This window comes from Bradyrhizobium sp. AUGA SZCCT0158 (genome assembly GCF_018130065.1).
Lineage (GTDB): Bacteria > Pseudomonadota > Alphaproteobacteria > Rhizobiales > Xanthobacteraceae > Bradyrhizobium.
The window spans coordinates 1-48,618 of record NZ_JAFCME010000041.1 but is presented as its reverse complement, the minus strand read 5'-3'; the positions used below and the strand labels follow the sequence as shown (position 1 = coordinate 48,618).

Genomic DNA, 48,618 nt, shown 5'->3' with positions numbered 1-48,618 from the left:
CTCCGCCTTGGTTCGGCGAAGCTTGAAGAACAGTTTCTTCTGAGCCGTACCGGTCCCCATCTTCACAAGCGACCAGGTGCGCAGGATGTACTCCTGAATGGAGGCCCTGATCCACCACATCGCATACGTCGCAAGGCGAAAGCCGCGCTCCGGATCGAAGCGCTTCACCGCGATCATCAAGCCGACATTCCCCTCGGACACGATGTCGGCCATCGGCAGCCCGTAGCCCCGATAGCGCATGGCGATCTTGGCCACGAGACGCAGGTGACTGGTAACCAGCCGGTAGGCGGCGTCCCGATCACCTTGCTCTCGCCAGCGCCGGGCGTAGGAACACTCTTCCTCCGGGGTCAGCATGGGAAACTTGCGGATTTCCGCGAGGTAGCGGGACAGTCCGTCAGACAGGGTTGGGAGTGAGATTGCGCTTCTCTCCATCGTGCAGCCTCTTCTTCACCACGACATCTACCTCCATGCGCGGCAACGGTGATCGCGCGTACCGCCAAACCAGAACGAATGGCTTCGGTTCCTTCGTAGAAGAGAAAATCAACACCGCCAGAGCCTTCGACAAGCGGACCGTTCGAAGGGCAATACTCCGCTCAGGAGCGAGGCGCCCAACTGCTCAAAAGCGTGCACGTCTTCCAAGGGAAAGATTACGGCCGGAACGGGCTGCGTGACCGGTTCGCCCGTCTCGTGTCTCGCTATGAGAAAAAGGGCGCCCGCCACCAGCATTACCGCGGCTATTGCCAGTCCCAGCATGGCCAAGAACAAGTCGTCGTCGTCCATCGATGGCTTCTGCCGCTACCGACCCGCACCCAACGGCTCATCTGCCACGGCGGCAATCTGCCGTGCGCGATGGCCCCGGTACCAAAACATCGATGGAAAAAAATGGTTCCGAGATACCAAAGACGCGCCTGGCGCTGCGATGGCGGAGCGTCTCGCCCTTCAACTGCCTCTCGCCGTTACGGCAGGTGATCAGCCCGATGGCAAGGTCGTTTCGAATTAGCAGAAATCGTGTCAAGCCCCAGAATAAAAAAAGAATTCCGTTTACCAGAAGGAAAATCAGAGGTATGTGTTTGCCCATCCCGTCCTACTCAGAAGGGCGTCGGCCGTCGTCACGGACGTTGGGCGGGTTGCGGTGGACGCTGGTTTACGCTTCGACGACGGCGTGGACAAGCGTACGGCAAAACCGTGTGGTCCTGGCACCCGTTGCAGGTGTCAAGTTGCCGGGTAGGCGAGAGCCGAACGGCAGCGACGGAGTCAACCAAGAACTCGTCTCCGGGGAGATCACGGCATAAGCCGTAAAGCCATTGCGCAGGGAATGTCGGATGTTCTCCGCTGCCCTGTATGCTCATGTGCAGCTTTCTTAGCACAATCGCACATGAGACCGCGGGTGCAGCGCGCATCCGGCATTCCCTGCGCCCTCTTATTTGGGGCAAGGAAATCTGGCAAACCTCGGGCGCAATGTGTCGCGAGAAGGCGAACCTGCGTTTAGACCACAGTGCAACAGCAAACACCGCCGTCGTCCCGGCCTTGAGCTCAGATGCGCAATTGCGCATCGGGGGACCCATAACCACAGGGAGAAGTTTTGCGGAAGGTGTCTGCTATCGAGCCTTCACCGAGAGATCACGCGGTATGGGTCCCGGCCTTCGCCGGGACGACAACTCAGGGGCCATACTCCCCCAAAAACCAAGCCCATTTCCCGCCAAAACCCTATACTTAACAAACCCGTAATGGCCCGGGCCGAAACCGCCTTGATCCGACCAAAAAGCCGTTGTTGGTTGGCCGCGCCGGAGCCCGGACGCCGATTCACATGATTTTGGCTGATGATAGCGAGAAGGATCGCAAATGCGCAGGAATCTCACCTTTCTCCTCGGCACGGTCACCGGCGTCTGTTTGACCGTTCTGGTCGCCGGACCGCAGGGGGCGCATCTGGTTGCGGCCGCCAAGGCTGCGGCCCGCACCGACGGCACCTATTCGCAGCTCAATCTGTTCGGTGACGTGTTCGAGCGCATTCGCGCCAGCTACGTCGAGAAGCCCGACGATTCCAAGCTGATGGAGGGCGCCATCAACGGCATGATCTCCTCGCTCGATCCGCATTCGCGCTACATGAATGCGAAGGGCTGGAGCGACATGCAGGAGACCACGCATGGCGAATTTGGCGGGCTCGGCATCGAGGTCACGATGGATGATGGCCTCGTCAAGGTGGTGGCGCCGATCGACGACACGCCCGCCGCCAAGGCCGGCATCATGTCGGGCGATCTGATCACGCAGATCGACGATGATTCCATTCAGGGCATGACGCTCGATCAGGCCGTCAGCAAGATGAAGGGGCCGGCCAACAGCAAGATCCGCCTCAAGATCGTCCGCAAGGGCGCGGATACGCCGGTCGAGGTCGCGATCGTGCGCGAAATCATCCGGGTGCGGCCGGTGCGCTTCCGCACCGAGGGCGGCGATATCGGTTATATCAGAATTACCAGCTTCAACGAGCAGACCACCGACGGCCTGCGCAAGGCGATCGCGGATATTTCAAAGTCGATCCCATCCGACAAGCTGGTGGGCTACGTCATCGACCTGCGCAACAATCCGGGCGGCCTGCTCGATCAGGCGGTGTCGGTGTCGAGCGCTTTCATGGGGCGGGGCGAGGTGGTCTCGACCCGCGGCCGCACGCCGGAGGAAACCCAGCGTTTCGTCGCGCGCGGCGGCGACCTGACCAAAGGCAAACCGCTCGTCGTGCTGATCAACGGCGGATCGGCATCGGCCTCGGAAATCGTGGCCGGCGCCTTGCGCGACCACAAGCGCGCCACCATCATCGGCACGCGTTCGTTCGGCAAGGGCTCGGTGCAGACGATCATTCCGCTCGGCAAGTCCAACGGCGCGCTGGCACTGACGACCGCGCGCTATTTCACGCCGTCCGGAAAATCGATCCAGGCCCAGGGCGTCACGCCTGACATCGAGGTGCTGCAGGACGTGCCGGACGAACTGAAGAGCCGTGCCGAGCTGAAGGGCGAAGCGTCGATGCGTGGCCACCTGGCGGGCGACGGCGCCGAGCAGACCGGTTCGCAATCCTACGTGCCGCCTGACGTCAAGGACGACAAGGCGCTCGGTGCCGCCTACAATCTGCTGCGCGGCGTCACCGTCAACGCCAATGCGCCGGCGGTTGCTTCGTCGAAGCGGGCGGTGCCGAACTAGGCAGATTCCGCAGCGGCGCCGTCGCGGATCGAGAGACTTAAAAAAGAGCCCCGCCGGAGCGGGGCTCGAGATTTGTGGTCTCGTCACTTGCTATTTGGATTCTGATCAGGGTTTTGCGCCGGCGGGTTGGCTTGGCCCGAAGTTGAGGGCGCCGCGCCGGTGGTCTGCCCGGGCTGCGTGTTCTGGTTTGCAGCCGGCTGATTGCTACCCTCTCCAACCGCGGATTGGTTTTGCGGCGCGGCCTGTCCGGTCGTGTTCTGCTGCGCCGACTGGTTCTGGGCAGACGGCTGTTGGCCTGTCGTCGACTGCTGCTGGGGCGGGTTGGTCTGGTTGCTTCCCTGTCCGGCGGCATTCTGCTGAGTCACGGGTTGCTGCGCTCCGACTTGGCCCTGGCCGGTCGTGGTCGATGGATTGCTGGTCGACTGGCTACCGGTTACGTTCTGGCCGGACTGAATCCGGTTTGACAGTCCCAGTGCGCCAACGGTGCTCGTATCGATGCTGCCGCTGGCTTGGATGCCCTGCTGCCGCTGGAAGGTGATCAGCGCCTCGCGTGTCCGGGGACCCAACACGCCATCCGCTTCACTGGTGAGCAAGCCGCGATCAATCAGAACCCGCTGTACCTCGCGGATCTCGATCTCGCTGAGATTGAGCGCCATGGTGCCTCCGCCGCTACCGCCGCTGCTAAAGCGCGCACGCGGCCCGGCCGGCACAACGTCGACGACGCGGCGTTCGCGATCCAGGAACACGACTTCGTCTTCGACGACGAAGAAGCTGTAATCGCGGTACTGCGGGAATACATCGATCATGGCGGGGAAAGCCGAGATCGACACCGCATGCACGTGCGAAGGCACGATCACGCCGGTGTTGATTGCGAAGTTGACGCTATTGATGTTGACGCGCGGGGCGTTGCTCGCAGAGATCACCGACTGGTGAATCGTTGTTTGCTGCTGCGCGCTAAGCGTCATGCCGCTAGCCGAGGTAGTCTGGCTGGTGGTCTGGCTCGCCTGGTTCTGAGTTGCGATGCCGGGTTGATTTTGCGTCGGGCCTTGGGTTGCCGAACCGCTCTGGGTCTGGGTTGCTGCGCCTGTCGTCCCCTGGTTCTGCGTAGCGGTGTCAGGTTGCTGTTGTCGCGCCTGGTTGCCCGTCTGCTGCTGAGCATCAGCGCCGGTCTTGTTCTGGTTCTGGGTTGCGGCCTTGGACTGATCTTGCTGACGCGTCTGAGCGCCGTCCTGCCGCGTAGCATCGGGCTTGTTACCTTCCGACTTGCGGGTTTGCTCGCTGTTCCGACCCTGTCCGATGGTCTGGTCCTTGCGGCCCTGGTCTCGCTGGGCCTGGCCACGCTCGGCCTTGTTGCTACGATCGATCTGCCGCTCGGTTTGCTCCTCGCCGCGGGAACCTTCGCGCCCGGCCTGTCCTGTCGTTGTCTGCGAACGCTGCATTTCCTTGCCGCGGGCCTCGCTCCGATCGATCTGCCGGCCGCTCGGGCCTTCGGCCCGCCCGCCTTCTCTCATGCCTCCCTGTCCGCGCGTCTCGTTTTGCATCTGGGCTCCCGAGGAACGGCCGCCAGATGCGCCCGAGGACATCCCGTGTTCACCGGCGCCGCTGATGCCGCCGGTACCTGCGCCCTCGCGCATTCCCTGTGCGGTCGCGACAGTCACGCCCGCCAACAGCGCTGCGGTACTGAGTAGAAGTTTTCTCTTCATGATCCTGGTTTCCATCTTCTGTACCTCCTCAAATTTTTTTGCTGGTTCCGGCGCGCGGCACATCGCGTTCCACGCATCTTTGCATGCCGCCTGCTTGAGCCGCATAGCCTCACCTTGCAAACAGCATAGGCGATGGCACGCAACCGACACGGCGGCACGTTACCTGCGCCATCGGTCGTGTTGCACGGGAGCGAACTGGCGAACGAGCCGCCGGGTTGCTCCAACTAAAAACGATGGTGTGGCGCAGCCGTTCCCGTTCCGAGGTCGATTTGCTGTCGATGTCGAGAGCGCGGAAAAGCGACTTCAGAAAGTTCCTGCGAGGATGGAACCAGCGAGGAGACACCCTACGGAAAAGGAAGAGCGACGTATGACGAATGTCGTCAGGCCTAAGCGGCGGGCTTGCGCCTGCGGGACCGCACCGGGCTCGCGGCGGCGGCAGGCCGGTGCGCGAGCAGCAGGGGCTTGATGTCGGCGCCGGGTCGTGGCGGACTGAACAGATAGCCCTGCATCTCCGAACAGCCGAGCGCGCGCAGCAATTCGCGCTGCTGCTCGGTCTCGACGCCTTCCGCCGTCGTCGTCATGTGGCGCGCGGCGGCGATGTTCACCACCGCCTCGACAATGCTGGCCGACCCTTCCGGCTCGCCGATATCGGTGACGAAGCAGCGGTCGATCTTGATCTTGTCGAACGGGAAGCGCTTCAGATAGCTCAGCGAGGAATAGCCGGTCCCGAAATCGTCGAGCGCTATCCTGACCCCGATGGCGCGTAGCTGGTGCAGGATGGCAAGCGCCGCTTCGTCGTCGCGGATCAGCACCGCTTCGGTGATCTCGAGCTCCAGCCGGCCCGCGGCAAGGCCCGAGGCCCCAAGGGCTGCCATCACCTTCAGCGCCAAAGTTCCGCTCTTGAACTGCACCGGCGAAACGTTGACCGCAAGACGGACATCGTCCGGCCAGGTCGCGGCCTCGGCGCACGCCGTGGTCAGCACCCACTCGCCGAGCTGATTGATCAGGCCGGTCTCTTCGGCGATCGGCACGAAGTCGGCCGGCGAAATGATGCCGCGCTGCGGATGGCGCCAGCGCACCAGCGCTTCGCAGCCGGTGATCCTGCCGTCCCGCAGGTCCAGACACGGCTGGTAATAAACCTCGAAGCCGCCATCGACGATGGCCTGTCGCAGGTCCATTTCCAGCACGCGGCGGGCGCGCACCTGGGCGTCCATTTCCGGCTGGAAGAAACGATGGGTACGGCGGCCGGCGGCCTTGGCGGCGTACATCGCCAGATCCGCGTTCTTCAGGATCTGGTCGAGGTCGGAACCGTCTTTCGGCGCCAGCGCGATGCCGATCGAGGCGTCGGTGGTCACGTGATGGCCGAGGCATTCGTACGGAGCGCGGATCGCATCATAGATGCGGTGGACGAGTTCGGTGACCTCGTCGGCGCCCGTCACCCCGGTCTGCACGATGGCGAATTCGTCGCCGCCGAGCCTCGCCACGAAATCGGTCTCGCGCACGCAAGCACGGAGGCTGACCGCGACGGCCTTGAGCAACTCGTCGCCGATCATGTGTCCGAGCGAGTCGTTGATGCTCTTGAACTCGTCGATGTCGATATAGAGCACGGCAAGCTGCCGGTCGGCCGCGACGTGAGGCAATTCCTGCTTGAGTTGTTCGTGGAACAGCGTGCGGTTCGGCAGGTCGGTCAGCGCGTCGTAATGGGCGAGGTGGGTGATGCGCTCCTCGGCCTGGCGTTGTTCGGTGACGTCTTCATGGGTGGCCACCCATCCGCCGTCCGCCAGCGGTTCGTTGACGACCTGGACCGAACGTCCGTCGGGCGTCGTGATGATCATCGCGTTGCGCTGTCCGACGTCGCGCAGCACCCGCACGACGTAGCGGTCGACGTCGCCGGTGAACGATCCGGTCTGTTTCCGATGCGCGATCACGTCGCGGAAACTGCAGCCCGGCTTCACGATCTCGGCCGACAGGCCGTACATATCGAGATAGCGCTGGTTGCAGATGACGAGGCGCTGCGAGGAATCGAACAGCAGCAGGCCTTGCGTCATATTGTTGACGGCGGTGTCGAGTCGCTGCTTTTCCAGCGTCAGCCGCTGTCGCGATGCGCGGTGCTGCTGCAAGAGCTTGCGCACCACCAGGGACAACAGCACGGCAATCGCCAGCACGGACAGGCCTGCCACCGCGATCAGGAGGCTGATCTGCTCACGCCAGTCGGCGAGCGCGGCCGATGTCGTCGTCGACGCGACGATTACGATTGGAAATTTGCTCAGCGCGCGGGAGGAGATCACGCGGTCCTTGCCGTCGAGCGGACTGGTCAGGCGGGACGTTGTATGATCCTGGTCGAAGACCTGTTGCTGGCGGGCCGGGCCGGTCTTGAAATTCTTGCCGATCAAATCCTGCGCGTGCGGATAACGGGCGAGCAGCGTGCCGTCGCGGTGGTGCATGGCGATCGCGGCGTCAGGGCCGAGCGCCACCGTGGCAAAGAACCTCTCGAAATTGGCCGGTTCGATGCCTCGGCCGATCGCGCCCAGGAATTCGCCGTTTGGTCCGCTGACCTTGCGCAGGATCACGGTGGTCCAGGCGCCGGTGATGCGGCTGTGGACGGCCTCGATCAGCATCGCCGGCGAATCCGGGCTGGACTTGAAAGTCCTGAAGTAAGCCCGGTCCGCCACATTGACCGGCGGCACGGGCCAGGCGGCCGACGAATTGATCAGCTGGCCGTCGGCGTCCAGGACGTTGACGCTGCCGACATAGGACAGCGCGTCCATCTTGGACTTCAGCATCAGATGGATTTCCGCGGTGGACATCCGACGCTTGTAGTTCTCCAGAGTGGCGATCCCGCTGGTGCGCATGAAGGTGATGAGGTCCTTTTGGACGACCTCGAAATCTTCGAGCTGTTGATCGAAATGCCGGGCCAGCAGCAGCACGGTGTTTTCCAGCTCGCGCTCGCTGTTGCGCAGCGCGCGTTCGCGGAAATTGCCGGCCATGATGGTCGCGCCGATCGCGATCGCGGCGATCAGCAGCACGCCGCCCAGGATCAGCCATCGGATCGGACCGCCGCGAAAGATCGGCTTGATCGTGAAAGAGGCGGTGTTGACTGAACCCATTGAACGAGATCGCTGCCAGGAATTAATCCCGGAAGCAGTGTTGCGTACTTCCGGTCCGTGACTGTGCTACCGCGCCGAGATGGAATTGACGTTAGCAAGCCTGGTTAACGAAACGTTAGCCAGGTAGCGAATGCTGCCCATGACAACCTCGTCAGGGCCTAGTTCCGAAGGGGGGCGTGGGTCGGGCGGAACATGATTGCAACGATGGCGGCGGCGATGATGTTGGCGGCGACGCCGGCCAGGATCGGCAGCGTATAATCGCCCGTGAGATCGAATGCGTAGCCGGCGGTGCTGGGACCGATCAGGGTACCGAACGCGACGCTGGTGTAGAGGATGCCGATAATGCCGCTGACGTTGCGGCCGCCGAAATAGTCCATCACCACGGCCGGAAGCACTGCGACCCAGGCGCCGTAGATCATGCCGTAGACGAAGGCGAAGCCGGCGAGCTGCCAGAAATTCGTCGAGACCAGCCAGATCGCCAGCGCGCCTGCCATGCCGATGAAGAGCAGCAGCAGGGCGGTCGGGCGGCCGATCCGGTCGGCGAGCCCGCCGAGGAAGAAGCGGCCGGCGGTAGAACCGATGCCGATGACACCGAGCAGCAGCACCGCGGAGGAGGCCGCAACGCCGTGATCCCCGGCATAGGGAACGAGGTGCACGAAGGGCACGAACAAGCCGAACGAGCAGATCAGGCAGGCGGCATAAAGCGCAATGAAGTGTGGTGAGCGGATCGCCCCGCTGACCGTGGCGCCCTCAGTTTGTGCCGGGATGGCGCCCGGCAGGACCGGATCGCCGTCGGGGTTGAGACCCCGTGCGCGCGGATCGTTCTCCAGCAGCAGTGCCATCCCGCCGCCAAGGATGGCGGCGATGGCGCCGAGCGCCAGGTAAGCGCCGCGCCATCCCAGCGTCTCGATCAGCAGCGTCGCCAGCGGCGGCATCACCAGCGTGCCGACGCCGATGCCGCTCACGGCAAGACCGGAGGCAAAGCCGCGCCGCCGCACGAACCACCGCTGCACCGCGCCGACCGCGGGCACATAGGCGCAGCCGATGCCAAGTCCGACACCGAGGCCGTAAGCGGCATAGACCTCGAGCAAATTGCGTGCGGCACCCGCCGCGGCGAGCCCGAGCCCGATCAGCAGCATGCCTGCCAGCGCGAGGCGGCGGGAGCCGTAGCGGTCGGCGAGGGGGCCACTGACGATGCCGAGGGCAAAATAGAGAAAGCCCGCGAGCGAAAACACCAGCGAGACCGAGCCGCGCGAGGCGCCGAAATCGCGCTGCAGCGATTCCAGGAACGCGCTGAACGTATAGGCGCAGCCGAAGCCGACGAAGGTTACGGCGAACGCGGCCGCCACGACGAACCAGCCATAGAAGATGCGGGAGTTGGGCAGCGCGGATTGGATACTCACTATTGCCTCCACGGGCTCGGAGCGGGATGGCGACGGTGCCAGGATGTGCTCCTCTGGAAGGCTGCGCCGGCACGTATCAGCGTGGCTTCGTCCAGATGCGCGGCCACAAGCTGAAATGCGATCGGCAATCCGCTTGCGGAGAAGCCGCCGGGCAGGGTGATGGTGGGATGGCCGGTCATGTTGAAGGGGCAGGTGTATTCCTGCAGCCTGGCAATCAGGTCCGGCTGCTCGCCGAGCGTCTTGATCATGGCGAGGGTCAGGGGCGGAAATGGGTGTACCGGAATGAGCAGCACATCGACGGTCTCGAACAGCGATGTGATCCGGCCGCGCAATTCCAGTCGCCGCAGCAGTATTTTCTGGTAGTCCAGCCCAGATTGCGCGCGGCCTGTCTCGATGACGGAGGCGAGAACGGGACCATATTCGTGCTTGCGCGCCGGATAGGTTGCTTCGTGCGCGACCGCGGCCTCCACCGCGCAGTTCGGAACCCAATCGGCGACGGCTTGCTTCACGTCGGGAAACTGCAGGTCGACGAGATCAGCACCCTGCGCACGCATGACCTCCATCGCTTCCCAGAGCACCCGCTGGGTTGCTAGGTCCACGCCGTCGATGCTCCATTTCGCGTCGAACCCAATCCGCAGCGCGCGCACATCCTGCTCGGCCGCGGCGAGATAGTCGGGCACGGGAGCGGGGACGGCTGTTGGATCGGCGCGGTCGGGTCCGGCGATGACGCCGAGCATCGCGCCGGCATCCGCCGCGCTCCGGGCGATGGTCCCGACATGGTCCAGGGTCGCTGCGAGTTCGAACACGCCGTGGCGGCTGACGCGTCCCCAGCTTGGCTTCAAGCCGGTCAGGCCATTGGCGGCGCACGGCCATCGGATCGAGCCACCGGTATCGGAGGCGAGCGAGCCGTAACAAAGCCCTGCCGCCGTTGCGACCGCCGAGCCGCTCGACGAAATGCCCGGCCAATAATCGGCATTCCATGGATTCTTTGGCGGAGTCACTGACGGGTGGTGGTCGGAATAGGCGCCTTCTGTAAGCTGCAGCTTGCCCAGCACCACCGCGCCGGCTTCCTTCAAACGGCGCACCACGCTTGCGTCTTGATCGGGACGGAAATCGCGATGGACGGCGGTCCCGGCGGCCGTCGGAACACCCTTGGTCCAGAACAGGTCCTTGAGCGCAATCGGGACGCCATGCAGCGGCCCGCGATAGCGTCCGGCAGCAATTTCGGCGTGCGCCGTTTCGGCCTGGGCCATCGCGGCATCGGCCATCACCTGGACGTAGCTGGCGAGTTCACCGTCCAAGGCAGCGATGCGGTCGAGGTGTGCGCGCGTGACTTCCGGCGACGAAATGCGGCGCGTCCTGATGCGCGCCGCAATCTGCGTGAGCTCGAGGTAATGCAAATCCGCGGTGGCGATATCCATTCTCTGTCTCCATCATCGACATGGTCGGAATCGGATCATGCTTCGACACCTGTATAGTAATTATACTGGTGTCTCTTGCTGTCAACCGGTAAATATGCTTTACTGGTGTTGATGTCGCGGGAATCAAAAAAATTCGGCGTTCCGGACGAGCTGGCCAATCTCTATGATTTCGCCAATACACTCGACGTCAGGCACTTCACGCATCACGGCATGCCGCATCCGCAAGGCGATGAGCTGACCAGCGCGCCGGAGCTCGCGAGCTGGATGTCGCAGCGCGGGCTGGCGCCCACCAGCGCAAAGCTCACGCCGGCGATGTTTGCAACCGCGACCGAGCTGCGGACGTTGGTTCGCGACTATCTGCAGTGCGATCCGCTGGAGCGGCACGGAAACAGAGATGCGGTTCGCGCGCTGAGCAAAGCGCTGAAATATTTTCCGTTGGTCGTGGCCGCAGGGGATGACGGCATGGTGCTGCAGGCAGCGCGCGAAGATGCGCTCGCAGGACTGTCGCCGATTGTCGCAGAACTCTATGACGGCTCCAGAAATGGAACGCTTGATCGGCTGAAAATGTGCGCGTCTGACGAATGCCGCCGGGTATTCTTCGACCGCTCGAAACCATCGACGCGGCGCTGGTGCATGTCATCGCTGTGCGGGAACCGGATGAAAACACGCAGCTATCGCGAGCGGCAACGCAACGCCGGATAAATCATTGTGACCCGTCACTCGGTCACGACCGGCGGACGGAACGGTGTTTTCTCGCCGATTGCGATCAGTCCCCGGCGCGGTAATGTCCGGACTTGCCGCCCTTTTTCTCGACCAGATGAATTCCTTCGATGCGCACGCCGCGCTCGACTGCCTTGATCATGTCGTAGATCGTCAGGCACGCGACCGACACCGCCGTCAGCGCTTCCATCTCGACGCCGGTCGGCCCGGTGACCTTCACGGTGGCGCGGACGACGCAGCCGGGCAATTTCTTGTCGGGCGTGACGTCGAGCGTGACCTTCGATAGCGCCAGCGGATGGCACAGCGGGATCAAATCCGAGGTGCGCTTGGCCGCCATGATGCCGGCAATGCGGGCGGTGCCCAGTACGTCGCCCTTTTTGGCGTTGCCGGAGACGATCAGTTCGAGCGTCGCCTTGCTCATGACGACGCGGCCTTCGGCAACGGCTGTGCGTTCGGTGGCGGGTTTGGCCGACACGTCGACCATCCGCGCTTCGCCCGATGCATCGATGTGGGTGAGGGCGCCGCCTTTGGAAGCCTTCCGCGCCATCGCCTAGCGCGTCCCGGTGGCGCGCGGCACGTCGGTTCGGGCAAGCAACGCCCGCGTGGCCGCAGTGACGTCGGCCTGGCGCATCAGGCTTTCGCCGACCAGGAAGGTCGCCATGCCGACGCGCGCGAGGCGCGCAAGGTCCGCCGGCGTAAAGATGCCGCTTTCGCCGACCATCAGGCGATCCCCGGGGATCAGCGGCGCGAGCGCCTCGCTGGTCACCAGCGTGGTCTCGAAGGTGCGCAAATTGCGGTTATTGACGCCGATCATCGGCGAGCGAAGCTTTAGCGCGCGATCGAGCTCCGCGCGGTCGTGGATTTCGATCAGCACGTCCATGCCATGCGCGATGGCGGCATCTTCCAGATCTCTGGCCGTGCCGTCATCGAGTGCGGCCATGATGATCAGGATGCAGTCGGCGCCATGGGCGCGGGCCTCGACCACCTGATAGGTGTCGAACAGGAAATCCTTGCGCAGCACCGGCAAATTGGTCGCCGCGCGTGCCGCGACCATGAAATCGAGATGGCCCTGGAACGAGGGCGTATCGGTCAGGATCGACAGACACGCCGCACCGCCGGCTTCATAGGCTTTTGCCAATGCCGGCGGATCGAAGTCGGCTCGGATCAGCCCCTTGGAGGGCGAAGCCTTTTTTACCTCCGCGATCAGCGCGTAGTCACCGCGATCAAGCTTTTCACGGATCGCATGCAAAAAGCCGCGCGGCGGCGGCGCGGTTTTGGCCAGCGCTTCAAGGCTTGCCAGCGGATGCTCGCGCTTGGCGGCGGCGATTTCCTCGCGCTTGTAAGTCTCGATCTGGCTCAGAATGTCGGACATGTCAGGCGCTCCCGCGGTCAGCCGTTGGACACCGCGATCAAATGCTTGAGTTTTGCAGCGGCGGCGCCGCCGTCGAGCGATTTGGTGCCCAGCGCGACGCCTTCCTTCAAATCCCTGGCGCGGCCGGCGACGATCAGCGCCGCCGCGGCGTTCAGGAGAGCGACGTCGCGGTACGCGCTCGGCTTGCCGCTCAGCACGCCTTGCAGCGCCACCGCGTTGGCGTCGGCATCGCCGCCCTTCAACGCTTCGCCGCCGACGCGGGCGAGGCCGGCCTCTTCCGGCGTCACCTCGAAGGTGCGGACATTGCCGTTCTCAAGGCTTGCGACAAAACTCGGGCCGGTGAGGGTGATTTCGTCGAGACCGTCGGAGCCGTGCACCACCCAGACCGACTCGGAGCCGAGGTTCTTCAGCACCTGCGCCAGCGGCTGCACCCAGTGCCTCGAGAATACGCCGACCATTTGCCGCTTGACGCCGGCCGGGTTGGACAGCGGTCCGAGCAGGTTGAAGATCGTACGCGTGGCGAGTTCGACCCGGGTCGGGCCGACGTTCTTCATGGCCGGATGGTGCGCGGGCGCGAACATGAATCCGATGCCGGCTTCCTGTACGCAACGGCCCACCTGGTCGGGCGAAAGATCGATCCTGACACCGAGCGAGGCCAATACGTCGGCCGCTCCCGAGCGCGAAGACAGCGCGCGGTTGCCGTGTTTGGCGACGGGCACACCGGCGCCCGCGACAATGAAGGAGGCGCAGGTCGACACGTTCACCGACCCGGAACCGTCGCCGCCGGTGCCGACCACGTCGACGGCCTCCGCCGGCGCCTTGACCCGCAGCATCTTGCCGCGCATCGCCGACACCGCGCCGGTGATTTCGTCGACCGTCTCGCCGCGCACCCGCAGCGCCATCAATAGTCCGCCCATCTGCGAGGGCGTCGCCTCGCCGGACATCATGCTGTCGAAAGCGGAGGCAGCCTCCTCACGCGACAGCGTCGCACCGGTGGCGACTTTTCCGATGATAGATTTGAGGTCGTCCATCGCGTTGCTTTCAGGATTGGGACGTCTTTATCGCTTGAGCATGACCTTCGAGCAAACGCTACGCGTTTGTCGAGGGAAAACCGGTGCCCACGTCCCGGATCATGCTCAGTTGCTGTTCGCGCCCGTCACCTGTGCGAAGGCCGCCTGGTTGATTGTCGTGCCGATCTCTGACTCGATCTTCGTGACGTACTGCGCGATCTGTTCGTCGGTGAGGCCCCGCAGCAATGTCTCCTTCAGTTTCGTGACCTCGTCGGCCGCGACGTTGACCGAGGGCATGCTGACATCGGTGACGCGGTACACGATCCACTCGCTGCCCCCGGCGCCGGCGGTTTGTCCGACGCCATCCTTGGCGGTGCGAAACGCTGCGGTGATGAGGCTCGACGGCACGCCGGATGGAGCGGCGTCGCGCCGGAAGCCGGTTGCGGTTTCGACCTTCGAGCCGATCGACGCGGCTTCTTCAACCAAGGTGCCGCCACCCTCGAGCTTGCCGACCATCTCGGTCGCCTTCGCGCGCAGCTTGCTCGAGATCTGGTCTTCGCGCCACTTGGTTTCGACCTGGGCGCGGACCTCGTCGAGAGTGCGTTCACGCGACGGTGTAACGCCGAGTACGTCGTACCAGACATAGCCGCCGGCAAACTGGATCGGATCGTTGTCGACGCCGACATTGCTTGCGAAGGCTTGGCTGACCACTTCGAGACCGCGCGGAATATTGCCGACCGGCCGGCCGTCAGGGCCGCGGCCGGAGCGGTCGACGGCCTCGATGGTGACTGCCGTCAGTCCGAGCTTCTGGGCGGCTTCGACCACGCTGGCGCCGCCGCCACGCTCGTCTTCCATCTTGTTGTGGAGTTCGGCGACCTTGCCGCGCGCCCGCTCGGTCGCGATTTCCTTTTTTATCTGCGCCGCGACGCTTTCATAGGAAGGCGTCGTAGCCGGTTCGATCTTGCCGACCTTGACCAGCGCCACGACGAACTGGCCTTTTATCGGCTGGCTCACCTCGCCGGAGGGCAGCGCGAACGCCGCGTCGGCGATGGCCGGATCGATGATGGCGGATTTTGCCGTCATGCCGAGGTCAACAAGATTGGCGTTATGCTCCTTGGCGACGTCGTCGAATGACATTCCGGATGTGATGCGGCTGCGCGCGGTGAGGGCTTCCTCGGCGTTTTGAAACACCATCTGCTGCACTTCGCGCTTCTCGGGCGTACCGATCCGGTTACGGCTCTGCTCGAATACCTTCTTCGCATCCTCGTCGGAGACTTCGGACCATTTGCCAAGTTCCTCGGGGCTGACCACGATGAACGACAGTTTGCGAAATTCGGGTGCGCGGAACTGGGTCTTGTGGTCTTCGAAATAGGCGGCGAGCGTCTCGGGCGAGGGCGTGTCGATGGTGCCGGCCCGCGCGGCGTCGAGTTTGATGTAATCGACCGAGCGCTGCTCGTTCTGGTACCGGGTCAAGGCATCGATCATGAGCTTCGGCGGCTCGAGCCCGGCCGTGACGGTGTCCGCGATCTGGCGCCGCAAGCCCAGGCGCCGCCGCTCGGCGAGGTAGCGCTGCTCGGTGTAGCCGGCCTGGCGGATCGCGGCCTGGAAGCGCGCCGGATCGAAATTGCCGCCCAATCCCTTGAACGCGGGATCGTTGTAGATAACCCGCATGGCCTCGGCATCCGACTGTGCAAGGCCCATGCGCCGCGCCTCCTCGTCGAGGGCGGCTTCCGCGATGGTCTGCTGCAGCACCTGGCGATCAAGCCCAAACAAGCGGGCCTGCTCCTGGGTCAGCGGACGGCCGAACTGACGGCCGAGCTGCTGCAGCTTGTCGGTGTAGATCTGGCGGAATTGCTCGGTCGAGATTTCGGTCTTGCCGATCTTGGCCAGCGTCGACTGCCCAAAGCCCTTGAAGATGTCGGCGATGCCCCAGACAGCAAAGCTGAGAATCAGCACGCCCATCACGACGCTCATGACGGCCTTGCCGAGCCAGTTTGATGAGGCTTTGCGTATTCCTCGAAGCATGGGTCCGTCTTCTATCTAAAAATTAAGGGACTGATTTCATTAGCTTTTTCGGTTTCCCGCCCGCACCTCAGCCATAGGTGCGAGAATAGATGTTCTTTTTTCGGTCTCGGCACGGTCTAACTTGCCGATGGCCCCCGCGGCAAGCCTGCCGCGGTTCGCGCTTTTGGCGTACAGCGTCGCCATCCGCCGGCCGGACCAGCCGAAAAACGGCCTCCGGTTCGCGCTCGGTCGCCACGTTTCCGGCCGCCCGGGTCACCGCGGCCGTGCGCATGCCGTGAACCGATTTCCGGGCCTCACCCGCCAGATCTGTCTGCGACGCCACGAATTCGGTCCCCCGGTGCGCACTTGGTCCACGGCGCGCCACGGAAGATGAAGGCGGCGTCGCCGGTGGGCCGGCCTCAAGCGTAGTCTCCGGCTGCGGCAGCGGCAACTCGACTCGCATGCCGGTCTTTGTCGATCGAGATGACGGTTCGACGCACCGGTAGGCCGCACGAACTCCGGTGGGCGTATTCGGCCTCAATCCGAGTCATGGCACGGCGATGGATCGATCCTGATTGTCGGGGCGACGCGCTGGTCCGCGACTACCTCGTGACCAAGTCCAGCGTTGAGACTTTGTTTCCGGCTGCAGCCGCATCCGCATCATTCGGCTCGATAATACAAATGCACTTCGCCGCCATTTGGCATGAGGCGGGATATTCGCTTGATACGTCCCTCGGCGGTTAACCGGTTCAACTTGTGATGCGTTGTTGCGCGCGCCCCAAGTTCATAGCGCATCCAAATCTCAGTGGCGCCCTCTGCATTGTCTTCACTGATTGGAATGGTTGCCCACAACCGATCGACGTCGGGCATGCTGCTGTCTCTTCATTGAGTCCTAGCGCAAGATCGAACAAACCCAGGCGCTCTGCGAGAGCGCCATGCAGAAAGCTAACAGTCAGCTCCGTCGTGGAAAAGAAGATTGGGAAAAATTAGTAGTAGTACGGAGCGCTACAGCCGGCGCTGGCACAAATTGCATAGGAAGGAGCGAGCCCACGCAGGGCCCGTCAATTGCGTCGGCAGAGGCAGGCCGGTCGATACGCGCTTCACGGTTTCATTTGTCGCGCAGCCACGCGGCGTTCTTACCGCAGAACCGCATCCGCTATACTGGTCTGGTGAACAATTTTAGCAACGGCGGCCCCCGATGTTTGCCTAACGGGCTTCGACGGCGCTGCGCTTTCCTTTACAGCTGCGTCAAGTTGAAGGGCCGCGGCCATTGTGAAGTCATCGCCGCCGCCGCTAACGGTCCCGAGCTCGTCCATATTCAGTTCGCGAATTTCAGGCACGGTCCCTTTCCACGGTGGCGGTAGTTTTTCCTGTCGGTAGGCTAGCCGGCTGTTCAAATTTGAATGTGTCAGGAGTCACACAACAAACTTGTTCTTTGCGTACAGACTCAGGTCAGATCGGCCCGCCGTTTCACGCGGGTATTTCGCACCCATTCAACTCGGGCCGCCCATTCCAATGGCGGCGGCCGACGGTCAGCCATAAATTCCCCGGACGCTCTCTGATCAGTTGCCGACGAGGCACTCCGCCGGACTAGCTGAACGCAAGAACGAGCCAACTTGAGCACAACATCACAAGGGCGGTTATGATTAGCGCGAGGAATCCGCCGGACACGAAGTCATGATCACGCATGGCACACCTCCTGTCGGGAACGGAGGCTGGTCCGCATTTATTAAAAATTTCGGAATCAGCTTAAGGATCTCTGGACGGGCCTATTGAAGCGGTTAACGGCTCAGAGATCACTTGAAGCGGTATCTGGAACTGGTCGCGCGCCTCTGCTAGCGGAGGGGGCCCCATATTCGAGAGAAAATCGACATGACCGACCCCATTCGGCCCCTGATCGCCGGCAACTGGAAAATGAACGGCCTCAAGTCCTCCCTCGCCGAATTTGAAGCGATGCGCGAAGGTGCCGCAGCGGTGGCCGCCAAGGCCGACCTGCTGGTCTGCCCGCCGGCGACCCTGATCGCCACCTTGGCCGACAAGGCCAAGGGCTCAAAACTCGCCGTCGGCGCCCAGGATTGCCACCCGAAGGCCTCGGGCGCCCATACCGGCGACCTTTCGGCCGAAATGCTGGCCGATGCCGGCGCCAGCGCCATCATTGTCGGTCATTCCGAGCGCCGCGCCGACCACGGCGAAACCGATGCCCTGGTCCGGCAGAAGGCGGAAGCCGCCTGGCGAGCAGGGCTGACTGCCATCGTCTGCATCGGCGAAACCCAGGGCCAGCGCGACGCCGGGCAGACGCTGGACGTCTGCGGTGGCCAGCTCAAAGGCTCGCTGCCGGACGGATCGACGTCAGCCAACCTGGTGGTGGCCTACGAGCCGGTCTGGGCGATCGGCACCGGCCTGACCCCGACGGCCAAGGATGTCGAGCAAGTTCATGCGTTTATCCGGGGTGTTCTCACCGACCGATTTAAGGCCGAGGGCGGCAAGATCCGGATTCTCTATGGCGGTTCGGTCAAGCCCTCGAATGCGGCCGAGCTGATGGCGGTCGCCAACGTCAACGGCGCGCTGGTCGGCGGCGCCAGCCTGAAGGCGGTGGACTTTTTGGCGATCGCGGCGGGGTGTTGAGTTCAGACGGGCGCGGCGTCCTTTAGCCGCTTCCAGTAGAACATCGTGCCCGTCATGCCGCCGAGGGGCTTGTACGCATAGTCCGGAATGATCCCGGCCAACTTGAAGCCGACGCGCTCGTATAATCCGGACGCGCCTTCGTCGTCGGCGGTGTCGAGCACCAGCAGCCAGCGTCCGTGATCGATCGCCACGCGTTCGGCCGCGTATAGCAGCGTCTTTGCGACGCCACGGCCGCGGTGGCTGACCCGCGTCATCATCTTGACGATTTCCGCCCGGTGCGGCTGGTTGAGTGCAAGGTCCAGCACCAGCGTTACCGTTCCGACCAGTTGATCGCCGTCGAAGGCGCCGAGAATGATCCGTTCTCCGCGCGCCGCCGCAGCCAGCGATTTGTCCCAGAAGGCATTGGCGACCTCCTGATGCAGCGGATGCATGAAGCTGACCGAGCCGCCATGGGCCACCGCCTCGATCAGTATCTCACTGAGGCTCGCGCGGATATCGGGCGACGGGCTCAAGGGTTTGATTTCGATATCAGGCATGTCGTTCAGCCCTCGTTTCCTGGCCGCACGGGCCTGCTTGATCTCTGCAATCCGCTCGACATCCTCGATCTGGAGATGTCGGCCGCGTTCGAGAATTTCCAACGTGTACTCTTCATAAGTGAGCCCGAGCCGTTCGGCCTTTTGAATGCGAAAGGCGACGATGCCGGGCGAGGGGTTGTGCCACGCCCTGCGGTGCGCAGCCTTCCAGTAGAAGTAATTTCCGATTCCCTCATCACCCCATTCCGGCCGGTGCTTATCGTCGAGTGGTGGGCCGCCATTGTGGCCGGCCGCGATATCGTTGGCGGGGCTCGCCTGTTCGATCGCGGTGCTCTTGAAGGCAACCTCCGACATCGTTGCTAGCTCCGGGCCAGCGCCACGACATAAATGCAGGGTGCGGCGCTCTCGTTGGCAAAGGTCGTTTGCGCGGGCGGACCGAATCCGAGGCAATCGCCGGTACCGAGGAGATACCTCTCGCCGGCCTCGATGATCACGAGTGCGCCCGCCTGTACCCAGACCACCTGTCGGATATGGGCGTAGGATGAGGCCGGCAGCGTCACGCGCTGTCGTGCCGGCAGTTCGACCCTGATGACTTCGAGCGGATGATCGGGGCGATTAAATAGCTGTGTGCGCAGATAGCCGGTCTCGGGATCGCGCCAGACCGGCTGTTCGCTGGCGCGCGAAAGGCGCTCGCCCTGGCCCTCGGCGCGCAACATCAGGCCGGCAAGCGTGAGGTCGAAGGCGCTTGCGAGCCGGACCAGCACCACCGCGGTCGGGCTGACTTCGGCACGCTCGATCTTGCTGATGGTGGCCTTCGAGACCCCCGATCGTTCGGCGAGATCGGCCAGCGACCAGCCGCGGCTGTCGCGCTCGAGACGCAGGCGCTGCGCCAGCCGGTTGCTCAAGTCGTCCACAATAGTATCCATATGTCTACTATAAGAGAAGTCGGCCGCCGCTCGCAAGCAGGAAATGTCGCGACTTCGTGCGGCTCCGCGGCTTGTTGGAAAGCCTGCGGCAATTATCTCCAGAGCAGCTGTTGGGGGTGACAATGCCCCGTCCGATAGTGTAACACCGCGCAACTTCAGGAAAACCCGCAAGCTCAATAGTGCAGCCGAAGCCCGGCGCTCATGGCTTGTGACGGAAGGTTAGAAATGCAGGCCGTCGTTATTGTCGTTCACCTCATGATCGTCGCCGTGCTGATCGGCGCTGTATTGCTGCAGAAATCCGAAGGCGGCGGCCTTGGCATGGGCGGCGGCGCCGGTTTCATGTCGAGCCGCGGAACCTCCAACCTGTTGACGCGGATGACCGCGATTTTGGCGGCAGGCTTCTTTGTCACCAGCCTGTATTTGGCCTGGTCCGCAGGCCTCGATCGCAAGCCGAGCTCGATTCTCACGGGCCCGGCGACGCCGTCCCAGCCCGGAGGGACGCCGATCGCGCCACCGACCAGCGGCGGCGTTCTGGATACGCTGAAGAAGGTCGACGAACAGCAGAGCCCGCCGGCGCCGTCGGGCCCGCAAGCACCGCGTTCGCAATAAAGCAGGGTGGCTATGCAGGACGGCGACTACCGTCCTGCATCAGAACTTCCCATCAATGCTCTGAAATCGCTTTAATTTTCACGTCACCCACAGCCCGGCAAAATGTTCGCTCAAGCGAAGCGATTCGTTTTGGCGAATCGGGGCAGTGGCCTTAAAGGTTGAGTCCCATGGCGCGGTACATATTCATCACCGGCGGCGTGGTTTCTTCGCTCGGCAAAGGTCTGGCTTCGGCGGCACTCGGTGCGCTGTTGCAGGCCCGCGGGTACAAGGTCCGTCTCCGCAAACTCGACCCCTATCTCAACCTCGATCCCGGAACGATGTCGCCGTATCAGCACGGCGAAGTGTTCGTGACCGACGACGGCGCCGAGACCGATCTCGATCTCGGCCATTACGAGCGCTTCACGGGGCGTCCGGCCACCAAGGCCGACAACATCACCACCGGGCGCATCTATCAGGACATCATCACCAAGGAACGCCGCGGCGATTATCTCGGTGCGACCATCCAGGTGGTTCCGCACGTCACCAACGCGATCAAGGAATTCGTCCTCTCCGGCAATGACGAATATGATTTCGTGCTGGTGGAGATCGGCGGCACCGTCGGCGACATCGAGGGGTTGCCGTTCTTTGAAGCCATCCGTCAGCTCAAGAACGAATTGCCGCGCGAGCACGCGGTCTACATTCATCTGACGCTGCTGCCGTTCATCCCGAGCGCCGGCGAGTTGAAGACCAAGCCGACCCAGCACTCGGTGAAGGAGCTGCGTTCGATCGGCATCCAGCCGGATATCCTGCTGTGCCGCACCGACCGCGAGATACCGAAGGAAGAGCGGCGCAAGCTCGGCCTGTTCTGCAACGTGCGCGAAAGCGCCGTGATCGAGGCGAGGGACGTCGACAACATCTACGCGGTGCCGCAAGCCTACCACGAGGCCGGCCTCGACGACGAAGTGCTGGCCGCGTTCGGCATCGCGCCGAAGATTCCGCCCGCGATGCAGAGCTGGAACGACATCAACGAGCGGGTGCGCAACCCCGAAGGCGCGGTGACCATCGCCATCGTCGGCAAATACACCGGCATGAAGGATGCGTATAAATCGCTGATCGAGGCGCTGTCGCATGGCGGCATCGCCAACAAGGTGAAGGTCAATCTCGACTGGATCGAGAGCGAGGTGTTCGAGCACGAGGATCCGGCGCCGTTCCTCGAACACGTCAACGGCATCCTGGTGCCCGGCGGCTTCGGCCAGCGGGGCGCCGAAGGCAAGATCCGCGCGGCGCAGTTCGCGCGTGTGCGCCACGTGCCGTATTTCGGTATTTGCTTCGGCATGCAGATGGCTGTGATCGAAGCCGCGCGCAATCTCGTCGGCATCGAGGACGCCAATTCCACCGAGTTCGGTCCGACCAGGGAGCCGCTGGTCGGCCTGATGACCGAATGGCTGCGCGGCAACGAACTCGAGAAGCGATCGAAGTCCGGCGATCTCGGCGGCACGATGCGGCTCGGCGCTTATCCGGCGACGCTCAATCGCGGCAGCCGGGTGTCGGCGGTCTATGGCGGCGCCACCGAGATTTCGGAGCGCCACCGCCACCGCTACGAGGTCAACACCGCCTACAAGGACCGCCTCGAACAGCACGGCCTGCGCTTCTCGGGCCTGTCGCCCGACGGCGTGCTGCCGGAGATCGTCGAATATGAGGACCATCCCTGGTTCATCGGCGTGCAATTCCATCCCGAACTGAAATCGCGCCCGTTCGAGCCGCATCCCTTGTTCGCTTCGTTCATTCAGGCGGCGGTGGTGCAGTCGCGGCTGGTGTGACGAGAAGCTGCGCCACCAGCCTTTGACGAACGCGCCAATTGTTGCGACAAACCGCTTCCGTTACCTGCAAGAACAACAATCAGGGGAGCAAAACCGATGATTATGGAAATGCGTGTCTATCGCTGTCTGCCGGGCCGTCTGCCGGCGCTGATGAAGCGCTTCGATACGCTGACGCTGAAATTGTGGGACAAGCACGGCATCAAGCAGGCCGGCTTCTACACCACGCTGATCGGGACCTCCAACCAGGAACTGACCTATTTCGTCGCCTGGGATTCGCTCGCCGACCGCGAAAAGAAGTGGACGGCATTTCAGTCCGATCCCGATTGGATCGCCGGCCGGGCCAAGAGCGAAGAAGACGGCCAGATCATCGACAACATCGTCAGTCAATTGCTGGTGCCGACGGCTTTCTCCTCGGTGAAGTAACCTTGCGTGCAACCCTGATATTCCGGGGTTAAGCAGGGTTGATCCTGATGGCGCGGACCGGCATGGTCCGCGTTGAGCAAAGGAAAATCCCTTGAGCGCGAACATCTCTGCAGCACCGGTGGTGACGGCTGGTCCGGTCAAATTCGGCAACCACTTGCCGATTTCGATCATCGCCGGGCCATGCCAGCTCGAAAGCCGCAGCCATGCGCTCGAAGTGGCATCGGCGCTGAAGGAGATTGCGGGCCGTCTCAACGTCGGGCTCGTCTACAAGACCTCGTTCGACAAAGCCAACCGCACCAGCGCCTCGGCCGCGCGCGGCATCGGGCTGAAGCAGGCGCTGCCGATCTTCGCCGAGATACGTTCCTCGCTCGGACTGCCCGTGCTGACAGACGTGCACGAGGCCTCGCAATGTGCCGAGGTGGCGCAGGCGGTGGACGTGCTGCAGATTCCGGCCTTCCTGTGCCGGCAGACCGACCTGCTGACGGCGGCGGCCGCGACCGGCAAAATCGTCAACGTCAAGAAGGGGCAGTTCCTGGCGCCGTGGGACATGGCCAACGTCGTCAGCAAGATCACATCAGGCGGCAATCCGAACGTGCTGGTCACCGAACGCGGCGCATCCTTTGGCTACAACACCTTGGTGTCTGACATGCGTGCGCTGCCGATCATGGCGCGTACCACCGGCGCGCCGGTGATTTTTGATGCCACCCATTCGGTGCAGCAGCCGGGCGGGAAGGGCACTTCATCGGGCGGCGAGCGCGAATTCGTGCCGGTGCTGGCACGCGCGGCGGTCGCGGTCGGGGTGGCCGGCGTGTTCATCGAGACCCACCCCGACCCTGATAACGCGCCGTCGGACGGACCCAACATGGTGCCGCTGCGCGAGTTCGAAGCGCTGGTGAAGACCCTGATGGGGTTCGATGCGCTCGCCAAGAACTTAACTGCCAGCAGCACGGCGCGCTGATGGCGCGGGCCATGCCGTGACCGCAGCAACCAACCGCCTGCCGCCGGCCCTCAACATCATCGCACTCGCGACCTTTGCGGCCAGCCTGTCGGCCCGCGCGCTCGATCCTGTGTTGCCGCACGTCGCCGAGGATTTCAGCGTCAGCATCGCCGCCGCTGCCGGCTTTGCCGCCGTGTTCGCGTTCACCTTCGCAATCATCCAGCCCGTGCTCGGCGCCACCGCCGACATGTTCGGCAAGGCACGGCTGATGATCGTCTGCCTGGTGCTGCTTGGCATTGCCAACATCCTGGGCGCGATGGCGACGTCGTTCCCGGAACTGTTTGCAACGCGCATCCTCGCCGGTATCGGCTCCGGCGGGGTGTTTCCGATTGCGCTCGGCCTGACCAGCGATCTCGTCGGCCCCGAGAAACGCCAGCTCGCGATCGGGCGCACGCTGATGGGCTCGATGTCCGGGAACCTGCTCGGAGCCTCGTTCTCCGGATTGATCGGCGATTTCATGGGCTGGCGCGGCGTGCTGGCGATCCTCGGTGCGCTGGTCGTGCTGGCGGCGATTGCGGTGGCGGCTGGATTTCGCGGCGCCGATCTGAAACATCCGCCGCGGACCAGCCTCTCGGCACTCGCACATGGCTACCGCACCATCTTCACCAACCCGAACGCGCGCATCTGCTATTCGGCGGTATTCATCGAAGGCTGCTGCGTCCTCGGCCTGTTTCCCTTTATCGCCGCCTTCCTGTTCGACCTCGGCGAGACCTCGCTCTCGATCGCCGGCATCGTGATCGCTGGCTTTGCGGTCGGCGGCCTGTTTTACACCATGACGATTTCGCGTTTCCTGCCCCGGATCGGCGTCAAGGGCATGATGCTGGCAGGAGCGACGCTGGTCGCGGTGCAACTCGTTGCGGTCGCGATGGGACCGCAATGGAAGCTCCAGGCCTTGAGCCTGCTGTTCATGGGCTGGGGCTTTTACATGATCCACGGCTGCCTGCAGGTATTTGCCAGCGAGCTGTCGGTCGAAGCGCGCGCAACCGCGCTGTCGCTGCACTCGTTCTTCTTTTTCATGGGCCAGACGCTCGGCCCGATCGCCTACGGCTTCGGCATCCAGCACGCCGGCAAGGTGCCGACCTTGCTCACCGCCGCGGCCATCATGGTCGCGCTCGGAATCGTCTGCGCGCGGCTGTTGAAGCAGACCCGGCCGGCGGATGCACGGCCGGGCTAGCTTCGGATCGAGCCCTCGCTATTCCATCTTGATTCCGGCGTCGGTGATCACCTTGCGCCAGCGCGCGATCTCTTCAGTGACGAAGCCACGGAATTCCTCCGGGCTGCTGCCCATCGGGACGATTCCCTGTTCGACCAGTTTTGCCTGCAATGCCGGGTCGGCGAGCGCCTTCCTGGCCTCGGCGGAGACGCGCTCGACGATCTCCTTTGGCGTGCCCGCCGGTGCGATGATTCCGGCCCAGGTGCCGGACACGAAATCCGGCACGCCCTGTTCGGCCATCGTCGGCACGTCGGGCGCCGCCGGGATGCGCTCTTTCGCGGTGACGACGATCGCCTTGGCGTTCCCGGAGCGCACCTGCGGCATCAGCGGGCCAACGATGTCGAACATCACGTTGATCTGCCCGCCGACGGTATCTTGCAGTGCGCCGGCCGTGCCCTTGTAGGGAATGTGCTGCATTTTGATGGCTGTGCGGCTCATGAACATCTCCATGGTGAGATGTGCCGCAGCGCCGATGCCGCTCGACGCAAAATTGAGCTCGCCCGGCTTGGCCTTCGCGAGCGCGATCAGCTCTTTCAAATTGTTCGCCGGCACCGAGGGATGCGCGATCATGATCAGCGGTGCGACGCTCATCAGCGACACGTAGCTGAAGTCCTTCAGCGTGTCGTAGGGCAGCTTTGGATTGAGCGTGGCGTTTGCCGCATGCGCCGCGATCACGGTGCCGAACGTGTAGCCGTCGGGTGCGGACTTGGCGACGACGTCGGTGCCGATGATGGCGTTGGCGCCGGGCTTGTTCTCGAAGACGATGGGCTGGCCGAGCGCATCGGAGATCTTTTGCCCGACCAGGCGGGCCATCAGATCGGTGTAGCCGCCCGGCGTGTAGGGGACGACCATGCGGATCGACCGGTTCGGCCAGCCTTGTGCCCAAGCGCCACTTGCGCAGGTCAGCAGAACGGCAAGCGCTGCAAGAGCGCGGAATAGATATTTCATGATGTAGTTTCCTCGACAGCCAGCGTCTGAAATGCGCGGCGCTTCCTGCGGGCAGGCTACATCATGTGGATGTGAGTGAGATAGGTGTCGAGGCAACGCCTCCTGTTGCGCAAGGTGCATGGCTAGCTGTCTGACTTGGGTGTGCAATGCATGCCGGAGTGCACGTGCGACGGATCAGGATCAACTGGTTCACGCCCTGGCTGTGTCGCCTCGCGCTAATTTCCCATCGCCCGCGCCAGCAAGGCCTGCGCCTGCCTGGTTGCTTCAGCAAATGACGGCTGCTGCGGCGCGCGCTCGGTAAAGCATTTCTTGTAGGCGTCTTCGCCCTTTTGCCTGAGATCGCCGAGCTTGTCGTAGGCCTTGCTGTCGATCCGCTTGGACTGCAGATCGTCAGCAGCCTTGTCGGCCTTCTTGTCGTAATCCGCCTTGATCGCAACGCAGGCCGGGACCTCCACCTTGGGCTTGATCGATCCATAGGCGACGTAGACCTTGCCGTTGGCCAGCGCCGAAACGAACACTTCATCCGCGGCCTCAGGCACGGCGTCCTGGGTTCGCCCGCCCAGCATCGCAAAGGCTGACGTGGCGGAGGCGGGTTTGGCGATCGGCAATTCGCTGAAGTTCACGACCGCCGCATCCGTCGAGATCGCCTGGGTGTAGAAGCTTTCGTCCTTGAGCGCGGCGCCGATCTGTTGCGGCACGTTCTTGAGTTTCTTGCCCCACCAGTCCTTGTGCGCGCGCAGCCAGCGCTCGAACAGCGGCTGCGTCGTCACGATGATATGAGACTTCGGCTCGACATATTGGCCGTCGCGCCCATTCTGGCCGGACTTCTCGCCGTTGTCGCCCAATTCGGAGTCGAAGCGCACGCCGTCGAGCAGGCCAAAGCCCATGTCGCCCTTGGACAAGGCATCGAGATTGAGCCTGGCCGTTCCAAATCCCTTGCGAGCGGATTCGGCGACGATCGGCGCGAGCTTCGCCAAGAGATCAGCGCGCAGCGATTCCGTCAGCTTGAGGGCCTCGTCGTCCTTCTTGTCCGCGTACATTTTCGTGATTTTCTCGATCGCGGCGTCGCGGGCTGCGATGTAGCGGTCCTCGGGCGAGGCAGGCGCGGCGTTGGCGCTTGCAAGCGCCCCGAGGACGCACGAAGCGGCGGCAAGTCGGATGAAGGCGGCGAGTGGCTTTCGCATGGGCGGTTGTCGGGACTACCGGCCGTTAGGTTCAACCCCGGCCGCGATAGGGCGCGACGCCCTGGTCGGGGACCCATACGCCCTTGGGCAGTTTGCCGGTCTGCCAGAACACGTCGATCGGGATGCCGCCGCGCGGATACCAGTAGCCGCCGATGCGCAACCATTTCGGCTTGATCTCGGTCGCGATCCGTTTGCCGATCGAGACCGTGCAATCCTCATGGAATGCGCCGTGATTGCGGAAACTCGCCACATAGAGTTTTAGCGATTTGGATTCCAGGAGCCACTGGCCCGGCACGTAATCGATCATCAGATGGGCGAAATCCGGCTGTCCCGTCACCGGGCAGAGCGAGGTGAATTCGGGCGCCGTGAACCGCACCAGATAATCGGTGTCCTTTTGCGGATTGGGCACCCGGTCCAGCGTCGCCTTCTGGGGGGTGTCGGGCCATTCCACGGCGCGGCCGAGTTGCAATGATTTTTTCGCCATGATGATCGTCCTGTTGCGACCGCTGACATGGACGCATCAGGCTTGGCCGTCAACCGTCAGCGCGAAGCAGGGTTGGCGAGAAACTGCGCCAGCGCCTTGCGCTCGGCGGCATCCTCGATCCCGCGCATCGACATCCACAGCCCCGGAAACATCTCGGCGGGATCGGCCAGGAAGCTTTCCAGACGCGGCACATCCCAGCGCAAACCATCATCGCGTGCCTTGCGCAGCACCGGCGAATAGTCGAACGCCGGATCGCCGCCGACCACGCGCCCGGCCACGCCGGCAAGATTGGGGCCGGGCAGGCCGCGCTCGGTGGGATCAAGGCTGTGGCAGGCCCGGCATGGCGCGAACAGCCGCGCGCCGTTTTCGTCCGCCGAGGCGGGGGCGGCAGCCAGCATCGGCAGCAGCAACAGGAACGCGAACCATTTCACGCAGGCGCGATCGTCTGGATCACGACCAGGCGGTTGGTGCCGGACTCGCCGCCCCAGGTCTCGCCGGGCTTGCCGTCGAGCTGCCGCACATTCGCGCCGGCCTTGTCGCTCGGGAACGCATTGAATTTCTCGGTCACGGGATCGAAGCGCACGATCGCATTGGCGCCGAAATCGGTGACCCAGACCTTGTCCTTGTCGTCGACATAGACCGCATAGGTGCGCGGGTTGTCGCCGGGCAGCTTCCAGGCCTTCCAGGAGCCATCAGAAGGATCGTGCATCGACACGTTGCCGCTGTTCCATTCGCTGACCCAGATCCGGCCCTTCGAGTCCGACCACACCCGGCGCGCGCCCTGATTGGGCGTCGGCGGGTCGACCACGGTGGCGTTGCCGGTTGCCGGATCGATTTTCGCGATGTGATTGCCAGCGAGCGAGGCGTACCAGATGTCACCCTTCGGCGTGATGGTCATGCCATAGGTGCCGCGGCCGCGCGGCGACTTGAAGACCGTCATGTCGCCCGATTTCGGGTCGAGCCGGCCATAGATGCCGGACTGGCCGGTGAACCAGTAGATGCCGTTTTTGTCGAACACGGCGGTGTTGAGGTTGGCATAGGCTTCGTTCTCGGGCAGGCGAAACAGCGTCACCTTGTGATCGCTGGGATCGACGCGGGCGATCGCGTTCTGCCCACCTTCGGTGACCCACGGCGCGCCATCGGGACCGATGATGACGCCATGGGGAGCGGCGCCCTTGCCGAGGTCGACCAGCTTGTATGACCCATCGCGCGGATCGAGCCGCCCCAGCGTGCCGTTGCGCTGGCCGCAGAACCACATCGTGCCATCGGGCGCCGGCGTGACGTCGCGCGAGCCCATGCCTGCGGCGACCGGATAATATTTGACGCGGAACGGGCTCTCCTGGGCATCCGCAAGCCGTGCAAGCGCAGGCGTGGCTAAAATTCCGGCAGCGGAAATTTTGAGAAACTGGCGGCGATTCATTGCGTTACCCCGGTTCTTGAACGAGAAGGTTTGGACGCGAAGATCAACCCTGGATCAGCATAGTCTTACCACATTGGCCCGTCAGTCGAAGCCACCAGACTAGCCGTTCACATTTGCTTGCGCGCCGTGTAAGACGCGCCCAAATCCAGCCCCGGAACCATCCAGGAAAGTGCAAGACATGACCGCCATCATCGACATCATCGGCCGCGAAATCCTCGACAGCCGTGGCAATCCCACCGTTGAAGTCGATGTGGTGCTGGAAGACGGCTCGATCGGCCGCGCTGCGGTGCCTTCTGGCGCCTCCACCGGCGCCCATGAGGCGGTCGAACTGCGGGACGGCGACAAGAAGCGTTACCTCGGCAAGGGCGTGCAGAAGGCGGTCGAGGCCATCAACGGCGAAATCTTCGAGGCGCTCGCCGACCGCCCCGTTGAAGAACAAGTCCAGATCGACCAGATCATGATCGATCTCGACGGCACGCCGAACAAGAGCCGGTTAGGTGCCAACGCCATCCTTGGCGTTTCCCTGGCCTGCGCCAAGGCGGCCGCGGAATCCTTCGACATGCCGCTCTATCGCTATGTCGGCGGCACCTCGGCGCGCACTCTACCGGTGCCGATGATGAATATCATCAATGGCGGCGTGCACGCCGACAACCCGATCGACTTCCAGGAATTCATGATCCTGCCGGTAGGGGCGGCGACCTTCGCCGAGGCGCTGCGCTGCGGCGCTGAAATCTTCCATACGCTGAAGGGCGAACTGAAGAAGGCCGGTCACAACACCAATGTCGGCGACGAGGGCGGTTTCGCGCCGAACCTGCCGTCGGCGGATGCCGCGCTCGAATTCGTCGTCAGCGCAATCGGCAAGGCCGGCTACAGTGCGGGCAGCGACGTCATGCTCGGCCTCGATTGCGCCGCGACCGAGTTCTTCAAGGACGGCAATTACGTCTATGGCGGCGAGAACAAGACCCGCTCGCGCTCCGAGCAGGCGAAATATCTCGCCGATCTCGTCGCGCGCTATCCGATCGTCACGATCGAGGACGGCATGTCGGAAGACGACATGGACGGCTGGAAGGAATTGACCGACCTCGTCGGCAAGAAGTGCCAGCTGGTCGGCGACGATCTGTTCGTCACCAATGTCACAAGGCTCGCCGACGGCATCAAGAACGGCCGCGCCAACTCAATCCTGATCAAGGTCAACCAGATCGGCACGCTGACCGAAACGCTTTCCGCCGTCGAACTGGCGCACAAATACGGCTACACCTCTGTCATGTCGCACCGTTCCGGCGAGACCGAGGATTCCACCATCGCCGATCTCGCGGTCGCCACCAATTGCGGCCAGATCAAAACCGGATCCTTGGCGCGCTCCGACCGCACCGCCAAGTACAATCAATTGCTGCGCATCGAACAGCAACTCGGCGCGCAGGCGAAATACGCTGGGCGGGCGGCGCTGAAGGCGCTGGTTTAAAGCTAGCGCGCCGCAGCAAGCCGGCTAGCCGGCTTGCTGCTCGGCGGTTTCGCGGTGATCTGGCGCTTCGCCATGCTGGACTTGGCCGTGCTGGCCTTGGCCTGAACGACCTGTTTCTGCCGCTTCTTCGCATCGGCGGCCGCCGTCTTCGTTCCGCCGCGGCGGGACGCATATTCCGGGCCGTCGATCGGGCCGACATGCGGTGGATCGTAGGCGAGATACGGCCTGCCGATCCCGAACTGTTTTCCGTTCGCGTCGACCCATTTCCAGAGCGCTTCGGTGGAAGCCCATCGCTGCGCGCGATTGCCGCCGTTGACGCTCACAATATCGGCGGCAAGCCCGCGGCCATAGCCGCCGCGCAGACTGCCGCCGTGAAACGACCGGTTGGCCGCCGCCTTCAGGCCGCTTGCGATCGATTGACGGTAGTCGTCGCGGAAGGCGCTGGTGATGCCAGGTCGCAGTCCGGCGGCCTCGGCGGCGTAGAGCGTATGAAACAGCTTGATCTTGAAGCTGCGATCCATGCCGCCGATCACGTAGTCCATCATCGGCATGCCGACTCGTTCCGCCGCCTTGGGATCCTTCCACGTGAAATCGTTATCGACGAGCTTGGTAAAGCTTCTGGTGACCGTCACCAGTTTGCCCTTCCTCTTGATCGTCACTTTCCTGAGCTCACGCTCCTTGGTTGTGTCCTCCTTGGGCGTCCGCTGGTAAAGCGCCCACAGAAACTGGTCGATGCAGGCCTCTGCCACCTGGCATTCGCCGACAAGCTCGACGCGGCCGGGCGTCGTTGCGGCGGCTGTGCTTGCGGTTGGCGCCGGGAAGGTCGGGATTTCCGGCGGCAGAATTTCCGCAGGATCGCTCAGCGCGGCTACGACGATGGTGTGCTGCTTGTCCGGGGCGGCTGTGACGGCGACGGCCACCTCCGGGTTGGACGTGCTGGCGGTTGGCGCCTGGACGGTTGGGACTACCGGCGGTAGCATTTCTGCCGGATCGTTGAGCGCGGCCACGACGATGGTTTGCTGCTTGTCCGGCGCTGCTGCGGCGTCGACCGCCACCTCCGCCAGAAGTTCGGCGGCCTTTGCCACGTCAGCACGCTTGATGATCGGATTGCCTGTCGTAGCGGCTGAATGGCTCATCGCGGATGCCGGCGGTGCGGCCACCAAGGCGGCGTTGGCGGCAAGAGATGGTGCGAGGCGGTCCACGACGCGCACCGCGTTGACCTTCTCCGTGCCGGTCAAACCGACGACGGCAAACCACACCACAAGTCCGCCCGTGAAAACGAGCGTGGGCCACATCTCGGTAGCAAGCCGACGCGGGTTCATGATTCCAGCCTCCGAGGCTCGAGTCAGTTGCACAGCTAAGCACGCGACGCCCCAATGTTTCGGCTCACAATGTGGGCGTGCAAGGGCGGAAACGGCTGTTACGGGACGGTTTCCGGGAACTGTTGCCGGAGTGCAACGCGTCGGCGGACCCTGGTTCGGGCGCGCAATTTGATTGAAATTGCTGATACCGGTGGACATCACCGCTGGCCGCGACCATATCGCTGACACAAAGCGCGGATCGGCAACGCCGAACCGCCGGCAGGGAGGAATTAAGTATGAGTGACGGCAACACCGGGCTGCAGCTGCGTTCGCTGCTGAAGAAGAGCGGCGAACTCGAGCTATCTCTGGCCAGCGTCCCGACTCCAGAACCGGCCGACGATGAGGTCGTCGTTCGCGTCGAGGCCTCGCCGATTAATCCGTCCGACCTCGGGCTCCTGATCGGCCCCGCCGACATGTCGACGGCCAAGGTCTCGGGCACCAAGGACCAGCCTGTGGTCACGGCGAAGATGCCGGAAGCCGTGATGCGGATGATGGGGGCGCGGCTTGATCAGTCGCTGCCGGTCGGTAACGAGGGCGCCGGCACCGTGATCCGAACCGGATCGTCGGATGCCGCCAAGGCGCTAATGGGCAAGACGGTCTCGATGATCGGCGGCGCGATGTACGCGCAGTATCGCACGTTGAAGGTGAGGGACGTGATGGAGCTGCCGGCCGGCACCACCGCCGCCGACGGTGCGTCCTGGTTCGTCAATCCACTGACCGCGCTCGGCATGACCGAGACCATGCGGCGCGAAAATCACAAGGCGCTGGTGCATACCGCTGCCGCCTCGAACCTCGGCCAGATGCTCAACAAGATGTGCATCAAGGACGGCATCGGCCTCGTCAACATCGTGCGCAGCAAGGAGCAGGCGGATATCCTGCACAAGATCGGCGCCAAATATGTCGTCGATTCCACCGCCGACGGCTTCATGGACGATCTCACCAATGCGCTGGTGGAGACCGGCGCCACGATCGCGTTCGATGCCATCGGCGGCGGCAAGCTTGCGAGCCAAATCCTCACTTGCATGGAGACGGCGGCCAACAAGACCGCCAAGGAATACAGCCGCTACGGCTCGAATGTGTTTAAGCAGGTCTATATCTACGGCAGCCTGAACACCGGTCCGACTGAGTTGAGCCGCGCGTTCGGCTTGACCTGGGCGGTCGGCGGCTGGCTGCTCACGCCGTTCCTGCAAAAGATCGGCCCGGCCGACATCGGCAAATTGCGCCAGCGCGTCGCCTCCGAACTCAAGACCACGTTTGCCAGTCACTACACCAAGGTGGTGTCGCTGCAGGAGACGCTCGATCTCGCCAATATCGACGTCTACAACAAGCGCGCCACCGGCGAGAAATTCCTGATCAATCCGAGCAAGGGGTAATGGTGGAGGGCTAGGAAGTTTCAACGTTTTCACAGCGCGCAGGGCAGGCCGCCTGCTGGCGGCCTAGCCGGACCGGCCGACGTCCTCGAGTTTGACCCGAACGGTCGTCGATCGATCGCCGCGCTTGACCGAAAGTTCGATCTCCCGCCCGACGCCCACGGCCTCGAGCTGCTCGATCAAATCGGACAGCCGCCGGGTCGGCTTTCCGTTGGCGCTGGTGATGATGTCGCCGAGTTCACCCGCGACCTGGTCGATGCCGCGCAATCCGGCTGTTGCGGCGGGCGAGCCCGGCATTGCCCGCACCACCACGACGCCTTCAATGCCGAGCCGGGTTGCGACGGCCTCGTTGGCAGCGACGATCCCGATGCCCGGAGTCGGAACGCGTCCCTTCTGGATAAGTTCAGGCACGACCCGGTTCACGGTATCTACCGGAATGGCGAATCCGATGCCGGCGTTGGAGCCGGACGGAGAAATGATTGCCGTGGTGACGCCGATCAGGCGTCCTGCGGAATCGAGTAGCGGGCCACCGGAATTGCCGGGATTAACCGCAGCATCGGTCTGAATCATGTTACCGATTTCCCGGCCGGCGCTGGTCGGCAGCCGCCGCTTCAAGGCGCTAATCACGCCTGTGGTGAGCGACTGGTCGAGGCCGAACGGGTTGCCGATGGCGAAGGCCGCCTGGCCGACCTTCAGGTCGGCGGAGCTGCCGACCACGATCGGACTGGGCAGGTTACGGGTGCTTCGCACCCTGACGACCGCAAGATCGTAGTTCGGCGCCGTTCCCACGATCGAGGCGCCAACGACTTCGCCGCTGGCGAAGCGGATCGCAACATCCCTGGTTCCGGCAACTACGTGATTGTTCGTCACGATATGTCCGGCGCCGTCCCAGACGAAGCCGGTGCCGCTCTGCTCGCGTCCGGCTTCGCCCTCGAGATCCGTCGAACCGGCACCGGGGCCGGCGCCGACGACCTGAACCACCGAGGGTGATACCCGCTCGAACAGGCTGACGGTCGCGCGCTCGGCTTCCGCAAGATCACTTCTCGCCGTCACGGGCCGCGGGGTGGTGGCCGCGAACAGCAGCCGGTCGAGATAAGGCTGTCCGACCAGAGCGGCGAGCAGCACGATCAGGACGACGATAGCCGCCTGGAAAAAACGCGAGGGCATGAATTCACTCCGAAGCCGACGGGGCCATCGGCGCTGAGATTGCATTCATAAGGCTCGTCGGCCAAGTTGGTTCCTCCGCGCCGATCCGCAAGATGTGTGCCCCGGGCAGATGCTCTTTCAGCGTTGGCTCAAGCACTTTTTCTTGATCCACAAGCATTATGCGAACGCTGCGTTTCCAGAATTGCTCATTTCATGCACTTGCATCCTTGTGTCGATGTGGCGTAAGTGAGCGCCGGCGCTTCAGCTTCAAAAGGGAATTCCAATGGCTCACAGCATCGTCACCATCGTCGGCTCGCTCCGCAAGGAGAGCTTTTCTCTCAAGATCGCCAATGCCCTGGCCAAGCTCGCGCCGGCCTCGCTGAAGCTCGACGTCACCACGCTGGAAGGCATTTCCTTCTTCAACCAGGATCTGGAAGCCGCGCCGCCGGCCGATTGGCTCGCGTTCCGCGAAAAACTGCAGAAGTCGAACGGCGTGCTGTTCGTGACGCCCGAATATAACCGCTCGATCCCGGGCGTCCTGAAGAACGCCATCGACGTCGGCTCGCGCCCCTATGGCAAGAGCTCGTTCCTCGGCAAGCCGGTCGGCATCGTCAGCAACTCGCCGGGAGCGCTCGGCGGCGTCAGCGCGGCCAAGCATCTGCAGAACATCCTGCCGGGCATCTCGGGGCCGATTCTCGGTCAGCCCGAGATCTACCTGAACGGCGTCGGCGACGCCTTCGACGACAAGGGCGCCCTCACCAAGGAAACGCTGCAGAAGACGCTGCAGCAGTATATCGATGCATTCGCGGCCTTTATCGAAAAGCAGAACGGCTAGGCTGCACTCTCAGCGTCATTGCGAGCGAAGCGAAGCAAATCCATCTGTCCGTTATGCCGCGCCATGGATTGCTTCGCGGAGGCTGTCATCGGGCGCTCGTTCGCGCGACCCGGTGGCTCGCAATGACGGGGCGCCAATTGTGCCCCGCGTCGGCCATCTTAGGCTTCCGTTAACCTGACCGTCGCATCTTGGCGCCATGGTCTCCCGCACCCGACTGAAATCGATACTGACCGGGCTCGCCCTCTACACGATGGCGGCGCTGATGGTCGGCTATTTCGGCGTCAACGCCTATACCGGCAAATACGGGCTCAACGCGCGGCAGGAGCTCGATCAGGAGATCATCGCGCTGACGTCCGAATTGGCGCGGCTGAAGCGGGAACGGGCCCAGGGCGAGCAGCGCGTTTCGCTGCTCCGCTCCGACCGGGTCGACCCCGACATGCTGGACGAGCGCGCACGCTTCCAGCTCGACTACGCCAACCCCCGCGACCTGATCAAGGTCCTCAAGCCGAACTGACTTTCAGGCTGCTTGCGGCTCGCGCGCCCCGACTGTTACGCCGGGATGACGGCCGGCCGGATTCCGCAAATTTCAAAATTTCGCGATATCGATCACAAAAATGTCGCGCCGCGTTGCACTGCGGCATAGCAATATTTTCCCGAGCGCACGCAATCCTTTCACGGCGGTTTGAGTTGGGTTAGAGAGGCTGATCCTTCTCTCTCATCCGGAATTGCCATGGCCGCACCCAAAAAAACCGTCACCAAGGAAGCAGGGCAGGAAAATGGGAAAGAGAAGGGTCTAGAGAAAAGCTTCAGCTCTCCACCGGAATTCACCAAGGCGCAGGAACTGGCAGCCCTGCGGGACATGCTGCTGATCCGCCGTTTCGAGGAAAAGGCCGGCCAGCTCTACGGCATGGGCGCGATCGGCGGCTTCTGCCATCTCTATATCGGACAGGAAGCCATCGTGGTCGGGATGCAGATGGCCCTGAAAAAGGGCGATCAGGTCATAACCGGATACCGCGACCACGGGCATATGCTGGCCTGCGGGATGGAAGCCAAGGGCGTGATGGCCGAATTGACCGGACGCCAGGGCGGCTATTCCAAGGGCAAGGGCGGCTCCATGCACATGTTCAGCAAGGAGCAGAATTTCTACGGCGGCCACGGCATCGTCGGCGCGCAGGTTTCGCTCGGGACGGGGCTCGCCTTCGCCAACCGCTACCGCGGCAATGATTTTGTCAGCCTCGCTTATTTCGGCGACGGCGCCTCCAACCAGGGGCAGGTCTACGAGAGTTTTAATATGGCGCAGCTGTGGAAGCTGCCGGTGATCTACATCATCGAGAACAACCGCTATGCCATGGGCACGTCGGTGACGCGTTCGTCATCCCAGACCGATTTCTCCAAGCGCGGCATTTCCTTCAACATCCCGGGCGAACAGGTCGACGGCATGGACGTCCGCGCCGTGAAGGCCGCCGGCGACAAGGCGGTGGCCCATTGCCGCGCCGGCAAGGGGCCGTTCATTCTGGAAATGCAGACCTATCGCTACCGCGGCCATTCGATGTCGGATCCGGCGAAATACCGGACCCGCGAGGAGGTCGAAAAGGTCCGCCACGACCAGGATCCGATCGAGCAGGTGCGCAATCGCCTGCTGGCGGCCAAGGTCACCGAGCAGGAATTGAAGGCCATCGACGCCGAAGTGCGCGAGATCGTCAATGAGTCGGCGGATTTCGCCCAGCACGATCCCGAGCCCGATGCGTCCGAGCTCTGGACCGACGTGTACCGCTGATAATCAAGCCACGCGCAGAACAAAACTAAAGAGTGATTTCGGGAGCCGATATGCCCATTCAAGTATTGATGCCTGCGCTTTCGCCAACCATGGAGAAGGGCAACCTTGCGAAATGGCTGAAGAAGGAAGGCGAGACGATCAAGTCGGGCGATGTCATCGCCGAGATCGAAACCGACAAGGCGACGATGGAAGTCGAGGCGACCGATGAGGGCACGCTCGGCAAGATATTGATCCCGGAAGGCACTAACGACGTCGCGGTCAACACGCCGATCGCGACCATTTTAGCCGATGGCGAAAGCGCTGCCGATCTCGGCAAGGCAGCACCAGCTCCCGCGCCCAGTGTCGCGAAGGAAGTCGAAGAATCCCGTTCGCCGGTCGGCGAAGGCAAGCCGATGATCTCGGCGCCGCAGGCGACCGCGGCACCCGCAGCGGTGGCCGAGCCCGATCCGGAAGTGCCTGAGGGCACCGAGATGATCTCCCAGACCATCCGCGAAGCGCTGCGCGACGCGATGGCCGAAGAGATGCGGCGCGACCCCGACGTATTCATCATGGGCGAAGAGGTCGCCGAGTATCAGGGCGCCTACAAGGTAACGCAGGGCTTGCTCCAGGAATTCGGCGCCAGGCGCGTGATCGATACGCCGATCACCGAGCATGGTTTTGCCGGCGTCGGCGTCGGCGCGGCGATGTCCGGCCTGAAGCCGATCGTCGAATTCATGACATTCAATTTCGCGATGCAGGCGATCGACCAGATCATCAATTCGGCGGCCAAGACGCTGTACATGTCCGGCGGCCAGATGGGCTGCTCGATCGTGTTCCGTGGCCCCAACGGCGCAGCTTCCCGCGTCGCCGCCCAGCACAGCCAGGATTATTCGGCCTGGTACTCGCAGATTCCGGGATTGAAGGTCGTCGCGCCGTTCTCGGCCGCCGACTACAAGGGCTTGCTGAAAGCCGCGATCCGCGATCCCAACCCGGTGATCTTCCTCGAAAACGAGATGCTGTACGGCCACACCGGCGAAGTCCCGAAACTCGACGACTACGTGATCCCGATCGGCAAGGCGCGCATCGTCCGCTCCGGCGGCCACGTCACGCTGATCTCCTGGTCGAACGGCATGAGCTACGCGCTCAAGGCCGCCGATGAGTTGGCAAAAGAAGGCATCGAGGCCGAGGTGATCGACCTGCGCACGCTGCGCCCGATGGACACCGACACCATCATCGCCTCGGTCAAGAAGACCGGCCGCGCGGTCACGGTGGAGGAGGGCTGGCAGCAGAGCGGCGTCGGCGCCGAGATCGCCGCCCGCATCATGGAGCAGGCCTTCGACTATCTGGATGCGCCGGTGGCGCGGGTGTCGGGCAAGGACGTGCCGATGCCCTATGCGGCGAATTTGGAAAAGCTCGCATTGCCCAATGTCGCCGAGGTGGTCGCCGCCGCCAAAGCCGTTTCATACCGGTAGGCTCCGATGGCCGGTCCCAAGGAGCAACCCTTACCGCCCGACGTCATCGGTCGTGACGACGCGATCGAAGTGCTGCGCGCCTTCGTGGTCGATGGCGGGCTCTCGATCGCGTTTCAGCGGGCGTTCGAGGAGCCGGACATGTGGGGCCTGCTGCTGGTCGACATCGCGCGGCATGCCGCAAGGGCCTATGCGCGCGAAAGCGGCCACACCGAGGACGAGGCGCTGGCGCGTATCGTCGAAATGTTCGAAGCCGAAATAAATCGGCCGACCGACGTGGGTAATACCACGCTGCGGTCGCAACAGGGTCACTGACAATGCCGATCAACATTTTGATGCCTGCGCTGTCGCCGACGATGGAAAAGGGCAACCTTGCCAAGTGGCTCAAGAAAGAGGGCGACAAGGTCAAGTCCGGCGACGTGATCGCGGAGATCGAGACCGACAAGGCGACGATGGAAGTCGAGGCCGTCGACGAGGGCACGATCGCCAAGATCCTGGTGCCTGAAGGCACGCAGGATGTTCCGGTCAACGACATCATCGCGGTCCTGGCCGGCGATGGCGAGGACGTGAAGGCCGCCGGAGCCGCGCCTGCACCGGCTGCAAAAGCCGCACCTGCGCCCGCTGCCGCACCTGCTGCAGCCGCACCGGCGCCTGCCGCGGCGCCCGCGCCGAAGCCCGCAGCAACCGGGCCGACACAGGCTGCCGCGCCACAGGCGGCGGCTTCCGCCCCGCCAGCCGCAACGCCTCAAGCCAACGGCCACGCCCGCGTGTTCTCTTCGCCGCTCGCGCGCCGTCTGGCCAAGGAAGCCGGCATCGAACTCGGGCGCATCAACGGTTCGGGTCCGCACGGCCGCATCGTCGCGCGCGACGTCGAAGGAGCCAAATCCGGCAAGGGCCTCAAGGCGGCTGCGCCTGGCGCCGCTCCGAGCATCGCGCCCGCGATGTCGGACAAGCAGATCCTCGCGCTGTTCGAGGAAGGCTCCTACGAAATCGTGCCGCATGACGGCATGCGCCGTACCATCGCTCAGCGCCTGACCGCGGCCACGCAGAGCATTCCCACCTTCTACCTCACCATCGACTGCGACATCGGACGGCTGCTCGAGGCGCGCGAGCAGATCAATGCGGCGGCTCCCAAGGACAAGGAGAAGAAGCCGCTCTACAAGCTGTCGGTCAACGACTTCGTCATCAAGGCGCTCGCCGTCGCGCTCCAGCAGGTGCCGGACTGCAATGTCAGCTGGACCGAAGCCGGCATGGTCAAGCACAAGCATTCCGACGTCGGTGTCGCCGTGGCAATGCCCGGCGGCCTTATTACGCCGATCATCCGCAATGCGGAGAGCAAGTCGCTGTCGACCATTTCGAACGAGATGAAGGACCTCGCAGCCCGCGCGCGGACGCGAAAACTCAAGCCCCAGGAATATCAGGGCGGTACGTCGTCCGTTTCCAACCTCGGCATGTTCGGCATCAGCCATTTCACGGCCGTGATCAATCCGCCGCAGTCGACGATCCTCGCGGTCGGCGCCAGCGAAGAGCGGGCGGTGGTGCGCAACGGCAAGATCGAGGCCGCGCACGTGATGAGCGCGACACTGTCCTGCGACCACCGCGCCATCGACGGCGCGCTCGGCGCCGAGTTGATCGGCGCCTTCAGGCGGCTGATCGAAAACCCCGTCATGATGATGGTGTGACAGCCGTCATTGCGAGCGCAGCGAAGCAATCCATTTCACCACCGGAAACATGGATTGCTTCGTCGCAACTGCTCCTCGCAATGACGGAGGCTAATAGTCCGGTTGAATGATGAGAATGAGCGCATGGCCGACACTTCCTTTGACGTCATCATCATCGGCTCCGGCCCCGGCGGTTACGTCACGGCGATCCGCGCCGCGCAGCTCGGGTTCAAGACCGCGATCGTGGAAAAATCCTATCTCGGCGGCATCTGCCTGAACTGGGGCTGCATCCCGACCAAGGCGCTGTTACGCTCGGCGGAAATCTACCACTACATGCAGCACGCCAAGGATTACGGGCTGTCGGCCGAGAAAGTGTCCTACGACCCGAAGGCGGTGGTGCAGCGCTCGCGCGGGGTTTCAAAACGCCTCAATGACGGCGTCGGCTTCCTGATGAAGAAGAACAAGGTTTCGATCATCTGGGGCGACGCCTCGATCGACGCGCCGGGCAAGGTCACGGTGAAGAAATCCGCGGTCGAAGCGCCGAAGGGCGCGCTGGGTGAGGGCGCCTATCAGGCCAAACACATCATCCTTGCCACCGGCGCGCGGCCGCGCGTGCTGCCGGGGCTGGAGCCCGATAAGAAGCTGGTCTGGACCTATTTCGAGGCGATGGTGCCGGACAAGATGCCGAAGTCGCTGCTGGTGGTCGGCTCCGGCGCGATCGGCATGGAGTTCGCTTCGTTTTTCCGCACCATGGGTTCCGAAGTGACTGTCGTCGAAGTGCTGCCGCAGATCCTGCCGGTGGAAGACGCCGAAATATCGAAGTTCGCCCACAAGGCGTTCGAGAAGCAGGGCATCAAGCTCCTCACCAATACCAAGGTCACAAAACTCGACAAGAAGAGCGACAGCGTCATCGCCACCATCGACGACGGCAAGGGCAAGACGCAGAGCATCGAAGTCGACCGGGTGATCTCCGCGGTCGGCGTCGTCGGCAATATCGAAAACCTCGGTCTGGAAAAACTCGGCGTCAAAACCGATCGCGGCTGCGTCGTGATCGACGGCTATGGCACGACCAATGTGCCCGGCATCTATGCCATCGGCGACGTCGCAGGCCCCCCGATGCTGGCGCACAAAGCCGAGCATGAGGGCGTGGTCTGCATCGAGGCGATTAAGGGCCTGCATCCGCACGCGATGGACAAGAACCTCATTCCCGGCTGCACCTATTGCCACCCGCAGGTCGCCTCGGTCGGCCTCACCGAGGCCAAAGCGAAAGAGGGCGGCCGCGAAATCCGCGTCGGGCGTTTTCCGTTCGTCGGCAACGGCAAGGCGATCGCGCTCGGCGAGGACCAGGGCCTGGTCAAGGTGATCTTCGACAAGAAGACCGGCCAGTTGCTCGGCGCCCACATGATCGGCGCCGAAGTCACCGAACTGATCCAGGGCTACGTCGTGGCGATGAATCTGGAGACGACGGAAGAAGAGCTGATGCACACCATCTTCCCGCATCCGACGCTGTCTGAAATGATGAAGGAAGCGGTGCTCGATGCCTATGGCCGCGTGCTGAACATGTAGCTTGTCATGCGCGGGCTTGACCCGCGCATCCATCGCGCTTCGCAAGACTCTTTCGAAGGCGATGGATTGCCGGGTCAAGCCCGGCAATGACAGCAGTGAACCAAATGCCGTTGACGCAAGAAGAAAGAACAAAGCCCGTGAAAGAAAACGACAACCTGACCATCGAGCGTCCGACGTTCGTGACCCATCTCGAATGCGCGATGGAAGGCGATCATTATCCCGCCGACCAGATCCACAATCTCTCCAAGGCGAACAAGCCGCTGCTGGTGCGCTACGATCTTGCCGGCGTGAAGAAAGCGCTGACCAAGGACGCGCTGGCGCAGCGGCCGGCCGACATGTGGCGCTACCGCGAGATGCTCCCGGTGCGCAAGGTGACTGACATTGTCAGCCTCGGCGAGGTGACGACGCCGCTGATCCGGCTGCCAAAGCTCGGCAAGAAGCTCGGCGGCGGCGAGATCATCGTCAAGGACGAGGGCCGGCTTCCCACTGGATCGTTCAAGGCCCGCGGCCTCGTGATGGCGGTGTCGATGGGCAAAGCGCTCGGCATCAGGCACATGGCGATGCCGACCAACGGCAATGCAGGCGCGGCGCTCGCCGCCTACGCCACCTCCTGCGGCATCAAGACCACGATCTTCTGCCCGGCCGATACGCCGGAAGTGAATGTCAGCGAAATCGAGCTGCAGGGCGCCACGGTCTATCGGGTCAACGGCCTGATCGACGACTGCGGCAAAATCGTCGGCGAGGGCAAGGCAAAGGCCGGCTGGTTCGACACCTCGACCCTGAAGGAGCCGTACCGGATCGAAGGCAAGAAGACGATGGGGCTCGAGCTCGCCGAACAGCTCGGCTGGGACGTGCCCGACGTGATCTTCTATCCGACCGGCGGCGGCACCGGCCTGATCGGGATGTGGAAGGCGTTCGCCGAACTCGAGGCCATCGGCTTCATGGGTTCAAAACGTCCGCGGATGGTGGCGGTGCAGGCGTCGGGCTGCGCGCCGATGGTCCGTGCCTTCGAGAACGGCACCGAGCACGCGCCGCGCTGGGAAGACGCCCACACTATTGCATCGGGCATCCGCGTGCCGCAGGCGGTCGGAGATTTTCTGATCCTGCGCGCGGTCCGCGAGAGCAAGGGTTTTGCCATCGCGGTCGATGACGAGAAGATTTCTGCTGCGCTCAATGAAGTGGCGCGCGAGGAAGGCTTTTTGTTGTGTCCGGAGGGCGCGGCGACCTATGCTGCCTACAAGGAAAGCCTTGCCGACGGCCGCGTCACGAAGAATGATCGCGTGATGCTGTTCAATTGCGCGACAGGGCTTAAGTATCCGTTGCCGCCGGTCACGCGCACGCTCGATCGACATCAGCCGATCGACTACGCGCAATTTTAAGCCGTGCGAAACTATAGGACGTCATTGCGAGGAGCGTAGCGACGAAGCAATCCACACCTACTTTCCGGCCCAATGGATTGCTTCGCTCCGCTCGCAATGACGGTGAAACGTTTTTGAGGGGAGGGGTTGATGCGAAAATTATTACTGGCTGCGCTTTCGGTGTTGGCGTTCGGCGGCGCCGCGGTCGCGCAGAATTTTCCGTCGCGTCCCATCACCATCATCGTGCCGTTCTCCGCCGGCGGCCCGTCGGACGTGATGGCGCGAATCCTGGCCGAGCGCATGAAGGCGACGCTCGGCGAGGTCGTCCAGATCGAGAACGTCACCGGTGCCGCCGGTTCGATCGGCGTCGGCCGCGCGGTGCGGTCACCGCCGGACGGCTACACCATCAGCTTCGGCCATCTCGGCACCCACGTGGCCAACGGCGCGATCTACAACAAGCTCGGCTACGACCTCGTCACCGATCTCGAGCCGGTGGTGCTTCTGCCGAGCAACACGATGATCGTCGTCAGCAAGAACGCGGTGCCGGCGAAATCGCTGGGCGAATTGCTGGCGTGGCTCAAGGCGAGGCCCGAGCCGGCGGCGACCGGCACCGCCGGCGCCGGATCGGGCAGTCACATCGCCGGGCTCTATTTCGAGAACGTCACCGGCATCAAGCTGCAATATGTGCCGTATCGCGGCACCGGGCCGGCCATGAACGACCTCGTCGCCGGACAGATCGATATGATCGTCGATCAGCTCTCCAATTCGATCAACCAGGTGCGTGCCGGAACCATCCGCGGCTATGCCGTCACCGATACCAAGCGCTCGGAATCCGCCGCCGACATTCCGACTGCCGAAGAAGCGGGCTTGCGCGGATTTCACATGACGCTGTGGTCGGGCTTGTGGGTGCCGAAGGGTACGCCGAAGGAAATCGTCACCAGGTTGAACGCGGCGGCCGTCGAGGCGTTGAACGATCCGGCGGTGCGCAAGCAGCTCGAAAACCTCGGCCTGCAAATGACGCCGAAGGACAAGCTGACGCCCGAAGCGCTCGGTGAGTGGCAGAAGGCGGAAATCGCAAAATGGTGGCCGATGATCAAGGCCGCCAATGTGAAGGTGGATTGAATATCCTCGTCGTCCCGGCTCAAGGCCGGGACGACGGTGAGAGAGTCTATTGCGCCGCGCTTGCCGGAGCCGCCGGCGCCGCATTCGTCTCCTGCGTCGCGACGCGCTCGCCGCTCTTCGCCGCCATCGCCGTGCCGCTGTCGAAGCGGACGCGGTAGACCGCCAGATTCTCGATCACGCGCTGGACATAGTTTCGCGTCTCGGAGAACGGAATGCGCTCGACCCAGTCGACCGGATCGACCTTGGGATCGCGCGGGTCGCCATACGCCTTGATCCAGTCCCGGACCCGGCCGCGACCGGCGTTGTAGCCGGCGAAGGTCATGATGTGGGAGCCCTTGTATTCGCGGAGCAGCGCGCTGAGTTCGCCGGCGCCCATTTGGGTGTTGTAGACGGGATCGGAAACCATCCGGTCCCAATCATATTTGACGCCAAAGCGCTTGGCGGTATCGCGTCCGGCCTCAGGGGTGATCTGCATCAGTCCGACCGCATTGGCGTGAGACTTGTCGCGCTGGTCGAACGCGCTCTCGGTGCGCGCCACCGAGTAGATCATGCTGTGCTCGATCTCGGGCGCGATCTGCTTGTGCGGCGGAATTCCGATGGTCGGGAACGCGTAATGGTCGAGCGCCAGCCCGCGGCCGAGCGAGGGTTTTCCGATCTGCAGCATCGCGCGGGCATCGTTGCGGCGGCCGGTGAGTTCGCCGAGCGCTTCGAGCAGCGCCACATTGGAGCTTTGCTCGCCAAGATCGGTGACGAAATAGAGCACGACGTCGCGCTCGCCGATCTCGTAGAGCATGTCGGCGGCGCGAACGCGTTCGTCGACGCTCGATGCGCCGGCCGACGCGAGCGCCGGAGAGGGCGGGCGCAATTCGATCTTGTCGCGGCCAAGTTTGGCGTGCGCGAGCTGGCCGTAATAGGCGGTCGGGTAGCGCGCGGCCGCTTCATAGCTCGTGCGCATCATGTCCCTGTCGCCAAGGGCTTCGGCGACCCGCGCGCGCCAGTAATGTGCCCGCGACAGCACGGTGGGATTGGCCTGGCCCTCGTCGATGCGGGCGAAATGCGCCCGCGCGCTGACGGGCTCATCGAGATAGCGCAGGGCGATCCAGCCGCACATGAAGTGGTAGTCGGACCGGTAGTATTCATTCGCCGCCAGCGCCGCGGGCTGGATCACCTGGTAGGCGGTCAGGAATTTGCCTTCATCGAGCAGCTTGCGGGCGAGCGAGCGCCGCTCGCGCCACCATTGATCGGTGTCCTGCAGCGCCATCGTTTCCGGCGAGGCGGCCAGCATCAGGCGCGCCGCGTCGTCAATGCGCTTCTCGGCGAGCATCCACTGTATCCGGCACAGCGTGTAGCCGAGATCGGCGCGCGCCGCCGCCGGAACGTCGTCGAGCGCTTCCTTGGCCTTGTTCGACTTGCCCCTGACCGCGGCACAGGCCTTTACGATCGCCAGGTCGTCGTCGCCGAGGAGTTTGGCGGCGCGCTTCGCGCCTGCGAGATCCTTGGCGCCGATGCGCTTGTCCATCCGCGCGCGGTGATCGTCGCGGGTGAGAAGGTCGCGGAACTGCTCCAGCACGTCGGGTTCGACGCGCTCCGACAATTCGTCCGACCGCCACGCGTCGCGCACCAGCCGGCCCGCGCCGTCGCGATCGCCTTCACTGAGCTTGACGCGCGCGAGCGCCAGTTTGCCCCTGGCGCTGATCGGCGCCTCACCGGTGAAGCCCCGCACCTTGGCGCCATCGGCGCGCTCCTGCCACAGCCGCGCTTCGGCCCGCCGGCGCAGCTGCGCCGCGCTCGGCCATTCCGGATGGGCGGCGATGAAGGCGGCATAGCGGCTGAAATTCGCCGTGGTCTCGGAGTGGCGCAGGATGAACCATTCGACCAGCTTCTGGGCGGCCGGATCGGCGATCCTGTTGCGCGTCGCGGTCGCCTCGTCGGTCTTCGCCTTGCGCGCGAGATTGATCGCTTCCTTCACCAGCGCGAGATCGCCGGTCAGTGCCGGAACGGCCTCTTTGGCTGTCTCCTTGGCAGTCTCCTTGGGAGCGGGGGCGTCCTTTGCACGCTTTGACTTCTTCTTCGCGTCGGCATGTTTCGCGTTCTTCGCAAGTTTCGCATGGCGGCGCTTTTCGGCCGCAGCGTTGCGTGGCGGACCAGCATCCTTTTTCGCATCGAGCGTTTTCTTCGCATCGTGCGGCTTCTTCGCATCGTGCGTTTTTTTGGCGGGTTGCTGTTTGGGATTGGTCCGCGCCGTCGCCTCGGGCGCGAACAGGGCGAGCGCGGTTGCGGCGAGAAGACAGGACAGTGAGCGCAAGCAACGGTTCATTCCATGGTGCTCCCCATGAGTCACAAACCAAGAATCGCACGTCGCGTGCGGCCCGAGCCGTCCGAGAGGTAGCACGAGATCGATTAATCAATTGTCGCATCGGCGCAACAGCGCGCGGGAAACCGCGCGGCAGATGGAACCCGCAGGTCGATGGAATCCAACAGGGCGGCTGACCTATTTAGGTGTCTGCAGTTCGTGCGAGGAGGCCCATTCGTCCGCCTGGGACGGGGCCTTCAGGTCGCCGGGCCGCTTCAAGGCCGCAAGCCGGAACAGGCCAACGACCACGATTGCCGGTAGGACGATGGCGGTGGCGGAAAGCGCCAATAGCGAGGTCCACATGGCAGCACACCAGTGTCTTGCTGCCCCACGAATAAAACCGGAGCGGGCCGGGCTGCGTTCCCAGAAGCAGAACAAGCCGCCGTGATGTGGAACCAACATTTCCCACGGAACTTGGTTTAGTCCATCGGGCGATTACCGCTGATTTGCGTCCGATGCGGAATGGCGGCCCCAGCCATTAACCCCCTCCCACTGGGGCCGTTTCCTTGGCTGCTCCCCAAAAACAGAAGATGCGGTCGCCCCGGAACGAATGACCCTTGTGTCGGTTAGCGGACTCTCAGGGTTAGCTCAGATGAGCAAGCAAAGCGAAGATCTCCGAGAGCAAGCCCGACGAGCAGGCCGCCTCGCGCTGACGATGAGCGACCTCGAGGCCTCGGTGAAACTGAAAGAATTGTCCAAACAGTACGACGCCGACGCCGAGAGGCTGGAGAAGATCGACAGCCCGGCGTCAGGCACGACGCGTGGTGGCCTTCAAGGATGAGAATATCTCCGGTTCAGGTTCGTCCCATGTACCCTTGGCGGTTTGGCGAATTCGATAATGTGATGGACGACGCGCTCAACATCGCGATGGACTATCTCATTCGCACCGAGCAGGCCGTCGAATTCCGGGAGACGCAGACCGTGGCCGCAAACGCCATCGCGGACGCCTGGCGTGCAGGTGTGCGCAGTCGCATGCGGCTTACCAACGTGGCGATAAGGGCGGTCGAACAAAACCGCGATACATCGGGGAACCCTTAAGCCAGCACGATCGCGGCCGATCGGGTGGCCAGGCGAGGGCCGGTTGAACAATAACCGCTTTCCGGGATTGAATACTCAAGAGGCCGCCATGATGAATTTTATTGCTCTTGTTGTGGAAGACGACCCGTTGCAGCGGGCGTTCTTGGCTGACCTGCTCAAAGAGCAAGGCCTCGAAGTGGTCGAGTGCGCGAGCGCGGAGGCGGCCGAACTCGTGCTGGTTGCGACCGGCACTGAACTGCGGGCCCTGGTAACGGACGTAAATCTTGCGGGCGATATGTCCGGCGTCGCGCTGGCGCAGTACGCCAAACGCAAGTTCCCCCTTTTGAACGTGGTGATGGTGTCCGGACGCGGCCCACCTTACATTCCGCAAGATACACGCTTCCTGATGAAACCCTTTCTGCCAGACGAGTTGCTCGACGCCGTCCTGAACTAGATCGGCTCGCGCCGCCCTGAGGGACGGCCCTTCAGATATTTGAGGCCCTCGACGGCCAGCGTGCGTTCATCGAAGCGCTTGCCTTCGAGAAATTTGGCGACGTCGTCCCTGGCCAGCCGTTCCTGCTCCGAAGTGAGATTGACCAACATTCCATAGGTATTCATCGCACGGTCAATCGCCGTGAATGCCCTCATGGCGCTGTGCCATATCGCGCTGACGGCAGGTAATGTGCGGCAAACTGACCCGACGGGCAAATCAGTTCTGATTTACGGAAATCGTGTCAAGCAGAATGTTTCTGTAAATCAAAAATATTTCTGTTGTCGGCCGACCCAAATCAGTGCGCATCTATCGCCATCCCGTCCTACTCAGAGGGCGTCGGCCGTCGTCACGGACGTTGGGCGGGTTGCGGTGGACGCTGGTTTACGCCTCGACGACGGCGTGGATAAGCGTACGGCAAAACCGTGTGGTCCTGGCGCCCGTTGCAGGCGTCAAGTCGTCGGCTAAGCGCAAGCTGAACCGGCAGCGACGGAGTCAACCAAGAACTCGTCTCCGGGGAGATCACGGCATAAGCCGTAAAGCCATTGCGCAGGGAAGGCCGGGT

44 protein-coding genes are annotated in these 48,618 nt (G+C 63.3%); 22 read left to right on the top strand and 22 right to left on the bottom strand.

What is annotated here, in order from left to right:
- Positions 1–432: sigma-70 family RNA polymerase sigma factor (locus JQ574_RS32715; RefSeq protein WP_212210355.1), on the bottom strand; the 432-nt coding region annotated here is incomplete at its 3' end.
- Positions 433–1,842: 1,410 nt separating this feature from the next.
- On the opposite strand from JQ574_RS32715, the gene JQ574_RS32710 reads away from it, so the two are divergent.
- The gene (locus JQ574_RS32710; RefSeq protein WP_212214442.1) at positions 1,843–3,186 is read left to right on the top strand and encodes a S41 family peptidase; all 1,344 of its coding nucleotides are present in this window, start codon (positions 1,843–1,845) and stop codon (positions 3,184–3,186) included.
- A gap of 83 nt (positions 3,187–3,269) precedes the next feature.
- On the opposite strand, the gene JQ574_RS32705 is transcribed toward JQ574_RS32710, so the two are convergent.
- The 4 genes from JQ574_RS32705 to JQ574_RS32690 form a co-directional block, all read right to left on the bottom strand.
- A complete protein-coding gene (locus JQ574_RS32705; RefSeq protein WP_249119754.1) occupies positions 3,270–4,994 on the bottom strand; it encodes a peptidoglycan-binding protein in 1,725 nt (574 codons plus the stop codon).
- Between the two features lie 281 nt (positions 4,995–5,275).
- Complete coding sequence (locus tag JQ574_RS32700; protein ID WP_212214422.1) at positions 5,276–7,996, bottom strand: EAL domain-containing protein; 2,721 nt, start codon at positions 7,994–7,996, stop codon at positions 5,276–5,278.
- A gap of 158 nt (positions 7,997–8,154) precedes the next feature.
- Entirely contained in the window at positions 8,155–9,399 is a 1,245-nt protein-coding gene (locus JQ574_RS32695; RefSeq protein WP_212214420.1) for an MFS transporter, read from the bottom strand.
- Entirely contained in the window at positions 9,399–10,820 is a 1,422-nt protein-coding gene (locus JQ574_RS32690; protein ID WP_249119753.1) for an amidase, read from the bottom strand. Before JQ574_RS32690 ends, JQ574_RS32695 begins: the two co-directional genes overlap by 1 nt.
- 111 nt (positions 10,821–10,931) lie before the next feature.
- Between JQ574_RS32690 and JQ574_RS32685 the strand changes: the two genes are divergently transcribed.
- The gene (locus JQ574_RS32685) at positions 10,932–11,522 is read left to right on the top strand and encodes a CGNR zinc finger domain-containing protein (RefSeq protein WP_212214411.1); all 591 of its coding nucleotides are present in this window, start codon (positions 10,932–10,934) and stop codon (positions 11,520–11,522) included.
- Between the two features lie 64 nt (positions 11,523–11,586).
- Here JQ574_RS32685 and moaC read toward each other — a convergent pair whose 3' ends face one another.
- From moaC to JQ574_RS32660, 5 genes are all read right to left on the bottom strand, one after another.
- On the bottom strand, positions 11,587–12,087 hold the full coding sequence (gene moaC, locus JQ574_RS32680; RefSeq protein WP_212214408.1) for a cyclic pyranopterin monophosphate synthase MoaC: 501 nt from the start codon (positions 12,085–12,087) through the stop codon (positions 11,587–11,589).
- Between the two features lie 3 nt (positions 12,088–12,090).
- The gene (gene trpC / locus JQ574_RS32675) at positions 12,091–12,912 is read right to left on the bottom strand and encodes an indole-3-glycerol phosphate synthase TrpC (RefSeq protein WP_212214406.1); all 822 of its coding nucleotides are present in this window, start codon (positions 12,910–12,912) and stop codon (positions 12,091–12,093) included.
- Positions 12,913–12,929: 17 nt separating this feature from the next.
- Positions 12,930–13,943 carry an anthranilate phosphoribosyltransferase gene (gene trpD / locus JQ574_RS32670; protein WP_212214398.1) on the bottom strand — a complete coding sequence of 338 codons (1,014 nt, stop codon included), beginning with the start codon at positions 13,941–13,943 and terminating at the stop codon, positions 12,930–12,932.
- A 105-nt stretch (positions 13,944–14,048) separates the two neighbouring features.
- Positions 14,049–15,947, bottom strand: a complete 1,899-nt coding sequence (locus tag JQ574_RS32665) for a peptidylprolyl isomerase (protein WP_212214395.1) — start codon at positions 15,945–15,947, stop codon at positions 14,049–14,051.
- Between the two features lie 639 nt (positions 15,948–16,586).
- Positions 16,587–16,796 (bottom strand): hypothetical protein, encoded by a 210-nt coding sequence (locus JQ574_RS32660; RefSeq protein WP_212214392.1) that lies wholly within the window; start codon positions 16,794–16,796, stop codon positions 16,587–16,589.
- Positions 16,797–17,798: 1,002 nt separating this feature from the next.
- Between JQ574_RS32660 and tpiA the strand changes: the two genes are divergently transcribed.
- The gene (gene tpiA / locus JQ574_RS32655; RefSeq protein WP_212214389.1) at positions 17,799–18,551 is read left to right on the top strand and encodes a triose-phosphate isomerase; all 753 of its coding nucleotides are present in this window, start codon (positions 17,799–17,801) and stop codon (positions 18,549–18,551) included.
- Between the two features lie 2 nt (positions 18,552–18,553).
- Here tpiA and JQ574_RS32650 read toward each other — a convergent pair whose 3' ends face one another.
- Together JQ574_RS32650 and JQ574_RS32645 are read right to left on the bottom strand one after the other, a co-directional pair.
- Positions 18,554–19,087: an N-acetyltransferase gene (locus JQ574_RS32650; RefSeq protein ID WP_212214448.1), complete on the bottom strand. Its 534-nt coding sequence runs from the start codon at positions 19,085–19,087 to the stop codon at positions 18,554–18,556.
- A gap of 356 nt (positions 19,088–19,443) precedes the next feature.
- Positions 19,444–20,010, bottom strand: coding sequence for an XRE family transcriptional regulator (locus JQ574_RS32645; RefSeq protein ID WP_212214386.1), 567 nt, complete (start codon positions 20,008–20,010; stop codon positions 19,444–19,446).
- A 225-nt stretch (positions 20,011–20,235) separates the two neighbouring features.
- Here JQ574_RS32645 and secG point away from each other — a divergent pair, with 225 nt between their 5' ends.
- The 5 genes from secG (at position 20,236) to JQ574_RS32620 (ending at position 25,012) form a co-directional block, all read left to right on the top strand.
- The gene (secG, locus tag JQ574_RS32640) at positions 20,236–20,619 is read left to right on the top strand and encodes a preprotein translocase subunit SecG (RefSeq protein ID WP_192739556.1); all 384 of its coding nucleotides are present in this window, start codon (positions 20,236–20,238) and stop codon (positions 20,617–20,619) included.
- A 167-nt stretch (positions 20,620–20,786) separates the two neighbouring features.
- Entirely contained in the window at positions 20,787–22,418 is a 1,632-nt protein-coding gene (locus JQ574_RS32635; RefSeq protein ID WP_212214383.1) for a CTP synthase, read from the top strand.
- A 96-nt stretch (positions 22,419–22,514) separates the two neighbouring features.
- Positions 22,515–22,841: an NIPSNAP family protein gene (locus tag JQ574_RS32630; protein ID WP_192739554.1), complete on the top strand. Its 327-nt coding sequence runs from the start codon at positions 22,515–22,517 to the stop codon at positions 22,839–22,841.
- 91 nt (positions 22,842–22,932) lie between these two features.
- Complete coding sequence (gene kdsA, locus JQ574_RS32625) at positions 22,933–23,799, top strand: 3-deoxy-8-phosphooctulonate synthase (RefSeq protein WP_212214380.1); 867 nt, start codon at positions 22,933–22,935, stop codon at positions 23,797–23,799.
- A gap of 16 nt (positions 23,800–23,815) precedes the next feature.
- Entirely contained in the window at positions 23,816–25,012 is a 1,197-nt protein-coding gene (locus tag JQ574_RS32620; protein WP_212214376.1) for an MFS transporter, read from the top strand.
- A gap of 18 nt (positions 25,013–25,030) precedes the next feature.
- Here JQ574_RS32620 and JQ574_RS32615 read toward each other — a convergent pair whose 3' ends face one another.
- The 5 genes from JQ574_RS32615 to JQ574_RS32595 form a co-directional block, all read right to left on the bottom strand.
- Entirely contained in the window at positions 25,031–25,999 is a 969-nt protein-coding gene (locus tag JQ574_RS32615; protein ID WP_212214373.1) for a tripartite tricarboxylate transporter substrate binding protein, read from the bottom strand.
- Positions 26,000–26,214: 215 nt separating this feature from the next.
- Positions 26,215–27,183: a hypothetical protein gene (locus JQ574_RS32610; RefSeq protein WP_212214370.1), complete on the bottom strand. Its 969-nt coding sequence runs from the start codon at positions 27,181–27,183 to the stop codon at positions 26,215–26,217.
- 31 nt (positions 27,184–27,214) lie between these two features.
- Positions 27,215–27,667 (bottom strand): preQ(1) synthase, encoded by a 453-nt coding sequence (gene queF / locus JQ574_RS32605; RefSeq protein WP_212214367.1) that lies wholly within the window; start codon positions 27,665–27,667, stop codon positions 27,215–27,217.
- A gap of 56 nt (positions 27,668–27,723) precedes the next feature.
- Positions 27,724–28,098, bottom strand: a complete 375-nt coding sequence (locus JQ574_RS32600; RefSeq protein WP_212214364.1) for a cytochrome c family protein — start codon at positions 28,096–28,098, stop codon at positions 27,724–27,726.
- A complete protein-coding gene (locus JQ574_RS32595; protein ID WP_212214362.1) occupies positions 28,095–29,087 on the bottom strand; it encodes a lyase in 993 nt (330 codons plus the stop codon). The genes JQ574_RS32600 and JQ574_RS32595 overlap by 4 nt, the downstream gene beginning before the upstream one ends.
- Before the next feature lie 178 nt (positions 29,088–29,265).
- On the opposite strand from JQ574_RS32595, the gene eno reads away from it, so the two are divergent.
- Positions 29,266–30,549 (top strand): phosphopyruvate hydratase, encoded by a 1,284-nt coding sequence (eno, locus tag JQ574_RS32590; protein WP_212214360.1) that lies wholly within the window; start codon positions 29,266–29,268, stop codon positions 30,547–30,549.
- 2 nt (positions 30,550–30,551) lie between these two features.
- Here the strand turns inward: eno and JQ574_RS35375 are convergent, their stop codons facing one another.
- A complete protein-coding gene (locus JQ574_RS35375; protein WP_312014771.1) occupies positions 30,552–31,871 on the bottom strand; it encodes a hypothetical protein in 1,320 nt (439 codons plus the stop codon).
- Positions 31,872–32,146: 275 nt separating this feature from the next.
- Here JQ574_RS35375 and JQ574_RS32580 point away from each other — a divergent pair, with 275 nt between their 5' ends.
- The gene (locus JQ574_RS32580) at positions 32,147–33,283 is read left to right on the top strand and encodes a zinc-binding dehydrogenase (RefSeq protein ID WP_212214358.1); all 1,137 of its coding nucleotides are present in this window, start codon (positions 32,147–32,149) and stop codon (positions 33,281–33,283) included.
- Positions 33,284–33,346: 63 nt separating this feature from the next.
- On the opposite strand, the gene JQ574_RS32575 is transcribed toward JQ574_RS32580, so the two are convergent.
- On the bottom strand, positions 33,347–34,447 hold the full coding sequence (locus JQ574_RS32575) for a S1C family serine protease (RefSeq protein ID WP_212214356.1): 1,101 nt from the start codon (positions 34,445–34,447) through the stop codon (positions 33,347–33,349).
- A gap of 262 nt (positions 34,448–34,709) precedes the next feature.
- Here JQ574_RS32575 and JQ574_RS32570 point away from each other — a divergent pair, with 262 nt between their 5' ends.
- The 9 genes from JQ574_RS32570 to JQ574_RS32530 all read left to right on the top strand — a co-directional run bounded on the left by JQ574_RS32570 (position 34,710) and on the right by JQ574_RS32530 (position 44,193).
- Positions 34,710–35,261, top strand: coding sequence for an NADPH-dependent FMN reductase (locus JQ574_RS32570; protein ID WP_212214354.1), 552 nt, complete (start codon positions 34,710–34,712; stop codon positions 35,259–35,261).
- Between the two features lie 196 nt (positions 35,262–35,457).
- A complete protein-coding gene (locus tag JQ574_RS32565; RefSeq protein WP_192739542.1) occupies positions 35,458–35,775 on the top strand; it encodes a septum formation initiator family protein in 318 nt (105 codons plus the stop codon).
- 216 nt (positions 35,776–35,991) lie between these two features.
- Entirely contained in the window at positions 35,992–37,038 is a 1,047-nt protein-coding gene (pdhA, locus tag JQ574_RS32560) for a pyruvate dehydrogenase (acetyl-transferring) E1 component subunit alpha (protein ID WP_212214352.1), read from the top strand.
- A gap of 50 nt (positions 37,039–37,088) precedes the next feature.
- On the top strand, positions 37,089–38,489 hold the full coding sequence (locus tag JQ574_RS32555; RefSeq protein ID WP_212214349.1) for a pyruvate dehydrogenase complex E1 component subunit beta: 1,401 nt from the start codon (positions 37,089–37,091) through the stop codon (positions 38,487–38,489).
- A 6-nt stretch (positions 38,490–38,495) separates the two neighbouring features.
- Positions 38,496–38,801 carry a DUF5076 domain-containing protein gene (locus tag JQ574_RS32550; RefSeq protein WP_192739539.1) on the top strand — a complete coding sequence of 102 codons (306 nt, stop codon included), beginning with the start codon at positions 38,496–38,498 and terminating at the stop codon, positions 38,799–38,801.
- Positions 38,802–38,803: 2 nt separating this feature from the next.
- Complete coding sequence (locus tag JQ574_RS32545; RefSeq protein ID WP_212214346.1) at positions 38,804–40,168, top strand: pyruvate dehydrogenase complex dihydrolipoamide acetyltransferase; 1,365 nt, start codon at positions 38,804–38,806, stop codon at positions 40,166–40,168.
- Positions 40,169–40,291: 123 nt separating this feature from the next.
- The gene (lpdA, locus tag JQ574_RS32540; protein ID WP_212214343.1) at positions 40,292–41,713 is read left to right on the top strand and encodes a dihydrolipoyl dehydrogenase; all 1,422 of its coding nucleotides are present in this window, start codon (positions 40,292–40,294) and stop codon (positions 41,711–41,713) included.
- 137 nt (positions 41,714–41,850) lie between these two features.
- The gene (locus tag JQ574_RS32535) at positions 41,851–43,092 is read left to right on the top strand and encodes a threonine synthase (RefSeq protein ID WP_212214340.1); all 1,242 of its coding nucleotides are present in this window, start codon (positions 41,851–41,853) and stop codon (positions 43,090–43,092) included.
- Between the two features lie 129 nt (positions 43,093–43,221).
- Positions 43,222–44,193: a tripartite tricarboxylate transporter substrate binding protein BugD gene (locus JQ574_RS32530; protein ID WP_212214337.1), complete on the top strand. Its 972-nt coding sequence runs from the start codon at positions 43,222–43,224 to the stop codon at positions 44,191–44,193.
- Positions 44,194–44,239: 46 nt separating this feature from the next.
- On the opposite strand, the gene JQ574_RS32525 is transcribed toward JQ574_RS32530, so the two are convergent.
- Both JQ574_RS32525 and JQ574_RS32520 read right to left on the bottom strand, forming a co-directional pair.
- A complete protein-coding gene (locus JQ574_RS32525) occupies positions 44,240–46,510 on the bottom strand; it encodes a lytic transglycosylase domain-containing protein (protein WP_212214334.1) in 2,271 nt (756 codons plus the stop codon).
- Between the two features lie 174 nt (positions 46,511–46,684).
- Entirely contained in the window at positions 46,685–46,849 is a 165-nt protein-coding gene (locus JQ574_RS32520) for a hypothetical protein (protein WP_212214331.1), read from the bottom strand.
- Positions 46,850–47,138: 289 nt separating this feature from the next.
- Between JQ574_RS32520 and JQ574_RS32515 the strand changes: the two genes are divergently transcribed.
- The 3 genes from JQ574_RS32515 (at position 47,139) to JQ574_RS32505 (ending at position 48,017) form a co-directional block, all read left to right on the top strand.
- Complete coding sequence (locus JQ574_RS32515; protein ID WP_212214328.1) at positions 47,139–47,327, top strand: hypothetical protein; 189 nt, start codon at positions 47,139–47,141, stop codon at positions 47,325–47,327.
- Positions 47,328–47,389: 62 nt separating this feature from the next.
- Positions 47,390–47,584, top strand: a complete 195-nt coding sequence (locus JQ574_RS32510) for a hypothetical protein (RefSeq protein WP_212214325.1) — start codon at positions 47,390–47,392, stop codon at positions 47,582–47,584.
- Between the two features lie 43 nt (positions 47,585–47,627).
- Positions 47,628–48,017, top strand: coding sequence for a response regulator (locus tag JQ574_RS32505; protein WP_312014806.1), 390 nt, complete (start codon positions 47,628–47,630; stop codon positions 48,015–48,017).
- Here JQ574_RS32505 and JQ574_RS32500 read toward each other — a convergent pair.
- Positions 48,014–48,211, bottom strand: a complete 198-nt coding sequence (locus JQ574_RS32500; RefSeq protein ID WP_212384177.1) for a hypothetical protein — start codon at positions 48,209–48,211, stop codon at positions 48,014–48,016. The two genes, JQ574_RS32505 and JQ574_RS32500, sit on opposite strands and share 4 nt — an antisense overlap.
- Between the last annotated feature and the right edge of the window lie 407 nt (positions 48,212–48,618).

Excerpts from the sequence above, each read along its gene's own strand:
- JQ574_RS32710 (WP_212214442.1), top strand. The coding sequence starts at position 1,843 with ATGCGCAGGAATCTCACCTTTCTCCTCGGCACGGTCACCGGCGTCTGT.
- JQ574_RS32705 (WP_249119754.1), bottom strand. The coding sequence starts at position 4,994 with ATGCGGCTCAAGCAGGCGGCATGCAAAGATGCGTGGAACGCGATGTGC.
- JQ574_RS32700 (WP_212214422.1), bottom strand. The coding sequence starts at position 7,996 with ATGGGTTCAGTCAACACCGCCTCTTTCACGATCAAGCCGATCTTTCGC.
- JQ574_RS32690 (WP_249119753.1), bottom strand. The coding sequence starts at position 10,820 with ATGGATATCGCCACCGCGGATTTGCATTACCTCGAGCTCACGCAGATT.
- JQ574_RS32685 (WP_212214411.1), top strand. The coding sequence starts at position 10,932 with ATGTCGCGGGAATCAAAAAAATTCGGCGTTCCGGACGAGCTGGCCAAT.
- moaC (WP_212214408.1), bottom strand. The coding sequence starts at position 12,087 with ATGGCGCGGAAGGCTTCCAAAGGCGGCGCCCTCACCCACATCGATGCA.
- trpC (WP_212214406.1), bottom strand. The coding sequence starts at position 12,912 with ATGTCCGACATTCTGAGCCAGATCGAGACTTACAAGCGCGAGGAAATC.
- trpD (WP_212214398.1), bottom strand. The coding sequence starts at position 13,943 with ATGGACGACCTCAAATCTATCATCGGAAAAGTCGCCACCGGTGCGACG.
- JQ574_RS32665 (WP_212214395.1), bottom strand. The coding sequence starts at position 15,947 with ATGCTTCGAGGAATACGCAAAGCCTCATCAAACTGGCTCGGCAAGGCC.
- JQ574_RS32660 (WP_212214392.1), bottom strand. The coding sequence starts at position 16,796 with ATGCCCGACGTCGATCGGTTGTGGGCAACCATTCCAATCAGTGAAGAC.
- tpiA (WP_212214389.1), top strand. The coding sequence starts at position 17,799 with ATGACCGACCCCATTCGGCCCCTGATCGCCGGCAACTGGAAAATGAAC.
- JQ574_RS32650 (WP_212214448.1), bottom strand. The coding sequence starts at position 19,087 with ATGCCTGATATCGAAATCAAACCCTTGAGCCCGTCGCCCGATATCCGC.
- JQ574_RS32645 (WP_212214386.1), bottom strand. The coding sequence starts at position 20,010 with ATGGATACTATTGTGGACGACTTGAGCAACCGGCTGGCGCAGCGCCTG.
- secG (WP_192739556.1), top strand. The coding sequence starts at position 20,236 with ATGCAGGCCGTCGTTATTGTCGTTCACCTCATGATCGTCGCCGTGCTG.
- JQ574_RS32635 (WP_212214383.1), top strand. The coding sequence starts at position 20,787 with ATGGCGCGGTACATATTCATCACCGGCGGCGTGGTTTCTTCGCTCGGC.
- JQ574_RS32630 (WP_192739554.1), top strand. The coding sequence starts at position 22,515 with ATGATTATGGAAATGCGTGTCTATCGCTGTCTGCCGGGCCGTCTGCCG.
- JQ574_RS32615 (WP_212214373.1), bottom strand. The coding sequence starts at position 25,999 with ATGAAATATCTATTCCGCGCTCTTGCAGCGCTTGCCGTTCTGCTGACC.
- JQ574_RS32610 (WP_212214370.1), bottom strand. The coding sequence starts at position 27,183 with ATGCGAAAGCCACTCGCCGCCTTCATCCGACTTGCCGCCGCTTCGTGC.
- queF (WP_212214367.1), bottom strand. The coding sequence starts at position 27,667 with ATGGCGAAAAAATCATTGCAACTCGGCCGCGCCGTGGAATGGCCCGAC.
- JQ574_RS32595 (WP_212214362.1), bottom strand. The coding sequence starts at position 29,087 with ATGAATCGCCGCCAGTTTCTCAAAATTTCCGCTGCCGGAATTTTAGCC.
- eno (WP_212214360.1), top strand. The coding sequence starts at position 29,266 with ATGACCGCCATCATCGACATCATCGGCCGCGAAATCCTCGACAGCCGT.
- JQ574_RS35375 (WP_312014771.1), bottom strand. The coding sequence starts at position 31,871 with ATGAACCCGCGTCGGCTTGCTACCGAGATGTGGCCCACGCTCGTTTTC.
- JQ574_RS32580 (WP_212214358.1), top strand. The coding sequence starts at position 32,147 with ATGAGTGACGGCAACACCGGGCTGCAGCTGCGTTCGCTGCTGAAGAAG.
- JQ574_RS32575 (WP_212214356.1), bottom strand. The coding sequence starts at position 34,447 with ATGCCCTCGCGTTTTTTCCAGGCGGCTATCGTCGTCCTGATCGTGCTG.
- JQ574_RS32570 (WP_212214354.1), top strand. The coding sequence starts at position 34,710 with ATGGCTCACAGCATCGTCACCATCGTCGGCTCGCTCCGCAAGGAGAGC.
- JQ574_RS32565 (WP_192739542.1), top strand. The coding sequence starts at position 35,458 with ATGGTCTCCCGCACCCGACTGAAATCGATACTGACCGGGCTCGCCCTC.
- pdhA (WP_212214352.1), top strand. The coding sequence starts at position 35,992 with ATGGCCGCACCCAAAAAAACCGTCACCAAGGAAGCAGGGCAGGAAAAT.
- JQ574_RS32555 (WP_212214349.1), top strand. The coding sequence starts at position 37,089 with ATGCCCATTCAAGTATTGATGCCTGCGCTTTCGCCAACCATGGAGAAG.
- JQ574_RS32550 (WP_192739539.1), top strand. The coding sequence starts at position 38,496 with ATGGCCGGTCCCAAGGAGCAACCCTTACCGCCCGACGTCATCGGTCGT.
- JQ574_RS32545 (WP_212214346.1), top strand. The coding sequence starts at position 38,804 with ATGCCGATCAACATTTTGATGCCTGCGCTGTCGCCGACGATGGAAAAG.
- lpdA (WP_212214343.1), top strand. The coding sequence starts at position 40,292 with ATGGCCGACACTTCCTTTGACGTCATCATCATCGGCTCCGGCCCCGGC.
- JQ574_RS32530 (WP_212214337.1), top strand. The coding sequence starts at position 43,222 with ATGCGAAAATTATTACTGGCTGCGCTTTCGGTGTTGGCGTTCGGCGGC.
- JQ574_RS32525 (WP_212214334.1), bottom strand. The coding sequence starts at position 46,510 with ATGAACCGTTGCTTGCGCTCACTGTCCTGTCTTCTCGCCGCAACCGCG.
- JQ574_RS32520 (WP_212214331.1), bottom strand. The coding sequence starts at position 46,849 with ATGTGGACCTCGCTATTGGCGCTTTCCGCCACCGCCATCGTCCTACCG.
- JQ574_RS32515 (WP_212214328.1), top strand. The coding sequence starts at position 47,139 with ATGAGCAAGCAAAGCGAAGATCTCCGAGAGCAAGCCCGACGAGCAGGC.
- JQ574_RS32510 (WP_212214325.1), top strand. The coding sequence starts at position 47,390 with ATGGACGACGCGCTCAACATCGCGATGGACTATCTCATTCGCACCGAG.
- JQ574_RS32500 (WP_212384177.1), bottom strand. The coding sequence starts at position 48,211 with ATGAGGGCATTCACGGCGATTGACCGTGCGATGAATACCTATGGAATG.